Annotated in this window: 53 protein-coding genes (2 of these 53 running past the window's edge); 33 read left to right on the top strand and 20 right to left on the bottom strand. The window is 73.5% G+C overall.

Annotated features, from left to right (window positions below):
- Positions 1-14, top strand: the end of a protein-coding gene (locus ACWDD9_RS01355) for a winged helix-turn-helix domain-containing protein (protein ID WP_449810600.1). Its footprint begins 745 nt before the window's first position; 14 of the gene's 759 nt are visible here — the last part of the coding sequence; its start codon lies beyond the left edge, outside the window; it ends in the stop codon at positions 12-14.
- Positions 15-206: 192 nt separating this feature from the next.
- Here ACWDD9_RS01355 and ACWDD9_RS01350 read toward each other — a convergent pair whose 3' ends face one another.
- Positions 207-989, bottom strand: a complete 783-nt coding sequence (locus tag ACWDD9_RS01350; protein ID WP_387966720.1) for an IclR family transcriptional regulator — start codon at positions 987-989, stop codon at positions 207-209.
- A 431-nt stretch (positions 990-1,420) separates the two neighbouring features.
- Here ACWDD9_RS01350 and ACWDD9_RS01345 point away from each other — a divergent pair, with 431 nt between their 5' ends.
- The 6 genes from ACWDD9_RS01345 to ACWDD9_RS01320 all read left to right on the top strand — a co-directional run bounded on the left by ACWDD9_RS01345 (position 1,421) and on the right by ACWDD9_RS01320 (position 7,361).
- Positions 1,421-2,530 (top strand): ABC transporter substrate-binding protein, encoded by a 1,110-nt coding sequence (locus ACWDD9_RS01345; RefSeq protein ID WP_449810501.1) that lies wholly within the window; start codon positions 1,421-1,423, stop codon positions 2,528-2,530.
- 59 nt (positions 2,531-2,589) lie between these two features.
- Positions 2,590-3,630, top strand: coding sequence for an ABC transporter substrate-binding protein (locus ACWDD9_RS01340; protein WP_449810500.1), 1,041 nt, complete (start codon positions 2,590-2,592; stop codon positions 3,628-3,630).
- Positions 3,627-4,493 (top strand): ABC transporter permease, encoded by an 867-nt coding sequence (locus ACWDD9_RS01335; RefSeq protein ID WP_449810499.1) that lies wholly within the window; start codon positions 3,627-3,629, stop codon positions 4,491-4,493. Before ACWDD9_RS01340 ends, ACWDD9_RS01335 begins: the two co-directional genes overlap by 4 nt.
- Entirely contained in the window at positions 4,490-5,266 is a 777-nt protein-coding gene (locus ACWDD9_RS01330; protein ID WP_375873428.1) for an ABC transporter ATP-binding protein, read from the top strand. The genes ACWDD9_RS01335 and ACWDD9_RS01330 overlap by 4 nt, the downstream gene beginning before the upstream one ends.
- 97 nt (positions 5,267-5,363) lie before the next feature.
- Positions 5,364-6,269, top strand: a complete 906-nt coding sequence (locus tag ACWDD9_RS01325; protein WP_449810498.1) for an ABC transporter substrate-binding protein — start codon at positions 5,364-5,366, stop codon at positions 6,267-6,269.
- Between the two features lie 3 nt (positions 6,270-6,272).
- Positions 6,273-7,361 (top strand): LLM class flavin-dependent oxidoreductase, encoded by a 1,089-nt coding sequence (locus ACWDD9_RS01320; protein ID WP_449810497.1) that lies wholly within the window; start codon positions 6,273-6,275, stop codon positions 7,359-7,361.
- A 153-nt stretch (positions 7,362-7,514) separates the two neighbouring features.
- Here ACWDD9_RS01320 and ACWDD9_RS01315 read toward each other — a convergent pair whose 3' ends face one another.
- On the bottom strand, positions 7,515-8,507 hold the full coding sequence (locus ACWDD9_RS01315) for an aldo/keto reductase (protein ID WP_449810496.1): 993 nt from the start codon (positions 8,505-8,507) through the stop codon (positions 7,515-7,517).
- Between the two features lie 473 nt (positions 8,508-8,980).
- On the opposite strand from ACWDD9_RS01315, the gene ACWDD9_RS01310 reads away from it, so the two are divergent.
- From ACWDD9_RS01310 to ACWDD9_RS01285, 6 genes are all read left to right on the top strand, one after another.
- Entirely contained in the window at positions 8,981-10,000 is a 1,020-nt protein-coding gene (locus ACWDD9_RS01310) for an LLM class flavin-dependent oxidoreductase (protein ID WP_074004290.1), read from the top strand.
- A gap of 269 nt (positions 10,001-10,269) precedes the next feature.
- Positions 10,270-10,836, top strand: a complete 567-nt coding sequence (locus tag ACWDD9_RS01305; protein WP_449810495.1) for a TetR/AcrR family transcriptional regulator — start codon at positions 10,270-10,272, stop codon at positions 10,834-10,836.
- 164 nt (positions 10,837-11,000) lie between these two features.
- Positions 11,001-11,594, top strand: a complete 594-nt coding sequence (locus ACWDD9_RS01300; RefSeq protein ID WP_449810494.1) for a DUF4865 family protein — start codon at positions 11,001-11,003, stop codon at positions 11,592-11,594.
- Between the two features lie 17 nt (positions 11,595-11,611).
- Positions 11,612-12,109, top strand: a complete 498-nt coding sequence (locus tag ACWDD9_RS01295; protein ID WP_449810493.1) for a carboxymuconolactone decarboxylase family protein — start codon at positions 11,612-11,614, stop codon at positions 12,107-12,109.
- Positions 12,106-13,050: a phosphotriesterase family protein gene (locus ACWDD9_RS01290; RefSeq protein ID WP_449810492.1), complete on the top strand. Its 945-nt coding sequence runs from the start codon at positions 12,106-12,108 to the stop codon at positions 13,048-13,050. Before ACWDD9_RS01295 ends, ACWDD9_RS01290 begins: the two co-directional genes overlap by 4 nt.
- Before the next feature lie 127 nt (positions 13,051-13,177).
- Complete coding sequence (locus tag ACWDD9_RS01285) at positions 13,178-13,669, top strand: GNAT family N-acetyltransferase (RefSeq protein ID WP_449810491.1); 492 nt, start codon at positions 13,178-13,180, stop codon at positions 13,667-13,669.
- A gap of 144 nt (positions 13,670-13,813) precedes the next feature.
- Here the strand turns inward: ACWDD9_RS01285 and ACWDD9_RS01280 are convergent, their stop codons facing one another.
- Positions 13,814-14,578, bottom strand: coding sequence for an SDR family NAD(P)-dependent oxidoreductase (locus ACWDD9_RS01280; RefSeq protein WP_049658184.1), 765 nt, complete (start codon positions 14,576-14,578; stop codon positions 13,814-13,816).
- 137 nt (positions 14,579-14,715) lie between these two features.
- On the opposite strand from ACWDD9_RS01280, the gene ACWDD9_RS01275 reads away from it, so the two are divergent.
- On the top strand, positions 14,716-15,336 hold the full coding sequence (locus ACWDD9_RS01275; protein ID WP_449810490.1) for a TetR family transcriptional regulator: 621 nt from the start codon (positions 14,716-14,718) through the stop codon (positions 15,334-15,336).
- A 261-nt stretch (positions 15,337-15,597) separates the two neighbouring features.
- Positions 15,598-16,740, top strand: coding sequence for an alpha/beta hydrolase (locus tag ACWDD9_RS01270; RefSeq protein WP_049658183.1), 1,143 nt, complete (start codon positions 15,598-15,600; stop codon positions 16,738-16,740).
- A 133-nt stretch (positions 16,741-16,873) separates the two neighbouring features.
- Here ACWDD9_RS01270 and ACWDD9_RS01265 read toward each other — a convergent pair whose 3' ends face one another.
- Positions 16,874-17,203, bottom strand: coding sequence for a MoaF-related domain-containing protein (locus ACWDD9_RS01265; RefSeq protein ID WP_380670944.1), 330 nt, complete (start codon positions 17,201-17,203; stop codon positions 16,874-16,876).
- Positions 17,204-17,413: 210 nt separating this feature from the next.
- Between ACWDD9_RS01265 and ACWDD9_RS01260 the strand changes: the two genes are divergently transcribed.
- On the top strand, positions 17,414-18,712 hold the full coding sequence (locus ACWDD9_RS01260; protein ID WP_449810489.1) for an esterase/lipase family protein: 1,299 nt from the start codon (positions 17,414-17,416) through the stop codon (positions 18,710-18,712).
- A gap of 138 nt (positions 18,713-18,850) precedes the next feature.
- Here ACWDD9_RS01260 and ACWDD9_RS01255 read toward each other — a convergent pair whose 3' ends face one another.
- Positions 18,851-19,480, bottom strand: a complete 630-nt coding sequence (locus ACWDD9_RS01255; RefSeq protein WP_449810488.1) for a hypothetical protein — start codon at positions 19,478-19,480, stop codon at positions 18,851-18,853.
- A gap of 339 nt (positions 19,481-19,819) precedes the next feature.
- Positions 19,820-20,617: an IclR family transcriptional regulator gene (locus tag ACWDD9_RS01250; protein ID WP_380738594.1), complete on the bottom strand. Its 798-nt coding sequence runs from the start codon at positions 20,615-20,617 to the stop codon at positions 19,820-19,822.
- Between the two features lie 202 nt (positions 20,618-20,819).
- Here ACWDD9_RS01250 and aceB point away from each other — a divergent pair, with 202 nt between their 5' ends.
- Entirely contained in the window at positions 20,820-22,472 is a 1,653-nt protein-coding gene (aceB, locus tag ACWDD9_RS01245; RefSeq protein ID WP_449810487.1) for a malate synthase A, read from the top strand.
- Between the two features lie 133 nt (positions 22,473-22,605).
- Positions 22,606-23,007 (top strand): allophanate hydrolase-related protein, encoded by a 402-nt coding sequence (locus ACWDD9_RS01240; protein WP_074004300.1) that lies wholly within the window; start codon positions 22,606-22,608, stop codon positions 23,005-23,007.
- A gap of 296 nt (positions 23,008-23,303) precedes the next feature.
- Here ACWDD9_RS01240 and ACWDD9_RS01235 read toward each other — a convergent pair whose 3' ends face one another.
- From ACWDD9_RS01235 to ACWDD9_RS01205, 7 genes are all read right to left on the bottom strand, one after another.
- On the bottom strand, positions 23,304-24,689 hold the full coding sequence (locus ACWDD9_RS01235; protein WP_074004301.1) for an 8-oxoguanine deaminase: 1,386 nt from the start codon (positions 24,687-24,689) through the stop codon (positions 23,304-23,306).
- A 67-nt stretch (positions 24,690-24,756) separates the two neighbouring features.
- Positions 24,757-26,298, bottom strand: coding sequence for a nucleobase:cation symporter-2 family protein (locus ACWDD9_RS01230; RefSeq protein ID WP_380779479.1), 1,542 nt, complete (start codon positions 26,296-26,298; stop codon positions 24,757-24,759).
- Between the two features lie 333 nt (positions 26,299-26,631).
- Positions 26,632-27,552, bottom strand: coding sequence for a factor-independent urate hydroxylase (gene pucL / locus ACWDD9_RS01225; RefSeq protein ID WP_074004302.1), 921 nt, complete (start codon positions 27,550-27,552; stop codon positions 26,632-26,634).
- A gap of 32 nt (positions 27,553-27,584) precedes the next feature.
- Positions 27,585-27,920, bottom strand: a complete 336-nt coding sequence (gene uraH / locus ACWDD9_RS01220) for a hydroxyisourate hydrolase (protein WP_049653752.1) — start codon at positions 27,918-27,920, stop codon at positions 27,585-27,587.
- Positions 27,921-28,025: 105 nt separating this feature from the next.
- Positions 28,026-28,529 (bottom strand): 2-oxo-4-hydroxy-4-carboxy-5-ureidoimidazoline decarboxylase, encoded by a 504-nt coding sequence (gene uraD, locus ACWDD9_RS01215; RefSeq protein WP_387966736.1) that lies wholly within the window; start codon positions 28,527-28,529, stop codon positions 28,026-28,028.
- 248 nt (positions 28,530-28,777) lie between these two features.
- Positions 28,778-29,158, bottom strand: coding sequence for a helix-turn-helix domain-containing protein (locus ACWDD9_RS01210; protein WP_049653753.1), 381 nt, complete (start codon positions 29,156-29,158; stop codon positions 28,778-28,780).
- Complete coding sequence (locus ACWDD9_RS01205; RefSeq protein ID WP_063780213.1) at positions 29,155-29,409, bottom strand: thiamine-binding protein; 255 nt, start codon at positions 29,407-29,409, stop codon at positions 29,155-29,157. Before ACWDD9_RS01205 ends, ACWDD9_RS01210 begins: the two co-directional genes overlap by 4 nt.
- A gap of 272 nt (positions 29,410-29,681) precedes the next feature.
- Between ACWDD9_RS01205 and ACWDD9_RS01200 the strand changes: the two genes are divergently transcribed.
- The 13 genes from ACWDD9_RS01200 to ACWDD9_RS01140 all read left to right on the top strand — a co-directional run bounded on the left by ACWDD9_RS01200 (position 29,682) and on the right by ACWDD9_RS01140 (position 44,462).
- Positions 29,682-30,527, top strand: a complete 846-nt coding sequence (locus ACWDD9_RS01200) for a TIM barrel protein (protein WP_117492631.1) — start codon at positions 29,682-29,684, stop codon at positions 30,525-30,527.
- Positions 30,528-30,634: 107 nt separating this feature from the next.
- The gene (locus ACWDD9_RS01195) at positions 30,635-31,522 is read left to right on the top strand and encodes a 2-hydroxy-3-oxopropionate reductase (protein WP_375873446.1); all 888 of its coding nucleotides are present in this window, start codon (positions 30,635-30,637) and stop codon (positions 31,520-31,522) included.
- 441 nt (positions 31,523-31,963) lie between these two features.
- Positions 31,964-33,106 carry a glycerate kinase gene (locus ACWDD9_RS01190; RefSeq protein WP_074004306.1) on the top strand — a complete coding sequence of 381 codons (1,143 nt, stop codon included), beginning with the start codon at positions 31,964-31,966 and terminating at the stop codon, positions 33,104-33,106.
- A gap of 147 nt (positions 33,107-33,253) precedes the next feature.
- Positions 33,254-34,660, top strand: a complete 1,407-nt coding sequence (gene allB, locus ACWDD9_RS01185) for an allantoinase AllB (protein WP_449810486.1) — start codon at positions 33,254-33,256, stop codon at positions 34,658-34,660.
- 10 nt (positions 34,661-34,670) lie between these two features.
- Positions 34,671-35,867 (top strand): allantoicase, encoded by a 1,197-nt coding sequence (gene alc, locus ACWDD9_RS01180; RefSeq protein ID WP_449810485.1) that lies wholly within the window; start codon positions 34,671-34,673, stop codon positions 35,865-35,867.
- 116 nt (positions 35,868-35,983) lie between these two features.
- On the top strand, positions 35,984-37,444 hold the full coding sequence (locus tag ACWDD9_RS01175; RefSeq protein ID WP_449810484.1) for a catalase: 1,461 nt from the start codon (positions 35,984-35,986) through the stop codon (positions 37,442-37,444).
- A gap of 251 nt (positions 37,445-37,695) precedes the next feature.
- Entirely contained in the window at positions 37,696-38,475 is a 780-nt protein-coding gene (locus ACWDD9_RS01170) for an IclR family transcriptional regulator (RefSeq protein WP_074004310.1), read from the top strand.
- 244 nt (positions 38,476-38,719) lie between these two features.
- Complete coding sequence (locus ACWDD9_RS01165) at positions 38,720-39,637, top strand: metal-dependent hydrolase (RefSeq protein WP_049657802.1); 918 nt, start codon at positions 38,720-38,722, stop codon at positions 39,635-39,637.
- A 47-nt stretch (positions 39,638-39,684) separates the two neighbouring features.
- Positions 39,685-40,773 carry a PDR/VanB family oxidoreductase gene (locus tag ACWDD9_RS01160; protein ID WP_387969334.1) on the top strand — a complete coding sequence of 363 codons (1,089 nt, stop codon included), beginning with the start codon at positions 39,685-39,687 and terminating at the stop codon, positions 40,771-40,773.
- A gap of 13 nt (positions 40,774-40,786) precedes the next feature.
- The gene (locus ACWDD9_RS01155) at positions 40,787-41,701 is read left to right on the top strand and encodes a M24 family metallopeptidase (RefSeq protein WP_449810483.1); all 915 of its coding nucleotides are present in this window, start codon (positions 40,787-40,789) and stop codon (positions 41,699-41,701) included.
- Positions 41,698-43,452 carry an SDR family oxidoreductase gene (locus tag ACWDD9_RS01150; RefSeq protein ID WP_449810482.1) on the top strand — a complete coding sequence of 585 codons (1,755 nt, stop codon included), beginning with the start codon at positions 41,698-41,700 and terminating at the stop codon, positions 43,450-43,452. The genes ACWDD9_RS01155 and ACWDD9_RS01150 overlap by 4 nt, the downstream gene beginning before the upstream one ends.
- 97 nt (positions 43,453-43,549) lie before the next feature.
- Positions 43,550-43,747, top strand: coding sequence for a type II toxin-antitoxin system VapB family antitoxin (locus ACWDD9_RS01145; RefSeq protein WP_049654040.1), 198 nt, complete (start codon positions 43,550-43,552; stop codon positions 43,745-43,747).
- A 94-nt stretch (positions 43,748-43,841) separates the two neighbouring features.
- Positions 43,842-44,462 (top strand): LysE family translocator, encoded by a 621-nt coding sequence (locus tag ACWDD9_RS01140; RefSeq protein ID WP_449810481.1) that lies wholly within the window; start codon positions 43,842-43,844, stop codon positions 44,460-44,462.
- Between the two features lie 19 nt (positions 44,463-44,481).
- Here ACWDD9_RS01140 and ACWDD9_RS01135 read toward each other — a convergent pair whose 3' ends face one another.
- The 6 genes from ACWDD9_RS01135 to ACWDD9_RS01110 form a co-directional block, all read right to left on the bottom strand.
- Entirely contained in the window at positions 44,482-44,775 is a 294-nt protein-coding gene (locus ACWDD9_RS01135; RefSeq protein ID WP_049654035.1) for a hypothetical protein, read from the bottom strand.
- A 100-nt stretch (positions 44,776-44,875) separates the two neighbouring features.
- Positions 44,876-46,090, bottom strand: a complete 1,215-nt coding sequence (locus ACWDD9_RS01130) for an XdhC family protein (protein WP_449810480.1) — start codon at positions 46,088-46,090, stop codon at positions 44,876-44,878.
- 147 nt (positions 46,091-46,237) lie between these two features.
- Positions 46,238-47,722 (bottom strand): NCS2 family permease, encoded by a 1,485-nt coding sequence (locus ACWDD9_RS01125; RefSeq protein ID WP_049654048.1) that lies wholly within the window; start codon positions 47,720-47,722, stop codon positions 46,238-46,240.
- Positions 47,723-47,987: 265 nt separating this feature from the next.
- On the bottom strand, positions 47,988-50,354 hold the full coding sequence (gene pucD, locus ACWDD9_RS01120; protein ID WP_449810479.1) for a xanthine dehydrogenase subunit D: 2,367 nt from the start codon (positions 50,352-50,354) through the stop codon (positions 47,988-47,990).
- The gene (locus ACWDD9_RS01115; RefSeq protein WP_049654030.1) at positions 50,351-50,839 is read right to left on the bottom strand and encodes a (2Fe-2S)-binding protein; all 489 of its coding nucleotides are present in this window, start codon (positions 50,837-50,839) and stop codon (positions 50,351-50,353) included. Before ACWDD9_RS01115 ends, pucD begins: the two co-directional genes overlap by 4 nt.
- Positions 50,836-51,723, bottom strand: a complete 888-nt coding sequence (locus tag ACWDD9_RS01110) for an FAD binding domain-containing protein (protein ID WP_049654028.1) — start codon at positions 51,721-51,723, stop codon at positions 50,836-50,838. Before ACWDD9_RS01110 ends, ACWDD9_RS01115 begins: the two co-directional genes overlap by 4 nt.
- Before the next feature lie 299 nt (positions 51,724-52,022).
- Here ACWDD9_RS01110 and ACWDD9_RS01105 point away from each other — a divergent pair, with 299 nt between their 5' ends.
- Positions 52,023-53,633 (top strand): PucR family transcriptional regulator, encoded by a 1,611-nt coding sequence (locus tag ACWDD9_RS01105; RefSeq protein ID WP_074004317.1) that lies wholly within the window; start codon positions 52,023-52,025, stop codon positions 53,631-53,633.
- An 84-nt stretch (positions 53,634-53,717) separates the two neighbouring features.
- Here ACWDD9_RS01105 and ACWDD9_RS01100 read toward each other — a convergent pair whose 3' ends face one another.
- Positions 53,718-54,800, bottom strand: coding sequence for an alpha/beta hydrolase (locus ACWDD9_RS01100; protein WP_241853029.1), 1,083 nt, complete (start codon positions 54,798-54,800; stop codon positions 53,718-53,720).
- 362 nt (positions 54,801-55,162) lie between these two features.
- On the opposite strand from ACWDD9_RS01100, the gene ACWDD9_RS01095 reads away from it, so the two are divergent.
- On the top strand, positions 55,163-55,815 hold the 5' portion of the coding sequence (locus ACWDD9_RS01095) for a sugar ABC transporter substrate-binding protein (protein ID WP_049654482.1). Its footprint extends 367 nt past the window's final position; 653 of the gene's 1,020 nt are visible here — the first part of the coding sequence; it begins with the start codon at positions 55,163-55,165; its stop codon lies beyond the right edge, outside the window.

The raw sequence follows: 55,815 nt of genomic DNA, 5'->3' as shown, positions 1-55,815 counted from the left end.
CGGCCGCGGTCTGACGGCTGGTTCCGGCCTGACGGCGGATCTGACGGCCGGTCCGGCGTCCGATCTGGCAGCAGATCGCCAACGGCCTCTTGCCGCCGGTTGGTTGACCATCGGCCGGTCGAAGCAGCGGACCGCTCGTCCTGGACACGGACGGGCGGCCCGCTGCTTCGTCGCGCTCCGGCGGCGCGGAAGGAGCGCCGGGAGCGTCAGCCGCGCTGGTCCGGCGGGAGCAGGAGGACGGCGAGGGCGTCGGCGCAGCCGCGGGCGTGGCCGAGGAACCAGTCCAGCCGGTCGTCGGTGAGGTGCGCGGGCGTCGAACGGACCGCCAGCGCGAACCGCGCCTGCCCGGCGCCGTCCAGGACGGGCACGGCCACCGTCCGCACCCCGGCGGTCGACTCGCCGTCGTTGAGCGCGTACCCGGCCGTCCGGACCTTCGCCAACTCCTCCTCCAGGACCGCCGGTTCGGTGATCGTGCGGTCGGTGAAGGAGGCCAGCGGGCCGAGTGTCGAGGGCGTCGTCTCGCCCGGGCGGGGCCAGGCCAGCAGGACCTTGCCGAGCGCCGTCGAGTGCAGCGGGCGGCGCAGGCCCAGTCCGGTGTCCGGGCGGACCGATCCGCCGACCAGGATCACCGCGTGCGCGCCGCTGCGGATCGCCAGGTCGGCGGTGGCCTTGGTGCGCCGGGACAGCAGCTCCAGCTCGGGCCCGGCGAGGTGCAACCCGCGCTGGTGGAAGGTGAGCTGGCCGAGTTCGGCGACGGCCGGACCGAGCCGGTAGCGGGCGGTCTGCTCGTCCTGCTCCAGGAACCCGGCGCTGACCAGCGTGCGGGCCAGCCGGTGCGCGGTGGAGACCGACAGGCCCATCCGGCGGGCCAGGTCCGAGGCGCTCAGGTCGGGGCCGTTGTCATGGAAGCAGTGCAGCAGTCCGAGCGCGCGCTGGACGGCCTGCGCACCGGCCGGCGGACTCTGGACGGCGGTGGCGGCCCCGGGCATGGCACCTCGCGTTTCGGTTCGGAACTCCGGCCGGGCGGCCGGAGGCGGTCTCAGCGTAGGGCAGCCGGTGCTGCGGGAATGTGTCGACGACGTTGCAATGGAATGGCGTTGATGAACAACCGATCCCATCATGTGGCAAAGACTTGCCTCGAGCTCGTCCGCCGTGGAACGCTCCTGGCATCGCGCCGGACGGCCACTCGGTCCAGGCGGCGCCTGCCCCGACTCTGCGGAAGGAGAAGCACCGTGACGTCCCACCGGTGTCTCCCCTCCCGTGCGTGTTGTCGCTGACCGACGCCTCCCGCGCCACCTGCCTTCCTCCCTGCATCGTGGCGTACAACTTCCTTGCGCACCAGGCTTCCTGTGCCTTCGTGCGGTAATCGATCCCGAGCTCCTCCGGCTGTCGTCGGAGCCCCCGTAGAGGACCAACTCCGTTGTCCAGTCGCATCCAGAACGCCTCCCCGCTTCCCGACACCCTCTGGTTCACCCGCTGCCCGGTGCCCACCGCGACCGGGATCGCCGCCGACCAGGGGTGGCTCGCCCGGGAGTTCGCCGCCGACGGCATCGCCGTCCGCTCCTTGCAGGACGCTCCGTCGGAGGTGGCGGCGGACCACCACTACACCCACGCGCTGACCGGACTGTTCCGGGAGGGCGGCAACGTCCCCGCACTGTGGGCCCGTTCGCGCGGCGAGGCGACCAGGCTGATCGGCCTCACCTGGATCGAGGAGCGCCAGGTGGTGCTGGTGCGGGCCGGCAGCGGCGTGACCGAACCGGCGCAGCTGCGCGGACTGCGGCTGGCGGTGCCGCATCATGACATCGGCATCGACTTCTGGCGGGCGATGGCGCTGGCCGGCCTCCGCGGCGCCCTCGGGCTCGCGGGCCTCACCCTGGCGGACGCCGAGCTGGTGGACGTCCCCGGCATCCCGGGTGGCGGGCAGTGGTCCGCGGAGCTGGCCGCCCTGCGGGACGGGGTGGTGGACGCGGTGTACGTGAAGGGGGCGCTCGCCGTCGAGGCGGCCCGCCGGATCGGTGCGGAGGTGGCCGTGGAGCTGGACGCGGCGCCGGACCGCCGGGCCCGGGTCAATAACGGCACCCCGCGGCCGATCACGGTCCACCAGCGGCTGCTGGACGAGCAGCCCGAGCTGGTCGCCCGGTTCCTCGCGGTGCTGCTGGAGGCCGCCGACTGGGCGGCGGAGCACCCGGAGGAGGTGGTCCGGATCCTGCGGGCCGAGACCGGTGCCGGGGCCGAGGGCGTCGCCGGGGCCTATGCGCCGGGCAGTCACCGCACCCTGCACCTGGACCTGTCGGCGGAGCGGCTGGAGCTGCTGGCGCTGCAGGAACGGTTCCTCAGGGAGCAGGGCTTCCTCACCGCGCCGGTGGACGTCCAGGCGTGGGCCGACCCGGAGCCGCTCCGTGCGGCCCGCGAGCTGCTGCGTGTGCGGCGTGCGGGTGAGGGTGCGGGTGTCGCTGCCGGTACCGACACGAGCGGCGCCGCAGGTTCGGATGCGGGCGCCGACAGCGTTCGGATCACAGACTTCAGGTAACAGCGTTCAGCTAACAGATTTCAAAAGTTGTCAGCTGTCGGCTGTCATCTGTCACTCACATGGAGACCCCCGTGAAGACCCCCCGCCTCGCCCTCGCCGCCACCGCGCTGCTCGCCTCCACCGCCCTGGCCGCCTGCGGCTCGTCCGCCGACGGGGCCAAGGCCTCCGCCGCCGGCGGGGCCGGTGGCAAGGCCGACGTGGTGCTCCGCCTGCCCGACCCCGGCAACAACGGCTTCCTCGCCCGCGGCAAGAAGGACGGTTCGCTGGACCGGGCCCTGGCGGCCGTCCACGCCAAGGTCGCCTGGACCGGCAGCGCCGGCCCCTTCGCCCCCGCCGCCCAGGCCCTCTCCGCCGACCAGCTGGACGTCGCCCAGGGCTCGATCACCTCGGCCGTCGCCGCGCTCGCCCAGAAGCCCGGCTTCAAGCTGTTCGCCCAGACCGCGCCCGACGGCGTCGGCGAGGGGATCCTGGTGAAGAACGACTCGCCCGTCAAGTCCGTCCAGGACCTGGTCGGCCGGAAGGTCGCCGTCTCCCAGGGCGGCACCAGCGAGTACCTGCTGCTCAAGGCGCTGGCGAAGAACGGCGTCCCGGCCGACAAGGTGGAGCGGGTCTACCTGCGCGCCGACCAGACCTCCGGGGTCTTCAACTCCGGCCAGGTGGACGCCTGGGCGACCTGGAACACCTTCTCGACGTCCGCCATCGCCAACGCCGGCGCGCACTTCCTGGTCAACGGCCAGGAGGTCGGCTCCGACAACTACGCCGTCTGGGCGGTGCGCAACGGCTTCGCCGACAAGCACCCCGAGGTGGTCAAGGCGTTCTACACCTACCTGCGCGAGAACGGCGAGAAGGAGAAGGCCGACCCGGCCGGCTACCTCAACGTGTTCACCGACGCCGGCCCGACCGCCGTCACCCCCGCCGAGAAGGACGTCGCGGTGAACGTCAGCAGGCAGGGGACCCCGGCCGACGCCATCTCCGACGCCGACACCGCCCGGTTCGGGACGGTCGCCCAGTTCTTCGCCGACCAGAAGGTCACCAAGCAGCTGGTGGACGTCAAGCCCTACCTGATCGACGTCAACAGGCTCGGGGACGGTGCCAAGTGACCACTACGACAGAGAAGTTCACCCCCGAGGACACCCGGGCCGCCCTCGACGCCGGCCTGGTCGCCCCGCAGAGCCGGCGGAACCGGCCCCGCCCCCGCGCGCTGGCCGTGACCCTGCGCACCGTCGGTCCGCTCGCCCTGCTCGGCGGCTGGGCGCTCGCGTCCGCCACCGGCGCGCTGACCCAGGACGTGCTCGCCTCGCCCACCCAGGTCGCCCAGGCCGTGGGGGAGTTGTGGGGCAACGGTCAGCTGACCGACGCCCTGTCCGTCTCCCTCACCCGGGCCGGGCTCGGCCTGTCCTTCGGCGCGACCACCGGCCTGGTGCTCGGCGTGGTCACCGGATTCACCCGGCTCGGCGAGGAGTTGCTCGACTCCGCGATCCAGATCCTGCGGACCGTCCCGTTCCTGGCCCTCGTCCCGCTGTTCATGGTGTGGTTCGGTATCACGGAGACCGCGAAGGTGGCCCTGATCGGGGTCGCCACCAGCTTCCCGATGTACGTGTCAGCCTCGGGCGGGGTCCGCAGCACCGACCGCAAACTGGTCGAGGCGATGCGCAGCTTCGGCCTCGGCCGCTGGGCGATCGTGCGCACCGTCGTGCTGCCCGGTGCGCTGCCCTCGCTGCTGTCCGGACTGCGCCTGTCGATGACGCTCAGCGTGATCGCCCTGATCGCCGCCGAGGAGATCAACTCCACCGAGGGCATCGGGTACTTGATGGCCCAGGCGCAGAACTACTCGCGCACCGACGTCCTCGCCGTCTGCATCCTGATCTACGGGCTGCTCGGCCTCGCCGCCGACGGGATCGTCCGAGTCCTGGAGCGCGTGCTGATGCCGTGGCGCCAGGCCGTCCAGGGAGCGGCCCGATGACCGCCGACACGACCACCGCCGCCGCCCTCGCCCCCTCCTCGCCCCGTTCGCCCGCTCCTCCCTCGGCGACCGAGCGGACGGCCCCGGCCGTCCACCTGCGCGGCCTGCGCCGGGTGTTCGGCACCCGGGCGGTCCTCGACGGGGTCGACCTCTCCATCGCCCGCGGCGAGTTCGTCGCCCTGCTCGGCGCCAGCGGAACCGGCAAGACCACGCTGCTGCGCATCCTCGGGGCGCTCGACCAGGCCGACGAGGGCACCGTGCTCGTCCCGCCGGTCCGTACCGTGGTGTTCCAGGAGCCCCGGCTGGTGCCGTCCAAGCGGGTGCTGGCCAATGTCACGGTCGGCCTCCCGCGCGGCGCCGCGACCCGGGAGACCGGGCTGAAGGCGCTCGCCGAGGTCGGCCTGGAGCGGCACGCCGAGGCCTGGCCGGCCACCCTCTCCGGCGGTGAGGCGCAGCGCGTCGCGCTCGCCCGGGCACTCGTCCGCGAGCCGCAACTCCTGCTGCTGGACGAACCGTTCGCCGCCCTGGACGCGCTCACCCGACTGCGCATGCAGGACCTCGTCGGCGACCTGGTGCGCCGCCACCGCCCGGCGGTCCTGCTGGTCACCCACGACGTGGACGAGGCCGTACGGCTCGCCGACCGGGTCGTGGTCCTGCGCGACGGCCTGCTCGCCCGGGACGAGGCCGTCACCGTCGAGAGCCCGCGCGATCCGGCCGACCCCGCCTTCGCCGACCTGCGGCGCCGTCTGCTCGCCGACCTCGGCGTCCACTGACGTCCGCGACCCCCCGCTTTCCCCGACCTTCCCCCGACCTTCCCCCGATCCCGCCTGCCTTCCCACAAGCCAGGCCCGCACCACCGGAGTTGACCAGATGACCGTCACCCTCGGCGTCCACGCCAGCAACCCCTCGCTCTACTACCTCGCCCGACTCCCGTACCTGGACGAGGAGCTGGCCTCGTTCGGCGAGACCGGCGCCTTCCACCACTACGCGGACGGCACCCGCACCGGCGCCCTGCTCGCCGAGGGCGTCATCGACTTCGGCGGCACCGGTTCCACCCCGCCGATCACCGCCCAGGCAGCCGGCCACGACCTGGTCTACGCGGCGGTCTCGGCGCCCCGACCGGACCACGGCGCGCTGCTGGTGCTGGACTCCGGTCCGGTGCGGACGGTCGCGGACCTCAAGGGCGGCACCGTCGTCCTCTCCGTCGGTTCCTGGCAGACCCACCTGCTCGCCAAGGCCCTGCACGCCCAGGGGCTCTCGTACGGCGAGGACGTCACCCCGGCGCGCCCGGCGGCCGGTGAGGACCAGGCCCGGCGGCTGCGCGACGGCGAGATCGCCGGCTGGATCGCCCAGGGCGCCGAACTCGCCGCGGCCCGCCGCACCGGGGAGTTCCGTGAACTGGTCCGCACCGGTGACGTCATCACCGACCGCTCGGTGTTCTTCACCCGTCGGGACTTCGCGACCGGGCGCCCCGAGGTGGTCGCCGCGATCGCGACCGCGCTGCGCCGGGCGGACGCCTGGGTGGCCGCCAACCCGGCCGAGGCCGCCGCGATCGCCGCCGAGAACCTGGGCGGCACGGCCGCCGACTGGCAGGCCGCGCTGGTCGCACTGCCCTGGCGACTGGAGCCCGCCACGGCCGGGTTCGTCGCCGAGCAGCAGGAGGCCGCGGACATCTTCCACGGCGTGGGCTTCATCGACCGGGCGCTGACCGTCGCCGACGCCCACCTCCCCGGCCTGGAATCCCCGGTGGCCGCCGCGCTCGCGAAGGCGGTCTGACCCATGGCCTCCGAAGTCCTCTGGTACATCATCCCGCGCGAGGGCCACTACCCTTGGGAGCCGGCCGGGCGCCGCCCGGTGGACCTCCGCTACCTCCAGCAACTGGCGGGCAGCGTCGAGCGTTTGGGCTACACCGGCGCCCTGCTCGCGACCGACCTGTACGACGTCTGGACGCTCGGCAGCGCGCTCGCCGCCGCCACCACCCCGGCCTTCAAGCCGCTGCTGGCCGTCCACCCGGGGCTGGTCTCGCCCACCCTGCTGGCCAAGATGGCGCTCAGCTTCGACCACCTGCACGGCGGCCGACTGCGCTTCAACGTGGTGAACGGCTCGACCGCGCAGCTGCGCGAGTACGGCCTGGACGTCGAGCACGACGACCGCTACCGGCTCAGCGGCGAGTACTGGTCGATCGTCAAGCGCCTCACGGCGGGCGAAGTCTTCGACCACAAGGGCGAGTTCTACGAGCTGAAGAACGCGGGCGCGAGCCTGCGCGAGCTGGCCCCGGCGCAGCCCGGCGGCATTCCGCTCTGGTTCGGCGGCAGTTCGGCGGCCGGCATCGAGATGGCGGCCGAGCACGTGGACGTCTACCTGACCTGGGGCGAGCCGCCGCACCTGCTCAAGGAGAAGCTGGACCTGGTCCGCGAGCGCGCCGCCGCCCACGGCCGGAGCCTGCGGATCGGACTGCGGCTGCACCTGATCGTCCGCGACACCGAGGACGAGGCCTGGGCGGCCGCCGACCGGCTGCTGGACGTCACCAGCGAGGCCACCTACGCGCGCCAGCTGGGCGGGGCGAAGGGGGAGGACGGGGTCGGCTGGCAGCGGCAGTTCCGCCAGCACGGGGGCAAGGTGCCGGCCCGGGCCCGCGAGCTGGAGGCCTACCCCAACCTCTGGCCGGGGATGAGCCTGTTCCGCCCCGGCCCCGGCACCGCGGTGGTCGGCTCGACGGCCCAGGTGATCGAGCGCCTGCAGGAGTTCGAGGCGCTGGGTGTCGACACCTTCATCCTGTCAGGCAATCCGCTGCTGGAGGAGGCCCACCGGGTTGCAGAAACGGTTCTGCCCGCTCTGGGCATCAAGCGGCCGGCATCGAACAGGTGACGGCTGACAAGTAACAGATATCAGCGAACAGATAACAGATGACAGCTGACAGATTTCGAAATCTGTCAGCTGTCATCCGTCGATCGCCAGCCGCCAGCCGCCAGCCGTCAGCCGTCAGCCAGGCGCCTCCCGCTCCGCCGGAGGCGCCTCGGCTCAGCGGCTCAGCCGGTCGATCTCCGCCAGCTCCTCAGCCGTCAGCGGGCCGCCCGCCAGCGCGTCGAGGTTCTGGTCCAGCTGGGCCACGCTGCTCGCGCCGATGATCACCGAGACCACCCGCGGGTCCCGCAGCACCCAGCACAGCGCCAGCTGCGCCAGCGTCTGCCCGCGCCCCTCGGCGACCTTGGCCAGCGCCCGCAACCGGTCCAGCTTCGGCCCGGCCAGCGCCTCCTCGGTGAGGAACTTCCCGACCGACATCCGCGAGCCCGCCGGCACCTCCCCGGTCAGGTAGCGGTCGGTCAGCAGCCCCTGGGCCAGCGGCGAGTACGCGATGAGGCTGGTCCGGGTGTCGCCCACCGCGTCCAGCACGCCGTGGTCCTCCACGTACCGGTTGAGGATCGAGTACGCCGACTGGTTCATCAGCACCGGCGTCCCCAGCTCGCGCAGGATCGCCACCGCCTCCCGGTGCTGCTCCGCCGGGTAGTTGGAGATCGCGGCGTACAGCGCCTTGCCCGAGCGCACCGCGCTGTCGAGCGCCCCCATCGTCTCCTCGATCGGGGTGTCCGGGTCGTACCGGTGCGAGTAGAAGACGTCGACGTAGTCCAGGCCCATCCGGTCCAGCGACTGGTCGAGGCTGGCCAGCAGGTACTTGCGGCTGCCGCCGTTGCCGTACGGGCCGGGCCACATGTCCCAGCCGGCCTTGGTGGCGATGAACAGCTCGTCCCGGTACGGCCGGAAGTCCTGGGCGAACAGGTAGCCGAAGTTGCGCTCGGCGCTGCCGTACGGCGGGCCGTAGTTGTTCGCCAGGTCGAAGTGGGTGACGCCCCGGTCGAAGGCCCGGCGGAGCACCGCCCGCTGCACCTCCAGCGGCTGGGCGTCACCGAAGTTGTGCCAGAGCCCGAGCGATACGGCGGGCAGCTGGACGCCGCTGTGGCCGGCCTTCCGATAGGTCATCGAGTCATAGCGGTCATCCGTGGCGAGGTAGCTCATGCCGGACATCTTGCCAGTCGGCCGTGGCGGATCAAGCCCTTGCCCCGTCCCCGGCCGGTGCCTATGCTCGCGGAGGATCGTGCGCGTGCGAGGCGAGGGGGAGGCGAGATGGCAGTCCGGACCGTGACCGCCGCCGCAGCCCGCTGTTGTTGTCGCCGCCACCGCAGCACCGTCCGCTGACGCCACCCGCGTGCCCTGCCGCCTGAGCGGCGCGCCGCCCGTCCCGTCAGCCGCTCCGCCGGTGCCCGCCCGTGGGAGTGCGGCGCCGGACCACGTACCGGCTCCCCGTGCTCCGCGCGGCCCGTCGGCTCCCGGGGCTCCACCGGCCTCGTCAAGCCCGGCCCGGTCTGCGCCGAACCCCTTCCCGAGGGCTCGTCCTCGAGCCCCTCCGACTCTTCCCGAGCCCCTCCGACTCTTCCCGAGCCCCTCCCGAGCCCCTCCCGAGCCCCTCCCGAGCGTCCAAGGAGACCGCCGTGCGGTTCACCGTCTCGTCCCTCGTCGCCAACGCCCCCGATCCGGTCACCGGCGTCCGGCGCACCCCGGAGCAGAAGCTCCACAACGTCATCGACCAGGCGGTCCTCGCCGAGCGGCTCGGCTACGACGGCTACGGGGTGGGGGAGCGGCACGGCGAGCCGTTCCTCTCCCCGGCCCCGCCCCTGCTGCTCAGCGCGATCGCCGCCCGCACCTCCACCATCCGGCTGTTCACCACGGTGACGGTGCTCAGCATCCTCGACCCGGTCCGGGTCGCCGAGGACTACGCGATGCTCGACCAACTCTCCGGTGGCCGACTTGAGTTGATCGTCGGCAAGGGCAACGACCCGCGCCACTTCGGGCTGTTCGGCCTTCCCGAGGAGCGCCAGTGGGAGGCGCTCGCCGAGAACTACGGTCTGCTGCGCAGGCTCTGGCGCGAGGAGAAGGTGACCTGGGAGGGCTCGACCCGCCCGCCGCTCCGGGACGCCACCGTCTGGCCGCGCCCGCTCCAGGACCCGATCCCGGTGTGGCACGGCAGCGCGACCAGCACGCGGTCCACCGACCTCGCGGCCCGCCACGGCGACCCGCTCTTCTCCGCCAACTCCTTCCACCCGCTGGAGAAGTACCGGGCGCTGGTCGACCACTACCGCGAGCGCTGGGAGTACTACGGGCACGACCCGGAGCGGGCCAGGGTGGGCGCGAGCTTCGGCGGACTGTACGTCGCCAAGCGCTCGCAGGACGCGGTAGAGGGCTTCCGCCCGTACTGGAACGCGCTGTTCGACTCGGCCGCCGGCCGGCACAACAACTCGCCGTTCACGTCGCTGGAGGACGCGCTGGAGCGCGGTTCGGCCCTGGTCGGCAGTCCGCAGCAGGTGATCGAGAAGATCCACCGCTACCACGAGGCCTTCGGCAACGAGGTGGTCGGCATTGGGGTGGACGCACTCACCGAGGGGGCGCAGCGCGAGCAACTGGAGCTGTTCGCGAGCGAGGTGGCCCCGGAGGTCCGCCGCGCGCTGCCGTAGTCGCCCGCGTCCGGCGCCCGCCCGCGCAGTGCGCCGTGCACCCCCTACGCGGCGTGACGCCGGCCACCGTCCGTGACGTGACGCGCGCCACCAGGCGCGCCGGAATGCCGCTCGGCGGTGCGGGGGATGACGAACGGTCGAGGGGCCGTGGCCGCCGGGGGGCGGCGCACGGCCCTCAACCGTTCCGCGAGGAGGATCCGGGCGCCCCGGGGCGCCCGGGCGGAGTCGGCGCTGGTCTTCTGTACCTACTGGTATGTACAGTGAGTCGCATGAGCACCCAGGACCGTCTCATCGAGAGCACCCAGGCCCTCCTCTGGGAGCGCGGCTACGTCGGCACCAGCCCCAAGGCCATCCAGCAGCGCTCCGGGGTCGGCCAGGGCAGCATGTACCACCACTTCACCGGCAAGCCCGACCTCGCGGCCGCCGCCCTGCGCCGCAGCGCCGAGCAGATGCGGGGCGTCGCCGAGGCCGACCTCGCCGCCCCCGGCACCGCCTACGACCGGATCGCCGCCTACCTGCACCGCGACCGCGACGTCCTGCGCGGCTGCCGGATCGGCCGGATGGCCCAGGACCCCGACGTCGTCGCCGACCCGCGGCTGCGCGCGCCCGTCGAGGAGACCTTCGACTGGCTGCGCGGCCGGATCGCCGAACTGGTCGCCCAGGGCCGGGCGGACGGCGAGTTCGCCCCCGGCCTCGACCCGGCCGACACGGCCGCCGCCGTGGTCGCCGTCGTCCAGGGCGGCTACGTCCTGGCCCGCGCCGCCGACAGCGCCGAGCCGTTCGACCGGGCCGTCCGCGGCGCCCTCGGCCTGCTCGCGGCACACCGCACGGCCTGACCCGCACGGCCTGACCCGCACGGCCTGACCCGCACGGCCCCGGGTGCGCCGCCGCACCCGTACGGCCGAACCCTCGCGGCCGAACCCGTACGACCAGAGCCGACGCGCCTGCCAAAAACGAGGACGCCCGCCGTCAGACCGGCCAGAACCCGAGGAGCCCCGCCGTGCACGCCATGCAGTACGAGATCACCCTCCCCGCCGACTACGACATGGGCGTCATCCGCAAGCGCGTCGCCGACAAGGGCCACCTGCTCGACGCGCACCCGGGCCTCGGCCTCAAGGCCTACCTGGTCCGCGAGCGCGGTCGGCAGGGCTCGCCCGTCAACCAGTACGCGCCGTTCTACCTCTGGCGCACCGCCGAGGGCATGAACGGCTTCCTCTGGGGCCCGGGCTTCCGCGGCCTGAGCGCCGACTTCGGCCGCCCCGCCGTCCGGCACTGGCTCGGCGCGGGCCTGACCCACGGCGCGTCGTCAGTGGCGGGGGAGAGGACCGAGCAGCCCAGCACCGCCACCCGGGCGACCGTACGGCTGCCGGAAGGCGCCGACCCGGCCGAGGCCGTCGAGCGGGCGCTCGCGGACCTGCCCGCGCACCCGGACCTGCACACCGCCGCCGTGGCCGTCGACCCGAGCCGCTGGGAGCTGCTCAGCTTCGCCCTCTGGCACGGCCCGGTCCCCGAGGACGCGCCCGGCGTCCGGTACCAGGTGCTGCACCTGTCCCGCCCCGAACTGGACCGGCTGCCCGCCGGCCGCCACTGGTGAAAGGACCCACCGCCCCGATGTGCCCCGCGACCGCTCCCGCCGGCCCCGACCTCACCCCGGCCCCGCTCGACCGCGCGGCCGGCCACGCCCTGCTCGCCGACCTGGCCGGTCCGGGCGCCGGCGCGACCCTCGACGGCCTGGACGCCCTCGCCCCCGGCTTCCCCGACTGGATCGTCACCAGCCTCTTCGGCGGCACCTACCAGCGCCCCGGCCTCGCCCTGCGCGACCGCCAGATCGCCAACCTGGCCGCCCTCACCGCCCTCGGCGGCGTCGAGCCGCAGCTCGCCGACCACGTCCGCTACAGCCGGCGGATCGGCCTGACGGAGGCGGAGATCACCGAGGTCATGGTCCACCTCGCCCCGTACGTCGGCCTCCCCAAGGCGCTGGCCGGCCTGCGGGTCGCCACCGCGACCTTCGCCGAGAGCACCGAGAGCACCGAGAGCACCGAGAGCGCCGAGGCCACCAAGGCCGCCGAGAGCGCCGCCGGGACCGTCACCGAGGAGGCCGGGGCATGAGCCGCACCGTCCGCACCGTCCTCGGCGACCTGGACCCCGCCGTCCTCGGCGTCACCGACGCCCACGACCACCTCTTCATCCGCAGCCCGCTGCTCCCCGGCCAGGAGCTGGACGACCCGGCCGCCGCCGAGGACGTCCTGCGCGCCTACGCCGCCGCCGGCGGCCGCACCCTCGTCCAGTGGACCCCGCTCGGCCTGGGCCGGGGCGCGGACTCGCTCGCCGCGCTCTCCCGTACGACCGGCGTGCGGATCGTCGCCGCCACCGGCGCGCACCAGGCGGTCCACTACGCGCCGGGCTCCTTCTCCGCCACCGGCGCCGGGGCGGAGGACCGCCCCGGCCCGTACGCCGACCTGGCGGAACGTTTCGTCGCCGAGCTCACCACCGGTCTGCCCGGCGCGCCCGAGGGGGTCCGGGCCGGGCTGATCAAGGTCGCGGCCGACGCGGGGCCCGACAGTCGCCACACCCGGTGGACGATGGCCGCCGCCGCCGAGGCCCACCACGCCACCGGCGCCCCGATCGCCGTCCACCTCGAAGCCGAAGGCGCCCCGCCCGGGGTGGTGCACCGGCTGTGCCACCGGCACGGCGTCCGGCCCGACCGGGTCATCCTCGGCCACCTCACCCGGCTCCCCGACCGTGCGCTGCACCGCCGCCTGGCCGCCGAGGGCGTGTACCTCGCGCTGGACAGCCCCTCCCGGGCCGGCCACGCAGGCGACCACCAGGCCTTCGAGGTCATCGCCGACCTGGTCGAGGCGGGCCACGCCGCCCAGCTGCTGCTCGGCGCCGACACCACGACCCGGACCGCCCGCGCGGCCGGCGGCCCGGTCCGGCTGCTCACCGAGCTCGCCCCGCGCCTCGCCCGCAGCCACGGCCCCGAACTGCCCGAGCTGCTCCTCACCGCCAACCCGGCCGCCGCCTTCGCCGCCGACTGGCGCACGCCGTAGGGCACCCGCCGTAGGGTGCCCGCCGGGCCGTCGGACCCCGCCGAACCGCCGGGGCCGGTGGCGCGCGGGCCCGCAGGTACGGGAAACGGACTGACGGCCGCCGGTCGGGCCCTCTACGGTGCCGGACATGGTGACGCTGACGCTCCGATCCCTCACGACCGCCGACTGGCCGCTCTGGCGGGACCTCCGCCTCGCCGCCCTGACCGACGCACCGGAGGCCTTCAAGGCCGGCCTCGCCGACTGGCACCGGGGCGGCGAGGAGCGCTGGCGCGACCGGCTCGGCATCCCGGGCGCCCACCACGTCGCGGCCCTGCTGGACGAGGACCCGGTCGGGCTCGTCGGCGGCCTGCCCGGATCACCGGACGGGGTACGGGAGTTGCGCTCGCTCTGGGTCGCCCCGCGGGCGCGCGGCCGGGGCGTCGCCGACCGGCTCGTCGAGGAGGTCGAGCGCTGGGCCCGCACCACCGGCGGGACCACGCTGCGCCTCGCCGTGCTCCCTGGCAACGAAGCGGCGCTCGCCCTCTACCGCCGCCACGGCTTCGCCCCGCTCGCGGAGCCGGGCGACCTGCTCGCAGACGGGGTCACCCGGGAACTCCTGCTCGGGAAGCCCCTGCGGTGACCTGGCCGACCGCCGCCGCACCCGGCTCCGGCTCCGGCACCGACAGCGACAGCGATAGCGACAGCGACGCGAAGGCGGGGCCTGCGCCGTACGGGGGACGGCACAGGCCCCGCCTTCGACCGGACCGAGGGGGCGATCAGCCGGTCACATGTGGGTGCCGCCGTCGATGCGCAGCTCGGTACCGGTGACGAAGGCGCCGTCGTCGGAGGCGAGCATGGCGATCACGCCGGCCACCGTCTCCGGGCCGGCGAAGCCCTGGCCGAGGGCGGGGGAGAGCTTGGCCAGCAGGCTGAAGTCGGCGTCGGCGGGCAGGCCCGGGTTGTGGGTCATGCCGCTGTCGATGCTGCCCGGCGCGACGCAGACCGCGCGCAGGCCCTGCTTCGAGTACTCCGAGGCGATGGCGTGGGTGAAGGACTGGATGCCGCCCTTGGTCGCGGCGTACGCGGCCATGTACGGGTGGGCGAAGCTCGCGGAGGTGGAGCTGAAGTTGACCACCACGCCCCGGCCGCCCGCGAGCAGCGCGGGGAGCGCCTCGCGGGTCATCAGGAAGGTGCCGGTCAGGTTCACCGCGAGGAGCTTGTTCCAGAACTCCAGGCTGGTCTCGTGGGTGTGCGAGGAGCGGAGGATGCCGGCCGCGTTGACCAGCACGTCCAGGCCGCCCAGGCCGGTGGTCGCCTCGGCGACGCCCGCGACGACGGCCGCCTCGTCCGAGATGTCCAGAACCTGAATGGTCAGGCGGTCCGCGGTGCCCTCGGCGGTGGCGCGGTCCAGGGTCTTCTTCAGGCCGTCCTCGTTGACGTCGACGGCGACGACCTTCCCGCCCTCGGCGAGGATCCGGTGCACGGTGGCCTGGCCGATGCCCGAGCCGCCGCCGGTGATCAGGACGTTCCGTCCGCTGAAGCGCTCCATGGTGGTACTCCGTTCGTTCGTGGTCTCTCGACCTCGGGAACCACGGTACGCCTGAGTGGCACGTTGTGCCAAAAAGGCTGGCTGTGCCAGATCGTCGTGACGTGCCACCTTGGCATGCGTCCGCGTAGGCTGGCCCTGTGACCGGACGCCCGACCCTGACCCAGCGCCGCCGTGAGGCCACCCGACTGGAGATCGCCCGTACCGCCGCCGCGCTCTTCGCCGAGCGCGGAGCCGAGGCGGTCACCGCCGAGGAGATCGCCCTCGCCGCGGGCATCTCGCTGCGCACCTTCTACCGGTACTTCTCCGTCAAGGAGGACGCCGTCGCCCCGCTGCTCGCGTCGGGCGGGCAGGAGTGGGTGGAGCTGTTCGCGGCGAGCCCGGCCGACCTGCCGCTGCGCGAGGCGCTGGAGCGCGCGGCGGTCGCGTCGCTGACCCCGGCCGACGAGGCGCGGGCGGAGATGATGCGGTGGGCCCGCGGCCTGCTGCGCGACCCGAAGCTGAGCGCCACCTGGCAGCGGGTCCACGCCGACTCGGAGGCGCGGCTGCGGGTCGCCCTCACCGAGCGCTGCCCGGACGGCACCGACCCGCTGGAGATCCGGCTGGCCGCCGCCGCCGCGACCGCGGCGATCCGGGTGGCCCTGGAGCAGTGGGCCTCCTCCGACGCGCCCCTCGCCGGCCCGGGCTCCCCGCAGGACCTCGGCGCGCGCTGCATGCGCGAGCTCACGGCGGGGCTGCGGCTCTGGGAGCGGGTGGGCTGAGCCCGGGTGCAGCCCACCCCGCCCGCTCCGGCTGACGGAGGACGGCCGACCGCTGACAGATTTCAGATGACAACTTTCGAAATCTGTTATCTGAACGTTGTCATCTGTCAGCCCGGCTCCCCGTCACCTCCCAGCCGCGGTCAGCTTCCTCCCAGCTGGCGTTAGGGTTGGTCCTCGCGCCCCGGCGGGGGAACCGGGGTGACCTCCTCGGATGTCCCCAGCGGAGGGGACTGGAGTTCGAGGCGTGGGAGCAAGCGGGACATGGGTCTGACGAGCCACAAGGTGCTGGCGCTGACCGCACTGATCGCGGTCGTGATGATGGTCGGCACGGTCTGGCTGTGGCCCAGACTCGCGAAGAAGACCTGGCAGTCGGTGCTCGGCCGGATCGGCGCACTGCTCGCCACCCAGCTCGCGGTGCTCGCCGCGCTCGGCCTGGTCGCGAACAACTACTTCGCCTTCTACAGCAGTTGGGACGACCTGCTGGGCACCGGCGACACCGGCCCGGTGGTCATCCACAACAAGGCGGACGCCTCCGGCCGGCTGATGGTGGAGACGATGGGCCAGGCCGCGGTCAAGGGCGGTGGCGCGATGGGCCGCGAGCCCGCCCAGTCCGGCGAGATCCGCAAGGTCCGGATAGACGGCGCGGCCAGCCGGCTGTCCACCGAGGGTTACGTCTACCTGCCCCCGCAGTACTTCCAGCCGGAGTACGCCCAGAAGCAGTTCCCGGCCGTGATCGTCAGCACCGGATTCCCAGGAATCGCCGAGAACCTGATCACCCGCTTCAACTACCCGGGCGCCGCGCTCAAGCTGCTGCAGGAGGGGCGGATGCAGCCGACCGTCATGGTCCTGGTGCGCCCCTCGCCCGCGCTGCCCCAGGACACCGAGTGCGAGGACGTCCCGAACGGCCCGCAGTCCGACACCTACTTCACCAAGGACGTGCCCTCGGCGATCCAGGCCAGCTACCGGGTCTCCACCGACCCGCAGGCCTGGGCCTTCATGGGTAACTCGACCGGCGGCTACTGCGCGCTCAAGCTGGCCATGCGCCACCCGGACGTCTTCCCGACCGCCGTCGCCCTCTCCGCCTACTACGACGCCGCCGACGACCCGACCACGGGCGACCTCTTCGGGGGCAGCAAGCAGCGCCGCGACGAGGCCAACCTGCTGTGGCGGCTGAAGAACCTGCCGCAGCCGAAGGTGTCCGTGCTGCTGGCCGGCACCAAGAAGGGCGACGGCGACTACCGGCAGCAGACCGAGGCCTTCGTCGACGGGGTGCAGAGCCCGATGAAGGTCTCGTACAGCATGCTGGAGAACGGCGGCCACAACTTCGAGACCTGGAGCGCCCTGCTGCCCTCCTCGCTGGAGTGGCTGTCCCAGCACCTCAAGGTGCCGAACCAGTCCGCATGAGCCTGACCGGCCGGGCCTGACCGACCGAATGACCGAACCCCCGGAGCCACGGCCCCGGGGGTTCGGTCATTCGGTCATGCGATCGGTCCGGTCGTTCAGGAGCCGTACGGCCCCCGCGCGGCGGTCCCGCCGCTCAGGCCACCCGCTCCAGCGTCCCGGTGTGCAGCTGGCCGACCCGGCCGCCCTCGCCCTCGAAGGTCCAGAAGGCCCGCACGGTCAGCCTGCCGAGGTCCATCACATGGCTGACGGTGATCCCGCTCTGCTCGGTCCAGCTGACGAAGTAGATCTCCGGCGCGACCTCGGCGACGTGCAGGCGCACGTCCTCCCACTGGCCCGCGGACTCGCCGAGGCCCTCCCAGCGCAGCCGCGTGCCGTCGGCCGAGTAGGTGTTGCGGAAGGCCGCGCCGTTGTCGACCCGGAAGAGGTAGGTGCGGCCGGCGAAGGCGGGCAGGGGCGCGGTCATGGTGGGGCGGGTCCTCGTCTCTGTCAGGTCGTGGCGAGCACCCGGTCGGGCTCGCCGCTCTTGTGCACGGCGGATGATGTCAGGCTTCCAATTTATCCGACCGGGCGCACTCGGTCAGGCAAAGGCCACGGTACGGTCCGCCACCACGCGGCGGCCCGGGTGTGCGACCGGCACATGGGCAGGGCCGCGCGCCGGCCCTAGCGTCCGGCCATGAGACGTACCCCCACACGCCCCGGCCCCGCGAGACGCGTCCCCACCGCCCTCGCCGCCGTGCTCCTGACCCTCGCCGCCGCCCTGCTCGGCACCCCCACCGCCGCGCAGGCGGGCACGGCCCGGGCCGCGGCCGCCGCCCCCCTCACCCTGGAAGCGACCTTCCCCGCCCCCGGCAACGGCTGGGCCAAGGTCGAGCGCTACCTCGACACCACCCCCGGCTTCGGCGCCGAGCAGTTCCCCGCCGACGGCCGCGGCGACCAGGACGGCGCCCGCCGGACGTACTTCGGCACCGGTCGGCCCTCCTCCGCCCGGTTCCTGCTCTACTCCGCCGCGGGCTGGGACACCGGCGCCCAGGCCACCCCCGTCCTGCTGGTCCACGGCGCCAACGACAACGCCGACCGGGCCTGGGCGAACCCGGGGGAGAGCGGCGCCTGCGGTGCCGCGAACTGCCCGTCCACCGGGCTCGCCCAGTACCTGGCCGGCACCGGCCACCGGGTCTTCGCGATCGGCTTCGCCCACAAGCACGGCGACAACCTGCTCCAGGCGCAGGCGGTCGGCGACGCGGTCGCGCTGATCCGGGCCCGGCTCGGGGTCCCCCAGGTCGACGTGGTGGCCTGGAGCAAGGGCGAGGTCGCCGCCCGGGCGTACGTGTCCTCGGTGAAGCCCTCCTGGGGGAGGGCGTACGCGGGCGACGTGCGCCGGCTGGTCACGCTGGGCGGGCCGCACGGCGGGCTCGACTACGTGTACGCGCACGGCTGGGACTTCGACCTGGTGACCTGGCCCGCCTGCGGCGGCACCGCCAACGCGCCGTCCCCGCACCTCTCCATGACCTGCTACGGCACGTACACCGCGCAGCCCTGCCTCGGGGTGCTGCCGAGCGGCGGCTACGACTGCTACCCGGGCCAGCGCCAGCTGCTCGCCCGCTGGGACGGCACCTACGGGGTGGACAGCAGTGCGCAGGACTGGTGGACCACCTACTACGGCGGCCAGGGCTTCTACACCTCCGGCCAGGGCATCCAGGCGGCGATCGACGCGGGCTCGCTGATCGCCCCGCTCCGGCAGGCCGGCATCCCGGCCGCGGTGCGCACCTACCTGCTGGCGGGCGGGTCCGCCGACATCCCGGGCGTGCTCAACGAGGGCCGCGGGCCGAGCGACGGCCTGGTCTTCACCGCGAGCGCGCTGGACACCACCGGCATCGCGACGGTCGGCGGCACCCGGCTGCTCGGCGGCCTGAACCACCTGGAGCTCGCCTGGGCGCCGGACGCGGCGAGCCAGGTCAACGCCTGGCTGGGCTGAGCCTCAAGCCGGTCAACTCGACTGCCGCACGGGGCCGTTGGTCGGCACCACGGCGGGTGCGGCGCCCCGCCCGCCACCGGCAGGACGGTCCCGTCGGCAGGGCCGACCCCGCCGACGGGACCGCGCGGCCCACACGGCTCAGGAACCGGCGGCCGTCCCGGCCACCGTGATGTCGAACGGCTGCCGGTTGTTGCCCTCGTACCGGTCGTCCGCGCTGCGCACCGCGACCGAGCCGCCGCTCAGCCTGCCCTCCGGCAGGTCCGGGGCGAGCCGGACCGGGATGAGGGCGGTCGCGCTGCGCCCCTCCCGCAGCCCGGGCGCGAACACGCACCGCACGACGCGGCCACGGCTCACCACCTGGCAGGTGGACGGGAAGAACGGGCCCTCCGGGCTGACGCCCTCCGGCAGGGTGATCGCGACCGTGAACGGGGAGGCGGTGGTCTCCGGGCCGCCGTTGCCGACGAAGGCGTGGATGGTGGTGGTGCCGCCGGGCGCGGCCGCGTCCGGGTCGATCCGGACCACCTCCAGGTCGGAGTCGGACGGTCGCGCGGCGGCCTCGGCCGTCCCGGACCCGGCGGTGGACCCGGCCCCGGACCCGGCCCCGGACCCGGCTCCGGGCTTGGCCGGGGCCGGCAGGGTCGAGGCGGTGGGCGTCGCCGGTGCGGGCAGGGTGGACGGCGAGGGCGTACCGGCCGCGACGACCTCCACGGCGGGCCGGGGCTCGGGCCGCCGCAGCGCCCAGACCGGGTCGGTGGCCAGTACCGTCACCGCGCACCCCGCCGCCACGGCCGCGACCAGCCCGGCCCCGCCGAACCCCCGGCCCCTCGCGGCGCGCCGTACGCCACCGGCCCGTACGCCATCGCTCCGGACCTCACCTCCCCGGACCCCACCGCCCCGCGCGCCCTCCCATGCGTCCCGGTACTGCTGCTCCATCCCCGCTCACCCTGCCCTCGTGTCCCGGCCGCCCGCGCCGTTGCGGGCCGCGTCGGCACCAGGGTGGCGGAGCCACCGCCGGAGCCGGGCGGCAACCCGCCCGTCGTCCGCCCGAACGGATGACGCGGCACGCCGTGCCAACCGGGTCGGCGGGCAAGGGAGGTTGACGTTCCGTCAGGGAGCGAGGACCTGCCCCAGCCGGCTCGCGATCTGGTGCATCACCGGCACCAGCGAGGCGGCCCCGGCCTGTTCCTCCAGGGCCCGGATGCGGGCCTCCGGGCCGGAGACCGAGAGCGCGGTGGGCGTCGGCGCGCCCGGGACGGCGAGCGCGATGCAGCGGACGCCGATCTCCTGCTCCTGGTCGTCGACCACGTAGCCGCGCTCGCGCGCCTCGGCGAGCTGGCGCATCAGCTCCTGCGGGTCGGTGACCGTGTACTCGGTGTGCGCGGGCAGCGGGTTGGGGCCGAGCACGGCGCGGGCCTCGTCCTCGGGCAGCTGGGCGAGCAGCGCCTTGCCGACGCCGGTGCAGTGCGGCTGCACCCGTCGGCCGACCTCGGTGAACATCCGCATCGAGCGGCGCGACTGCACCTGGCCGACGTACACCACCTCGCCGCCCTCCAGCACCGCCAGGTTGGCGGTCTCGCCGGTGGCCTCCATGAGCTCGGCCAGGTACGGGCGGGCCCAGCTGCCGAGCAGCCGGCCGGCCGTCTCGCCGAGCCGGATCAGCCGGGGGCCGAGGGTGTAGCGGCGCGCGGTGTCCTGGCGGACATAGCCCTGCTGCACGAGGGTACGAACCAACCGGTGGATGGTCGGCATCGGGAGGCCGGACGTGGTGGAGAGCTCGCTGAGGGTGGCCACGCCGCCGGAGTCGGCCAGCGCCTCCAGGAGTTGGAAGGCGCGTTCGACGGACTGCACGCCGCCGCCCGCGCGGTCGGCGCCTGTCGTCGATGCTGGGTCGGGGGTCGCAACCACCGGCGTTTCCTTCACTGTCGGGGAGGAGTAGAGTCCCGGCGATCTCTTCAACAAACCGTTGAAATTCTGTATCGCGGAAACTAGTCTCCACCTTACAGAATCGAACTCGCCGACAGGCGGGTACCGATCGAGGAAGTTCCCTGAGGAAGTTCCCACCGGAGCTCCCTCCGCCAGGCTCAACCGTCTTAGGAGTGTCCTGCTCATGGCTGCAGATCAGGGGCCCGTCGGCGCCTCGCCCGCCGCTCCGGTCGTCACTGTCGCCGGTCCTCGCGTCCGCCGGGCGGAGGAGGTGCTCACTCCGGAGGCGCTCGCCTTCGTCGCCGGGCTCCATCGGGCCTTCGAGGGGCGCCGACAGGAGCTGCTGGCCGGGCGGAAGGCCCGCCGTGCCGAGATCGCCGCCACCGGCGCGCTGGACTTCCGCCCCGACACCGCCGACATCCGGGCCGGGGACTGGAAGGTCGCCGAGGCGCCCCGCGCCCTCCAGGACCGCCGGGTCGAGATCACCGGGCCGACCGACCGCAAGATGGTCGTCAACGCGCTCAACTCCGGGGCGCGGATCTGGCTCGCGGACTTCGAGGACGCCACCTCCCCGACCTGGGAGAACGTGGTCGGCGGCCAGGCCAACCTGACCGACGCCTTCGAGGGCCGGATCGACTTCACCGGCGCGGCCGGCAAGGCGTACACCCTCAAGCCCGCCGCCGAGCTCGCCACCGTCGTGGTCCGCCCCCGCGGCTGGCACCTGGACGAGAACCACCTGCTGGTCGACGGCACCCCGGTGGCCGGCGCGTTCGTCGACTTCGGCCTCTACTTCTTCCACAACGCCGCCCGGCTGCTGGCCAAGGGCGCCGAGGACCCCAACTCCGGCCCGTACTTCTACCTGCCGAAGACCGAGGGCCACCTCGAGGCCCGGCTGTGGAACGACGTGTTCACCCACGCCCAGGCCGAACTCGGCATCCCGCACGGCACGATCCGGGCGACCGTGCTGATCGAGACCATCACCGCCGCGTTCGAGATGGACGAGATCCTCTACGAGCTGCGCGACCACGCGGCCGGCCTCAACGCCGGGCGCTGGGACTACCTGTTCTCGATCGTCAAGAACTTCCGCGACGCCGGCGAGCACTACATCCTGCCGGACCGCAACACCGTCACCATGGCCTCGCCGTTCATGGCCGCCTACACCCGGCTGCTGGTGCGGACCTGCCACCGGCGCGGCGCCCACGCGATCGGCGGCATGGCCGCGTTCATCCCGAGCCGCCGCGACCCGGAGGTCAACGCGGCCGCGCTGGAGAAGGTCAAGGCGGACAAGGACCGCGAGGCCGGGAACGGCTTCGACGGCTCCTGGGTCGCCCACCCCGACCTGGTGCCGGTCGCCCGGGCCTCCTTCGACGCGGTGCTCGGCGAGCGGCCCCACCAGAAGGACAACCCCGGCCCGGCCGAGCCGGTGACCGCCGCCCAGCTCCTCGACATCGCCGGAGCCGGCGGCACCTGCACCCGCGCGGGGCTGCACAACGCCGTCCAGGTCGGCATCCGCTACATCGAGGCCTGGCTGCGCGGGCTCGGGGCCGTCGGCATCTTCAACATGATGGAGGACGCCGCCACCGCCGAGATCTCCCGCTCGCAGATCTGGCAGTGGATTCACAACGGGGTCGTGCTGTCCGACACCGGCGAGAAGGCCACCGCCGACCTGGTCCGCTCCCTGGTCGCCGCGGAGCTGGCCGAACTCCTCGCCGAGCTGGGCGAGGAGGCCTACGGCGCCGGCCGCTGGCCGGAGGCCGCCCGGCTCTTCGAACAGGTCGCCCTGGCCGAGGAGTTCGTGGACTTCCTGACCCTCCCCGCGCTCCCGCTGCTGGGCTGATCCCGACCTGCCCGCCGGAGCCTGCCCGGCTGCGGTGCGCCGGCGGTCCACCACTCCGTTCCGTACGGCGACGAATCCCACCCGTCCTCTCGTCGCCGTACGGAACGGTCTTGTCCACGTAAGGAGTTCACCCATGGCGCGCATGTTCTTCAACGGCCAGGCAATGGTCGGCGGTCCCTTCCACGCGAAGGTCGCCGACTCGCTGATCGGGCCGGCCAGGACCGCCCCCGGTTACCGCTTCTTCTCCATCGACCACAGCGGCGGCACGGACGTCTGCCCGGGACTGCTGGCCGACCCGGAGGCGGACACCGCCATCGAGGGCGAGCTGTACGACATCCCCCTGGAGCGGCTGCGGGACGTCATCCTGCCGGGGGAGCCGCGGGAGCTGGAACTGGGCGTCATCGAGCTGGAGGACGGCTCCGCGTGCCTGTCCATGCTGCTCTCCCGGGGCGAGCTGGAGCGCGGCGTCCACCGGGAGATCACCCACCACGGCGGCTGGCGCGCCTACCTGGCGTCGATCGGGCGCACGGCCTGACGGCTGCCGCCGGGTGCGCCGGCAGCCCCGGACCCTCGCCGTGGGTCCGGGGCTGCGGTCCGCGCACCGGTGACGGCGAACAGACGACAGAGAACAGCTGACAGATAACAGATAACAGATGACGAAAGTTGTCAGCTGTCATCCGTCCGCCGCTGTCGTCCGTCCGTCGCCCCGAGGTGCGCGGAGCCCGGGGGCGCACCGTCCCTGGGCGCCCCCGGAGTACGGGGTGGGCGTCGAACCGGCCCCGGACCGGACCGAACCGGCGCTAGACCGGACCGACTCAGACCGGACCGGCCCTAGACCGGACGCGCCGCCAGCTCGCGGGCGGCGCGGGCGCAGTCGCGTGCGATCCGGTCCTCGTTGACGGTGGTCAGCTGCCCCTTCTCGACCACCGCGTTGCCGTTGACGAACAGCACCGACAGTGGCGGCAGCGCGCCGAAGGTGAGCGCGGCGACCGGGTCGGCGATGGACGAGTGCATGACCCCGTCGATCTTCCACAGCGCCAGGTCGGCGAGCTTGCCGACCTCGATCGAGCCGATCTCGTCCTGCCGGCCGAGCACCCGGGCGCCGCCCATGGTGCCCAGGCGCAGCGCCTGCCGCCCGGTCAGCGCGGCGGGGGAGCCGTGCAGCCGGTTGATCAGCAGGGCGTTGCGCAGCTCCGTACCGAGCTCGCCGGACTCGTTGGAGGCGGTGCCGTCCACCCCGAGCCCGACCGGGACGCCGGCCCGGAGCATGTCGGGCACCCGCGCGATCCCGGCCGCCAGGCGGGCGTTGGAGGACGGGCAGTGGGCGACGCCGGTGCCGGTCTCGGCGAACTTGGCGATGTCGGAGTCGTTCATGTGCACGCAGTGCGCCATCCAGACGTCTTCGCCGAGCCAGCCCACCGACTCGAAGTAGTCGGTCGGCCCCATGCCGAACAGCTCCTTGCAGAACGCCTCCTCCTCGGCCGTCTCCGAGCCGTGGGTGTGCAGCCGGACGCCCTTGCGGCGGGCGAGTTCGGCGGACTGCCGGAGCAGGTCGGTGGAGACGGAGAAGGGGGAGCAGGGCGCGAGGGCGATGTGCAGCATCGAGCCGAAGGAGGAGTCGTGGTAGCGGTCCACGGCGGTCTCGGAGGCGGCCAGGATGTCGTCCAGCTCCTCGACCGCGTGGTCCGGCGGCAGCCCGCCGTCCTTCTTCGAGCGGTCCATCGAGCCGCGCAGCGCGGTGAAGCGCAGGCCGAGCTCCTGGACGGCCTCGATGGAGGCGCCGAGGATGTCGCCGCCGTCCTTCGGGAAGACGTAGTGGTGGTCCGAGGCGGTGGTGCAGCCGGACTTGAGCAGCGCGGCGGCGGAGCCCTGGCTCGCGGCGTGCACGAGCCGCTCGTCGATCCGCGCCCAGGTCGGGTAGAGGGCGACCAGCCAGTCGAACAGGATGTCGTCCTGGGCCAGGCCGCGGGTGATCCACTGGTAGAAGTGGTGGTGGGTGTTGACCAGGCCGGGGGTGGCCAGGTGGCCCTCGCCGTTGATCCGGCGCACCACGTTGTCCAGCCACGCGGGGGCGGGGCCGTCGCCCACCGCCTCGATGGTGTTGCCGAGGAGGACCACGTGGCCGCGGGCGTACTCGGTGTCGTTCGCGTCCACGGTGGCGATCGCGACGTTCTCGATCACGGTCCGCTGGTCGGTGGGCGGGGGCTGGACTGCCATGGCGTGACTCCTAGGGGGGAGGGCCGGGAGGGGTGCGCACCGTGGTGCGCGCCCCTCCCGGGGCCGGTCAGGACGGCGTCGCCGTCGGAACCGTGGGACCTGTCGGCATCGACGGCACCGCGGGAGCGGTCGGAGCAGCCGGCACCGTCGCGTCGGAGCCCTGGCCGGGCCTGGAGCGACGGGCGGCCCCGACGTGGTGGAAGAGCAGGTTGAGCAGGACGGCCACCACGCAGCCGGCCGATATCCCCGAGTGCAGCAGGGTCCGGGCGGCCTCCGGGAAGGAGTCGTAGAACGTCGGCGCGGCGATCGGGACGATGCCGACCCCGAGCGAGACGGACACCAGGATGGTGTTCGACCCGGACTCCATGCCGGCCTCCGCGAGGGTGCGGATGCCGCTGGCCGCGACCGTGCCGAAGAGCACGATCCCGGCGCCGCCGAGGACGGGCTGCGGCACCAGGGAGACGACCGAGCCCAGCACGGGGAACAGCCCCAGCAGGACCAGGATGCCTCCGCCGGCCGCGACCACGAAGCGGCTGCGGATCTTCGTCAGCGCCACCAGCCCGATGTTCTGGGCGAAGGCGCTGGCGGCGAAGCCGTTGAAGACGGGGCTGAGCGCGGTGGCCAGGCCGTCGGCCCGCAGGCCGGCGGCGAGGGTGGGTTCGTCCGCCTCGCGGTCGACGATCCTGCCGAGGGCGAGCATGTCGGCGGTGGACTCGGTCATCGCGACCACCATGACGATGCACATCGAGACGATCGCGGCGGCGTCGAACACGGGTGCGCCGAAGTGGAACGGGGAGGGGAGCGAGAAGACCTTCGCGTCCTTGACCGCGCCGAAGTCGGCGAGCCCCAGCGGGAAGGCGATCAGGGTGCCGAACGCCAGGCCGATGAGCAGGGACAGCTGCTGCCAGAACCCGCGCAGCAGCCGGTTGCAGAGCACCACCGCGACGAGGGTGATCGCGGCGAGGCCGACGGCCCGCATGGAGCCGTACCCGGGGGCGCCCGGCGAACCGCCGCGCGCCCAGTTGACCGCCACCGGGAGCAGGGACACCCCGATGAGGGTGATCACGGTGCCCTGGACGACCGGGGGGAAGAACCGGATGAGCTTGCAGAAGTACGGTGCCGCGAGGAAGCACAGGAGCCCCGCGACGATCACCGCTCCGAAGATCACCGGGAGGGCCTCCTTCGGTCCTCCCGTCTTCTCGATGGAGCCCTTGGCGATGGCGATCATGGGCGCGACCCCCGCGAAGGAGACGCCGTTCACGAACGGCAGCCGCGCGCCGATCTTCCAGATGCCGAGGGTCTGGAGGAGGGTGGCCAGTCCGGCGGTGAACAGGCTGGCCGAGATGAGCAGGGCGAGTTCGGCGGGGGAGAGCCCGACGCCGGCGCCGACGATGAGCGGGGGTGCGACGACCCCCGCGTACATCGCGGCGACGTGCTGGAGTCCGGTGGAGAACAGCTTCACCGGGGGCAGCAACTCGTCCACGGGATGGGTTCCGGGCCGGGGCGGCTTGCCGGTGCGGTGCGCCGGCGTGCCGTCCGTGCCGTCCGGGTCCTGCGTTCTCTCCGGGGTGGAACCGCCGTCTGTACTGGTGGTGTTGCTGGGTGCCATGTCGAGCCCCTCTTGTGCCCGTGGCTCCCGGCGCGCCCGTGGCGCTGGAGTGCGGCTGGTGCTGGTGCTGGTACGACCGGGGGCGGGACGGCGGTGCAAGGATCCCTCGGCCGGGCTCTCCAGTGCCCCGGGCCGGCCGCCGCGAGGCAGACACGAACTCCGGTGGGTGGGGGTGGAGGTGGAGAAGAACTAACTGGTGCGGGTGGTGCCTGGTGATGGGGCCGGTGGGGCGGCCCGCCCGGCCGTCCGGCCCGTGGGGACCGGGGGATGCGGCGATTCCGGGCGGCGTCCACCTGGTGGTGCGGGTGCTGAGGGTGCCGAGGGTGGGGGAGGTCAGGCGACCGGGATGACCGGGACGACGCCCTCGCGGTGCACGGTGCCCTCGATCAGGCCGTACATGCGGTCGGCGGCGAAGTAGACCTCGTTCTCGTTCTTGAGGCCGAACGGCTCCAGGTCGACCAGGAAGTGGTGCTTGTTCGGCAGTTCGAGGCGGACCTCGTCCACCTCGGCGCGGTTGTTGAGGACCCGGGTGCCCATCGCGTGCAGGGTCTGCTGCAGCGAGTAGGAGTAGGTCTCGGCGAACGCCTCCAGCAGGTGCCGCTTCACGTGGGTGTAGGAGCGGTTCCAGTTGGGCTGGGCCTCGCCGTCCCGGCCGCTGTAGCCGAACTTCCAGCGGGCGGTGACCTGGGTGGCGAGGATGCGGTCGTACGCTTCCTGGAGGGTGGTGTAGCCGTCCTTGATGTAGCCCCAGAACTCCGAGTTGGTGGAGTTCATGACGACCAGGTCCTTCAGGCCGGATATGACCTGGACGGACTCCCCGTCGTAGACGATCTCGCTGGTGCGGACCTCCTGGCCGTTGCGGACGAAGGAGTGGCCGACCTCCTCCGAGCCGATGAAGCGGGCCGAGCTGTCCGGCGTCCGGATCCGGTCCCAGGAGTACTCCTCGATCCGGATCCGGGCGCTGTGCACGACGCCGCGTTCGGTGTCGTCGACGAAGTGGCGGGCCAGGAGGATGCCGAACGCCTCGGCCGACTCGATGCCGTGCTCCTTGGCGAAGGCGTAGACGGTGTTCTTGGTGGTGTCGGTGGGAAGGCAGTTGGCGTTGGACCCGGTGAGGTGGACGTCCTCGAACTCGCCGCGGAGCGAGACCGAGACGTTCAGGTCCTTGATCTCGTGCCGGGTGGAGTCGCGGTGGATCCGGACGATGCGGTTCTCCGCCTTGCCGTACTGGTTCTGACCGAGCACGTGGGCCATGACGTGGCTCCTAAGCTTTCCAGGTCGGTCCACTAGCTTCCGCGGTAGACCGAGTATCCGAACGGGTTGAGCAGCAACGGCACGTGGTAGTGGTGCTGTTCGGGCGCGACCGTGAAGACGATCGAGACCTCGGGGAAGAACGGCGGCTCGGCGGACGTGGACGCGGAGTACGCGCCGGTGTCGAAGAGCAGCCGGACGACCGAGCCCGCCTCCACGGCCGGCAGGTCCTTGACCCGGCCGTCGGAGTCCGTGGCGGAGGTGCCGAGCACCTGCCAGCCACCCTCGGTGTGCAGTGCGAGCTCGACCGGGACGCCCTCGGCCGGTCGGCCGAGGCTGGTGTCGAGCACGTGGGTGGAGATGCCAGTCATGGGTGAAGTGACCTTACTGATGGCAGAAGTGATGGTGCGTCAGCATCAGTGGATGCCGGAAGTGTCTGGCAAGGAGGATGAGAGAAAGCGCGATATGACTGAGCGTCAGGGAGCGTCGAGCAGGCGGTCGAGCCGGATGTCGTTGATCTTGCGCAGCTCCCCGCGGACGATCTCCGCCTCGGTGGCGGCGTCGTTGGGGTGGCGTTCGCGCAGGGCGGCGAGCATGCCGACCGCGGTGCGGCCGGTCGCGCAGATCAGGAACACGTGGCCGAACTTGGCCTCGTAGGCGGCGTTGGCCTCGTGCAGCGCGTCGAGGACCGCCTGGTCCACGCCCTGGATTCCGGCCTGTTCGCGCTCGGAGACGGCGTCGCCGGCCGTCGGCCTGCCGATCCGGGCGTGGCCGGCCATCGCGTCGCGCAGGTCCTCGGTCGTCAGTGACGCCATGGCCGCCGCGTTGGCGGCGAGCAGGGTGTCGCGGTCGGACCAGGGCCGGGCCGCGGCGACCGCGGCGGCCCAGCGGGGGCTGGAGCAGACCTCCAGCAGGATCCCTTCCAGTGCCGCGGCATCGGTCGCGGCCAGGACGTCAAGGGTGTGGGGGTGGTTGGTCACGGGTGGACCTCCTGAAGAGTGGTGCCACCCGGAAAAGCTAGATCGGCCCCACCCGGCCGTCAACACTTTGTTGAACGGTTGGTGGTTACGTTTTGAACCGGGCCCCGATGCCGGGCCCTTTCGTGTGCGATTCGCCAAGTGTGCCCCGCCGCAGGCCGATCCGGTCCTGTCGTGTCGGCGGGGTCACCCGTTCGGAAGCCCCCGGGGCGGGGGCGCGCACACGCCCCGGAGGGCGTCGAGCCGGAGTGTCAGGACGACTTCGCGCCGTCCTGGCGGTTCAGGTAGTTGTACACGGTGAAGCGGCTGACGCCCAGGGCGGAGGCGACGGTCTCCACGCCGTGGCGGACGGTGAAGGCGCCGCGCTCCTCCAGCAGGGCGACGACCCGCTGCTTCTCCAGGCGGTCGAGCTCGGCCAGCGGGCGGCCGTCGAACTGCCGGGTCATCTCGGCGAGCAGCCGGTCCAACGCGCTGCTCAGGTGCGGCAGTCGGACGGCCAGGGCCGGGGTGCCCTCCCACTCCAGGACCACGTCGTCGGGCTTCGCCTCGTCCAGCGGGACGTGCGTCGCGCCGACCGCGGCCAGCAGCGGCTTCACCGCCGCGGCGAGCGGGTGTTCCACGTTCTCGGTCACGGCGTACCGTCCTCCTCGCCCAGCACGCTGACCTGGACCGAGATCCGGGTCGCCCCGGCGTCCAGGGTCTCCTTGAGCAGCTTGGTCACCGCGGCGAGGACCTGCTCGGCCCCGCCCTCGGCGCCGGTGCCGAAGGGGCCGACCGAGACGTCCAGGCCGGCGTCGTCGACCACCCGGCGAGCCGCCGCGGCGTGCTCCGGGAACGTGTCCAGTTCGAACGGTTCTGTCGTGAACTCCACCATCAATCGCACGGGGTCACTGTAGCGAGCGGGGGTGCGGGCGGGCAGGGGTCGGGGGATCGAACGGTCCGGCCCCCGCGGACGGCGCGCCGCCGGTGTGGCCTCGGGGTGCCCTCGGGGCTGCCCCGGCGTGCCCTCGGGGCACCCGGCAGGGCCCCTCGGGACTGCTTCAACAAAATGTTGCGACTCCCTTGACACCCGCTCGGCGGGCCGGAGATGCTTCCACTACACAGAATCCCTCTTCCGGATCGTGGAAGTTGCGGATGAAGGAAGAGAGATGAGAGGTGAGCGACGTGACGGCGGCTGCCAAGCACGGCTTCACGGTCAACCTGTCGATCCTGTTCGGCGAACTGCCGCTCCTGGAGCGCCCCGCCGCGGCCGCCGCGGCCGGCTTCACCGCCGCCGAACTGTGGTGGCCCTTCGGCGCGGAGCATGACCCCTCGCAGGCCGAACTGGACGCGCTGCGCAAGGCGTTCACCGACGCCGGCGTGCGGCTCACCGGCCTCAACCTCCTGGACGACCTGAGCAAGGGCGCCCGCGGAACCGTCTCGGTGCCCGCCGAGCGGGACCGCTTCCGCGCCAACCTCCCGGTCGCCGCCGAACTCGCCGCCTCGCTCGGCGCCACCGCGCTCAACGCGCTGTACGGCAACCGGGTCGAGGGCGTCGACCCGGCCGAGCAGGACGCGCTCGCGCTGGAGAACCTGGTGCTCGCCGCGCGGGCCGCGCACGGGATCGGCGCCGTCCTGCTGATCGAGGCCCTGAACAGGGCCGAGTCGCCGGACTACCCGCTGGTCTCGGCCGCCGCCGCGGTCGAGGTGGTCGACCGGGTCAACGCCGCCACCGGTCTGGGGAACGCCAGATTCCTCTGCGACCTGTACCACCTGGCCAGGAACGGCGAGGACCTGGCGGCGGTCATCGACACCCACGCCGACCGCATCGGCCACGTGCAGATCGCCGACACCCCGGGCCGCAACGAGCCCGGCACCGGCGAGCTGGACTTCGAGGACCTGTTCGCCCGGCTCACGGCCGCGGGCTACGCGGGCTCCATCGGTCTGGAGTACCGCCCCTCCGGCGGCGTCAGCGCCGACAGCTTCGGGTGGCTGCCGCGCGAGCTGCGCGCCGCGCAGTAGCGGAGCCGCCCAGCCGCGCCCCGCCGAGCAGTGCCCGGTTCGAGCGGCGGGCAGCGCACCGCCGACCCACCCGACCTCCCACCCGCACACGTAAGGAACTCGACGCGATGAGCCGCAAGATCGCCTTCATCGGCCTCGGCATCATGGGCAGCCCGATGGCCGCCAACCTGGTCAAGGCCGGCCACCACGTCACCGGCTTCAACCTCACCCGGCCGCCGATCGACGCCCTGGTCGCGCTCGGCGGCCACGGCGCCGGCAGCATCGCGGAGGCGGTCAGGGACGCCGAGGTGGTCATCACCATGGTCCCGGCCGACCCGCAGGTCGAGCAGGTCGTCCTGGGGGAGGGCGGCGTGCTGGAGAACGCCAGGCCCGGCACCCTGGTGATCGACATGTCCTCGATCACCCCGCAGACCTCGATCAGGGTCGAGGCCGCCGCCAGGGAGAAGGGCGTCCGCACCCTGGACGCCCCGGTCTCCGGCGGCGAGGCCGGCGCCGTCGAGGCCGTCCTGTCGATCATGGTCGGCGGTGCGGCCGAGGACTTCGCCGAGGCCAGGCCGCTGTTCGACGCGCTGGGCACCACGGTCGTCCACGTCGGCCCGGCCGGCGCCGGCCAGACTGTCAAGGCCGCCAACCAGCTGATCGTCGCGGTCAACATCCAGGTGCTCGCCGAGGCCGTGGTGTTCCTGGAGAACGCCGGCGTCGACCTCGCGGCCGCGCTGGACGTGCTCGGCGGCGGCCTGGCCGGCTCCACCGTGCTCAACCGCAAGCGGGCGAACATGCTGAACCGCGAGTTCGCCCCCGGCTTCCGGATCGACCTGCACCACAAGGACATGGGCATCGTCACCGACGCCGCCCGCGCCGTGGGCGCCGCGCTGCCGGTCGGCGCCGTGGTGGCCCAGCTGGTCGCCTCCGCCCGGGCCAACGGCGACGGCTCGCTCGACCACTCGGCGCTGCTGCGCGGCGTCGAGCGGCTCTCCGGGCGCGAGGTCGCGTAACCGCCGGGGGCTCCCGCGCGGAGCCCCCGGCCCCGAACTCCTCCTGGTGGCGTGTACCTATCCGGTCGTGCCCGCGCCGCCAGGAGGCCGGACCCGACCGGCGTGCGGGCCGGGGCTCATCCGCCCGCCCGTCGGTCGATCCAGGCCGGTGACGCGTACGTCCCCCTGGGGGCACTTCGGTCGTGCCTGGTACGCGTCGCCAGGCTCCCTCCCCGCCGAGGGGAGCCCTTCGTACGTCGGAAGCGGGACGAGGGGAACGGCGGGGAGGGGGCGCACCCTCCCGGAGCGGGCCGCTCCGGACACCACGGCCTCCCCGGCTTCCCCGGCCTCCCCGGCCGAGGCGCTGGCCACCCGGAGCACCCGGGCCCATGCTGGACGCACGTCAGCCGGACGCACGTCCCGGAACCACCGCCAGACCCGTACGGAAGCGAGGAGCGCGCCATGCCCCCCACCCCCCACCAGGGCCATGTGGTCGTTGCCCCCGACAAGTTCAAGGGCAGCCTGGAGGGTGCCGAGGCGGCGGCCCGGATCGCGGCCGGCATCCGGCGCGCCGCGCCCGGCACCGAGGTGCGCGAACTGCCCGTCGCCGACGGCGGCGAGGGCACCCTGGCCGCCGCGCTCGCGGCCGGCTTCAGCCGGGTCCCGGCCAAGGTGGCCGGCCCGACCGGCCTGCCGGTGGACGCCGCGCTGGCCGTCCGGGACGACACCGCCGTGGTGGAGCTGGCGCAGGCCTCCGGCCTCGCCCGGCTGCCCGGCGGCCGCACCGCCCCGCTCGCGGCCGGGTCCTACGGAGTCGGCCAGTTGATCGCCAAGGCGGTCTCGCTCGGCGCCAAGCGGATCGTGCTGGGCCTCGGCGGCAGCGCCTGTACGGACGGCGGCGCCGGCATGGTGCAGGCGCTCGGGGCACGGTTGCGCGATGCCGGCGGGGCCGAACTGCCGCCCGGCGGTGCCGCGTTGCGCCGGCTCGCGGAGATCGACCCCGGCCCGCTGGCCGAGGCCCTGGGCGGGGTCGAGGTCGTGGTGGCCTGCGACGTGGACAACCCGCTGCTCGGGCCGCGCGGCGCCGCCGCCGTCTACGGCCCGCAGAAGGGCGCCGACGGCGGGGACCTGGTGGTGCTGGAGGCGGGGCTGACCCGGTTCGCCGACCTGGTCGCCGAGGCCACCGGGCGGGACGTCCGGGAGGCGCCCGGCGCCGGCGCCGCGGGCGGGGTGGGCTTCGCCGCCCTGGCCCTGCTCGGCGCGACCATGCGCCCCGGCATCGAGCTGCTGCTCGACCTGCTGGGCTTCGACGGGGCCGTGCGCGGGGCATGCCTCGTCGTGACCGGGGAGGGGTGTCTGGACGCCCAGACGCTCCACGGCAAGGCCCCGGCCGGAGTCGCCGCGGCGGCCGCCCGGGCGGGGGTCCGGGTGGCCGCGGTGGCGGGCCGGCTGGAGCTCTCCGAGCCCGAGTGGCGGGCCGCCGGCTTCACCGCCGCGATCGCCCTGACCGACCTGGCCGAGCGGCCGGGGGAGAGCATGACCAGGGCCGCCGAGCTGGCCGAACTCGCGGGGGAGCGGCTGGCCGAGGAGCTCCTGTCGCACTGAACCCCGGTGCGTGCGCGACCTTCCCGCGCGGTGATCCCTCGGACGTTCCTCCATTGACGTTTTGTTGAAGGCGGGCCTAGGCTCCCGGCAATCCCTCGCCTCCCCCGTGTTCCGTCACCCTCGACTCCCAGGTTCCGGAGGTCCCCCATGCCTTTCAGCCAGCCGACGGTGATCCGCTCCCGGCGGGCGGTCCTGCCCGACGGCGAGCGCCCCGCGGACGTGCTGATCCAGGACGGGAGGATCGCCCGGACGGCCCCGTACGGCTCGCTCGCGGCCCGCGAGGGCGAGCTCGTCGACCTCGGCGACACCGCCCTGCTGCCCGGCCTGGTCGACACCCACGTGCACGTCAACGAGCCCGGCCGCACCGAGTGGGAGGGCTTCGCCACCGCCACCCGGGCCGCCGCGGCCGGCGGCGTCACCACGGTCGTCGACATGCCGCTCAACTCGATCCCGCCCACCACCACGGTGGCGGGGCTGGCGCTCAAGCGGAAGGCCGCCGACGGCCAGGCCTGGGTCGACCTCGGCTTCTGGGGCGGCGCCGTCCCCGGCAACGTGGCCGACCTCGAACCGCTGCACCAGGCAGGGGTGTTCGGCTTCAAGAGCTTCCTCGCCCCCTCCGGGGTGGACGAGTTCCCGCACGTCGAGGCCGCCGACCTGGAGGCGGCGCTGGCCGAGCAGGCCAGGATCGGGGCGCTGGCGATCATCCACGCCGAGGACCCGGCCGTGCTCGCCGCCGCCCCGCAGCAACCCGGCGTCCACTACCGGGACTTCCTGGCCTCCCGGCCCGCCGACGCGGAGACCGCGGCCGTCGCCCGGCTGCTCGACGCGGCCCGGCGCACCGGTGCCCGGGTGCACGTCCTGCACGTCTCCTCGGCCGCGGTGCTGCCGCTGCTGCGGCAGGCCCGCGAGGACGGCGTACGGGTGACCGCCGAGACCTGTCCGCACTACCTGACCCTCGCGGCCGAGCAGGTGCCGGACGGCGACACCGCCTTCAAGTGCTGCCCGCCGATCCGCGACGAGTCCAACCGGGACGCGCTCTGGGAGGCCCTGGGCCGCGGCGAGTTCATCGCCGTGGTCTCCGACCACTCGCCGTCCACCCCCGACCTCAAGCTGCTGCCCGAGTACGGCGGCAGCGGCGACTTCGCGGCCGCCTGGGGCGGGATCGCCTCGCTCCAGCTGGGCCTGCCGGCCGTCTGGACCGAGGCCCGCCGCCGCGGCCACACCCTGGCCGACGTGGTGCGCTGGATGTCCGCCGGACCGGCCGAACTGGTCGGCCTGAGCGGCACCAAGGGCGCCATCGCCGCCGGCCACGACGCGGACCTGGTCGCCTTCGACCCGGACGGCGGGTTCGCCGTCCGCGCGAGCGGGCTGCACCACCGCAACCCGGTGACCCCGTACGCGGGCCGGACCCTCACCGGCGCGGTGCGCGCCACCTGGCTGCGCGGCCGCGAGGTGGACCCGGCGGCCCGCCCCTTCGGCCGGCAGCTCGCCCGGCCGCAGTCCGACCCCACCTGCTTCACCACCGCCACCCCCATCCCGTCCGAACGCGCCTAAAGGAGAGTCAGTGACCACTGCCGACACCCCGAGTGCTCCCTTCACCGAGCTGGTCGACCTGGCCTCCCGACTGCTCGGGGCGGGCGTCGTCGCCACCAACGAGGACACCTTCGCGGACGCCGAGAACCTGCTGGTCGCCAAGCCGGCCGCGTTCCGCCCGCACACCTTCGGCCACAAGGGCCAGATCATGGACGGCTGGGAGTCCAAGCGCCGCCGCGGCGTCTCCGCCGACCAGCCGCACCCCACCGACGAGGACCACGACTGGGCGATCGTCCGGCTCGGCGCCGCCGGGGTGGTCCGCGGCGTGATCGTGGACACCGCCCACTTCACGGGCAACTACCCGGAGACCGCCTCGGTCGAGGCCGCGTCCGTCCCCGGCCACCCCTCGCCCGAGGAGCTCCAGGACGCCGAGTGGACCACGATCGTGCCGCGCACCGCGCTCGACGGCGACACCGCCCACGAGTTCGCCGTCGCGGACGGCACCCGCTACACCCACGTACGGCTGAACATCTTCCCGGACGGCGGGGTCGCCCGGCTGCGGGTGCACGGCGAGGTACTGCCCGATCCGCGCGAACTGGACGGCCTCACCTTCGACCTGGCCGCCCAGGAGTACGGCGGCGTGGCCGAGGCGGCCTCCGACCGCTACTTCTCCTCCCCGCACAACCTGAACGCTCCCGGCCGCGCCTCCGTCATGGGCGACGGTTGGGAGACCCGGCGTCGGCGCGACAAGGCCAACGACTGGGTGCAGATCGCCCTGGCCGGGGGCGGTGAGGTCCTGGCCGCCGAAGTGGACACCTCCTACTTCGTCGCCAATGCCCCCGGCTGGGCCGACCTGATCGGCTTCGACGCCTCGACCGGGGCCGACCCGGCCGACGGCGAGTGGTTCGAACTCCTGCCCCGCACGCGGCTCCAGCCCGACACCCGGCACCGCTTCCGGCTCGCCGCCGGCCGCCCGGTGACCCACGTGCGCATCAACGTCCACCCGGACGGCGGCCTCGCCCGCCTCCGGCTCACCGGCCGCCTCACCGGGGCCGGCCGCGCGGCCCTCGCGCTGCGCTGGTTCAACGCCCTCCCGGCCGCCGAGGCCGTCGCGGCCCTCACCGGGGCCGGTCTCACCGCCGACGAGGCCGCCGCGCTGACCGCCGCCCGCCCGGTGGCCGACCCGGCCGCGGCCGCGACCGTCGTCCGGAGCCTGCTCGGAAACTGACGACAAGTCGGATCCGCTCGTCGGGAACCCCAGGGAACCTTTTCCGGCGAACGGATCTGACGATCCGTCACCTCACTCTCCACGCACCGCGCTTATCGACACCTGAAGGACCCTCCATGCCCAAGATCCTGACCACGGAGTCCGGCGCCCCGGTCGCCGACAACCAGAACTCGGCCTCGGCCGGCGAGTACGGTCCGCTGCTGATCCAGGACCAGCACCTGCTGGAGAAGCTGGCCCGGTTCAACCGCGAGCGCATCCCGGAGCGCGTGGTGCACGCCCGAGGCTCCGGCGCGTACGGCTACTTCGAGGTCACCGACGAGGTCGCGCGGTACACCCGGGCGGGCTTCCTCTCCGAGGTCGGCAAGCGCACCGAGGTCTTCCTGCGCTTCTCCACCGTGGCCGGCAACCTGGGCGCCAGCGACGCGGTGCGCGACCCGCGCGGCTTCGCGCTCAAGTTCTATACCGAGGAGGGCAATTACGACCTCGTCGGCAACAACACCCCGGTGTTCTTCATCAAGGACCCGATCAAGTTCCCCGACTTCATCCACTCGCAGAAGCGCGACCCGTACACCGGCGTGCAGGAGGCGGACAACGTCTGGGACTTCTGGGCCCACTCGCCGGCCTCGACCCACCAGATCACCTGGCTGTTCGGCGACCGGGGCATCCCGGCCTCCTACCGCCACATGAACGGCTACGGCTCGCACACCTACCAGTGGGTCAACGCCGACGGCGACGCCTACTGGGTGAAGTACCACTTCAAGACCAACCAGGGCATCCGCTGCCTGGACGGCGACCAGGCCGCCGAGGTGGTCGGCGGCGACGCCGACTCGCACCAGCGCGACCTCCACCAGGCCATCGAGCGCGGGGTGTTCCCGTCCTGGACCCTCTACGTCCAGCTGATGCCGGTCGCCGAGGCCGCGGACTACCGCTTCAACCCCTTCGACCTCACCAAGGTGTGGCCGCACGCGGACTACCCGCTGGTCAAGGTCGGCCGCCTGGTGCTCAACCGGAACCCGGAGAACGTCTTCGCCGAGGTCGAGCAGGCCGCGTTCTCGCCGAACAACTTCGTGCCCGGCATCGGCCCGTCCCCGGACAAGATGCTCCAGGGCCGCCTGTTCGCCTACGCGGACGCCCAGCGCTACCGCCTCGGCGTCAACCACACCCAGCTGCCGGTGAACGCCCCGCGCGCCACCGAGGCCGCCAACTACGGCCGGGACGGCCAGATGGCCGCCAACAGCGCCGGCCGCGGCAGGAACTACGAGCCCAACTCGTACGACGGCCCGGCCCAGACCGGCGACGCGACGGCCGCGCCGGTCAAGGTGACCGGCCACACCGGCACCTACACCACCCCGGCGCACACCAAGGACGACGACTTCTTCCAGGCCGGCGAGCTGTACCGGCTGATGTCGGACGGCGAGAAGACCCGCCTGGTCGGCAACATCGCGGGCTTCCTGGCGCAGGTCTCGCGCGACGACGTGGTGGAGCGGAACCTCGCCCACTTCCACGCCGCCGACGAGGAGTACGGCGCCCGACTGGCCGCCGCCGTCGCCAAGTTGCGCGCGGGCGACGAGGGCTGACCCGCCCGCACCGCCCGCACCACCCTCCGCACCGCCACCCTCGTGGCCGCCGGGCCCGTACCCGGCGGCCGCGGAACGGGCCCCTCCTCCCGGGCAGTGGGGGAGGGGCCCGTCGCGTCCGCCCAGGTCGGCCGGTGGGCCTGCACGGATTGTCCACGGATATGTACGGACGGCAGTCGTCGGAGCCGCCGGGTCGATAGGCTGGTGTGCGCCCGCGGTCGCTCCGTGGGGGGACATCGGAAGGGGACGACATGTCGACACCAGCCCCGGGTCGTCACGCCGCGCTTGACCAGGGTCCGACGGGCCCGTTCACCTCCCTGCAGCACGCCCTCAGACTGCTGGAGGCGGTCGACCGCCACTCCGACGGAGCCACCCTGGTGGCCCTCGCCCGGGAGACCTCGCTCGGGCTGCCGACCGTGCGCCGGCTCGCCGAGATCCTGGAGGTCGAGGGCTACCTCCAGTGCCAGGACGGCGGTTGGCTGCTGGGCGGCACCTTCGCCCTGCTCGGCCAGCACAACCGGGAGCAGCTGGTGAAGGCCCGGCTCAACCGCAAGCTCGCCGAACTCCGGGACGAGTTGGGCGCCGCCGTGTACTTCACCCGGTACCACGACGGGGAGTTGTCGGTGGAGGCGGTCTCGGCCGCCGACTACGCCCCGGCCGTGCAGGAGTGGGTGGACTTCCGGGCCACCGCGCACGCCAGTGCGATCGGCAAGTGCCTGCTCGGCCAGCTGGACGCGGACGCCCGGCGCGACCACCTCTCCCGGCACCCGGTCGCCCGGCTCACCTCCCGCACCGTCGTCGACGCCGACCAGCTGATGCACCGGCTGGAGCGGCAGCCGGCCACGGTGCCGGTGCTGGACATCCAGGAGTACGCGCTGGGCACGGTGTGCGCGGCCGTGCCGATCACGGCGGGCAGCACGGTCGGCTGCCTGGCCACCTCGATGCCGGCGGACAACATCCACAAGCTGAAGGCCGCTGCCGAGCTGCTGGCGGCCCGGGCGGCGCCGCTGATGCTGGCGATGGCGGTCTGACGGCGGGGCGGCCGTCGCGCGCGTGACGTCGGTGAGGCCCCGCCGGGAGTCCGGTGGGGCCTCCCGCGTTTCCCGTGTTTCCCCACGGTGTCCGATGGCGTCCGGCCGCGCGCGTCGCCCGACGGTGCGCGTCACTTATTAGACTCGATGTCGATAAGGGGTGCCGAACCCCTTGTCCCGATGGCTACCCGCGAGTACGTTTCCCTGGAGCCGAGCCGCCGCCCCCAGGTCAGGAGGGCCTGCCATGCCCCGTTCCACCCCCGTCCCCGCCCTCGCCGCGCCCGCCGCACGCGTGCACGAGAGCCTCGTGCTGGAGCCCCGGGACGTCCGCTTCGACTGGTCCCGGCTGCCGCTGCACTGGATCCCGGACGAGCCGATGGCCACCCACGTCATCAACGTGCTCCACCTGCTGCTGCCCGAGGGCGAGCGGTGGTTCGTCAAGGTGTTCAAGGAGGCGCTGCCGCTCATCCGGGACGAGCAACTGCGCGAGGAGGTCCTCGGGTTCATCGGCCAGGAGGCCATCCACGCCGAAGCGCACCAGGAGGTCCTGGACCACCTGCTCGGCCAGGGGCTCGACCCGCGGCCGTACGTCCGGCAGATCTCCTGGCTGTTCCAGCGCGTCCTCGGCGACAAGCCGGGGCTGTCGCCGGCCCGGCAGCGCGAGAACGTCATCGAGCGGGTCGCCTTCATCGCGGCGATCGAGCACTTCACCGCCTTCCTCGGCAACTGGGCGCTCAACTCCCCGGGCCTGGACCGCGCCAAGGCGGACCCGACGATGCTGGACCTGCTGCGCTGGCACGGCGCGGAGGAGGTCGAGCACCGCAGCGTCGCCTACGACCTGATGGTCCACCTGGACCCGGGCTACCTCCGCCGGGTGCGCGGAATGGCCGTCTCCGGGCCGCTGCTGGTCCACCTCTGGGTGCGCGGCGCCCGGTTCCTGCTCGCCGCCGACCCCACCCTGGCGGGGCGGCTCAAGCCCACCTGGCGGGAGGCCGGCCGGATCGCCAAGCGCGGACTGCTGCCGGACCCGGTCAAGTCGGTCCGCTCCGGGCTGCGCTACCTGCGGCCGGGCTACCACCCGACCCAGGAGGGCTCGTCCAGCCAGGCGCTGGGCTACCTCGCCGCCTCCCCGGCCGCCCGCGCGGCCGCCGGGCGCGGCTGACGCGGGCGACAGCCCCCTCTCCCCCCTCACCCCAAGGACCCCGCCGGATGGACCCGCTCGCCCCGCCCCCCGACCTCTACGGCCGCCCCCGCGCCGACGGCTTCATGCGCCGGCTCACCGCCTTCGGCGACCGCTACTCCCCGGCCCTCGGCAGCCCCCTGCTGCGCCGCAACCCCCGGCGCCCGCTCAGCCGCCCCACCCCGCCGCTCCAGCTGGTCGTCGCCGAACGCCGCCGACCGGCCGCCGACGTCGTCGAGTTGCGGCTCGCCGACCCCTCCGGCGGCCCGCTGCCCGGCTGGCAGCCCGGCGCCCACCTGCGCCTCGTCCTGCCCTCCGGCCGCGAGCGCCACTACTCCCTCAGCGGCGACCCGGCCGACCGCGCCGTCTACCGCATCGCCGTCCGGCGGCTGCCCGAGGGCGGCGGCGGGTCCGTCGAGGTCCACGACGCCCTGCACCCCGGCACCCGGCTCACCGCCCGCCGCCCGCGCAACGGCTTCGCCTTCTGCGCCGAGCCCGCCGTCCTCCTGCTGGCCGGCGGCATCGGCATCACCCCGCTGCTCCCGATGGCCCGCGAGGCGCAGCGGCACGGCCTGGACTGGCGCCTGGTGCACGTCGGCCGCAGCGCCGACACCCTCCCGTACACGGACGAGCTGCGCGCCCTCGACCCGCACCGGGTGGTGCTGCGCACCGACGACGAGCACGGCGGCGTCCCCACCGGCGCCGAACTGCTCGCCCACGCCCCGCGCGGCGCCGCCGTCTACTGCTGCGGCCCGGCCCCGATGCTCTCCGCCGTGCAGCGCGCCCTGGACGGCTCCCCGGCCGCCTCCCTGCACTTCGAGCGCTTCGGCGCGGCCCCGGTCACCGACGGCGAACCGTTCGCCGTCCGACTCGGCACCGACGGCCCGACCCTCGACGTCCCCGCCGACCGCTCCGCCCTGGACGTGCTGCGCGAGGCCCGCCCGGACCTCCCGTACTCCTGCCACCAGGGCTTCTGCGGCACCTGCGAGGTCCGCCTGCTGGCCGGCTCGCCCGACCACCGGGACCGCAGGCTCACCCCCGAGCAGCGCGCCGCCGGCGCCCTGCTGCCCTGCGTCTCCCGGGCCGCCGAGGGTGAGACCCTCGTGCTCGACCTCTAGAAGGAGCTCCGCCATGGCGAAAGCGACCCCCGCCTTCCGCTACACCGAGCGCGACCTCGCCCGCTTCCGCGAGACCCAGCAACTCGCCTACCACTGCGCCGAACAGGTCGCCGCCTGGATCGAACCCGGCGTCACCGAGCGGCAGACCACCGCCGAGCTGCGCCGCCGCCTGGTCGCCGCCGGGGTGCAGGACTTCTTCCACGTCCCCTTCGCCTGGTTCGGCGACCGGACGGCGTTCCGGCACTTCCACACCCCGCTCCAGTTCTTCGCCGGCAACCGCCGGCTGGAGGAGGGCATGCCGTACGTGCTGGACTGCGCGCCCGTGGTGGACGGCTACACCGCCGACATCGGCTACGGCGGCAAGGTCGGCGAGAACCGGGTCTGGGACCGGCTGGCCGCCGACCTGAAGGTCTACCGCGAGCTGATCCTCGCCGAGGTGCGGGCCCGCAGGCCGCTCGCCGAGGTGTACGCCGCGGTGGACGCCCAGATCGCCGCGCACGGCTACGACAACCGCCACCAGGTCTACCCGGGCCGGGTGATCGGCCACCAGGTCACCCGCAACACCGCGCGCGGCCCGGCCGGGGTGAACGTCTTCGGCTTCGGCGTGCGCACCCTCCAGACCCTCGGCCGCGAGCTCGTCACCGAGCGGCTGCACGGCCGTTCGCCGCTCTGGGCCGACGGGCGGTCGTCCCGGCACGCGCCCACCCCGGGGCTGTGGGCGGTCGAGCCGCACATCGGCTTCCGGGGCGTGGGCATCAAGTTCGAGGAACTGCTGGTGGTCACCGAGGACGACGCCTACTGGCTCGACGACGACCTGCCGCACGTCCGCCGCTGGACCGCCGCCACCACCGCCGAGCCGGCCACCACGGAGCAGACCGACACGGAGCCGACCGCCGCCGAGCCGACCACCCTGGAGGCCACCCGATGACGTTCCCGACGAAGCCCCAGGCGCGGGCGAAGCCCCCGGTCCGCCGCCGGACCGTCCACTCCGGCGGCCTCCCGCTCGCCGTCTTCGAGCAGGGCGACCCGGACGCCCCCACCGTCCTCCTCGTGCACGGCTACCCCGACACCCACACCGTCTGGGACGACATCGCCGCCGACCTCGCCCGCGACCACCACGTGGTCCGCTACGACGTGCGCGGCGCCGGGGAGTCGGCCGCCCCCGCCGACCGGTCCGGCTACCGCCTGGAGCACCTCGCCGAGGACCTGTTCGCCGTCGCCGACGCCGTCAGCCCCGACCGCCCGGTGCACCTGCTCGCCCACGACTGGGGCTCGATCCAGTCCTGGGAGGCCGTCACCGCACCCGGCGCCGAGCGCCGGATCGCCTCGTACACCACCCTGTCCGGCCCCAGCCTGGACCACATGGGCCACTGGCTGCGCCACCGGCTGCGCCGCCCCACCCCCCGCCACCTGGGGCAGCTGCTCCACCAGGGCCTGCACTCCTGGTACATCACCGCCTTCCACCTGCCCTACCTCGCCCCCGGCGTCTGGCGCCTCGGCCTGGCCCGAGCTTGGCCGAGGGTGCTGCGCGACCTGGAGCACGTCACCCCGCGCGCCGACCACCCGCAGCCCACCCTGCGCCGCGACGCGGTCCGCGGCATCGAGCTGTACCGGGCCAACTTCCGCCCCACCCTGGGCAGTCCGCGCGAGCGGCCGACCGAGGTGCCGGTCCAGCTGATCACCCTCACCCGGGACCGGTACGTCGGCACCTACCTCTCCGAGGGGCTGGAGCGCTGGGCGCCGAACCTGACCCGCAGGACGCTGCACGCCGGCCACTGGTCGGCGCTGCTGGAGAAGGGAGCCACCGTGGCCGGACTGGTCCGCGAGTTCACCACCCGCACCGACGAGGGCCGGGTCCGCCCCGAGGAGGGCGACGGCCGGCTGGTCGTGGTCACCGGCGGCGGCAGCGGCATCGGCCGGGCCACCGCGCTCGCCTTCGCCGAGGACGGCGCCCGGGTGGTGGTCTGCGACCTCGACCTCGCGGCCGCCGAGCGCACCGCCGAACTGGCCTCGCTGATCGGCCCGCCGGCGCACGCCTACCGGGTGGACGTCTCCGACGGCGCCGCGGTGGACGCTTTCGCGCAGACCGTCGCGGCCGAGCACGGGGTGCCCGACGTCATGGTCAACAACGCGGGCATCGGGCACTCCGGGACGTTCCTGCAGACCACCGAGAAGGAGTGGCAGCGGGTCCTGGACGTCAACCTCTGGGGCGTGATCCACGGCTGCCGCGCCTTCGGCACCCTGATGGCCGACCGCGGCCGGGGCGGCCACATCGTCAACGTCTCCTCCGCCGCCGCCTACCTGCCGTCCAAGGCGCTCACCGCCTACGCCACCAGCAAGGCCGCGGTGTTCATGCTCTCCGACTGCCTGCGCGCCGAGTTCGTCGGCCACGGCATCGGCGTCTCCACCATCTGCCCCGGCATCGTCAACACCAACATCACCCGCACCTCCACCTTCTCCGCCACCACCTCCACCGAGCAGGCCGCCAAGCAGGCCCGCGCCGCGAAGCTCTACGCCCGCCGCGGCTTCCCCCCGGAGAAGGTCGCCACCGCCATCGTGACCGCCGTCCGCACCGGCAGGCCCGTCGTCCCCGTCACCCCCGAGGCCAAGGCCGCCCGCTTCCTCTCCCGCCTCAGCCCCGGCCTGCTGCGCCTCGCCGCCCGCCTCAACGTCACCTGACCGGGTGAACAACGGCCGATCGGGCCCCGTGGGGCCTGCGAGATCGGATACGGTCGAACCCGATTTCGCAGACCCCGCTTCGCTCGGGAGGTTGGTCATGGCCCGTACCGTGATGGACATCAACGACGACCTGCTGGCCGAGGCTGCGGAGATCTTCGGTACGACGACCAAGACCGCCACCGTCAACGCCGCCCTCGAGGATGCGGTGAAGCGTCGCAAGCGCCAGGTCTTCACGACCTGGCTCGAGGACGGTGGGCTGCCCGATCTCACCGGGCCGGTGGAAAAGGGTGAGTGAGCGCTCCACCGAGTGGGTCGTCCCGCCGGGGTCGGCGGACTGAGCGGCGGCCGCTTGACGAGGTCCCTTCGGGGCTGTGAGAGCATCGAGGCCCATGGAGATGACAACGGCCCTGTGGTCCTTCGCCCTCGTCGTGGGGCTGCTCACGCTCACGCCCGGGCTCGACACGGCGCTGGTCCTGCGGACCTCCGCGTTGGGGCGGCGGCGGCAGGCGTGGGGGGTCGTGCTGGGGATCCAGACCGGGACGCTGATCTGGGGGACGCTGACCTCGGCCGGGGTGACGGCGCTGCTCACCGCCTCGCAGGTGGCGTACGAGGTCCTGCGGTGGGCGGGCGCGGCGTACCTGGTGTGGATGGGCATCGGGATGCTGCGCAACCGGGGCGGTGAGGCGGCGGCCGAGGAGGAGCCGGAGGACGGCGGGTTCGCGCACGGCTGGCGGCGGGGCACGCTGACCAATCTGCTGAACCCCAAGGTCGGGGTCTTCTACGTGGCCGTGCTGCCGCAGTTCATCCCGGCCGGCGTCCCGCACTTCGCCGCCGGTGTGGCGCTGACCTGCGTGCACGTCGTGGAGGGCCTGCTCTGGTCGACCGTCCTGGTGGGTTTCGCCCGGGTGCTGCGCGGCTGGCTGCGCCGGCCGGCCGCCCGGCGGTCGATGGACCGGGTGACCGGCGCCGTGGTGGTGGGCTTCGGCGTGAAGCTGGCGCTGACCGACTGAGGCGGGACGGCCCGGCGGCTCAGCGGCCGAGACGCTTCAGTCCTTCCATGAGTTCGTCCGCGTTCATGCAGATGTGCAGGTCGACGGTGGCGTTCAGCTGGGTCCAGAACGGCTCGGCGATGGACGGCAGCGAGGCCTCGTCCGGGACGTCGACGACCATGACCATGCCGCGGCTCCCGTTGCGGTTGAGGAAGTAGGCCGCCTCCGGCTTCAGTTGGGCCAGTATGCGCTGGACCCCTTCGGCCATCGTTCCGTCGCTGATCAGCTTGTTCGAGGCCGCGGTGTCGATTTCGACCTCCAGCAGGGCGCGCATGATGCCCGCTCCTTCCCCGGGCTCGGGGTGAGTCCGCAACTCCAGCCTCCCGCCGCGCCGGTGGCCACGCAACGTGAGCGGTGCCGGAGCCGCTCCCGGCTCAGGCCGCGTGGGTGCGGGGTGCCGGGCCGCCGGCCGCGCTGCCCCCGTCACCCTCCGTCCCCGTGCGCGACAGGTCGTGGTGGATCGGCCCGTCCGAGGCGCTCAGTGGCAGGCAGCTGCCGCCGCGCCGGTGGGCGACGATCTCGGCGGCGACCGAGACCGCCGTCTCCTCCGGGGTGCGGGAGCCGAGGTCCAGGCCGATCGGGGAGCGCAGCCGGGCCAGTTCGGCCTCGGTGAGCCCCGCCTCGCGGAGCCGGGCGGCGCGGTCCCGGTGGGTGCGGCGCGATCCCATCGCGCCGACGTAGCCGACCGGCAGCCGCAGGGCGCGTTCCAGCAGCGGGATGTCGAACTTGGCGTCGTGGGTGAGCACGCAGAGCACGGTGCGTCCGTCGATCCGGCCGAGTTGGGAGTCCAGGTAGCGGTGCGGCCAGTCGACCACCACCTCGTCGGCCTCCGGGAAGCGGCGGGCGGTGGCGAAGACCGGCCGGGCGTCGCAGACCGTCACGTGGTAGCCGAGGAACTTGCCGATCCGCACCACCGCGGCCGCGAAGTCGATCGCCCCGAACACCAGCATCCGCGGCGCGGGCACGTACGACTCGACGAAGCAGGTGACGGTGCCCCGGCCGTGTTCGTCGCAGGGGCGGCCGTCCAGGCCGAGCACCAGCCGGCCGGTGCGTCCGGCCTCCAGCATCGCCCGGGCCCGCACGACGATCGCCCGCTCCAGGGCGCCGACCGTCGAGGGGGTGGGCGAGAGCGCGCCGGCCACGCCGTCCGCGGTGACCGCCAGGGTGGCCCCGACCAGCCCGCCCGCCCCGCCCGGTCCGGCGATCACCCGGACCAGGGCCACCGGTGTGCCGGCCGCGATGTGCGCGATCCCGGTGTCCAGCCCGGCATCGGCCCCCGGCACCACCGGCTGGACGAACACGTCCAGGACGCCGCCGCAGGTCAGACCCACCGCGAAGGCGTCCTCGTCGCTGTACCCGAAGCGTTCCAGCACCGGCTCGCCGCTCGCCAGGGCGGCCCGGCACAGCTCGTACACCGCGCCCTCGACACACCCGCCGGAGACGCTGCCGACCGCCTCGCCGTCCGCGTCCACGGCCAGCGCCGCCCCGGGGTCGCGCGGAGCGCTGCCGGAGACGCCGACCACGGTGGCCACGGCGAAGGAGCGCCCGGACGCGTGCCAGGCCCGCAGCTGCTCGGCGATGTCCTGCATGGGGGAGGCTCCTTACACGGTTTCGACAGTAGCGGGAGACGCCGCCGTACGGGAAACGATCCCGTACGGCGGCCGTGGTGCCCAAGGCGGTCCTGCCCCGAGGCCCTGCCCGACGCGGGCGCGAACAGGGCGAAGGCGCCCGGGTGCCTAGTGCACGCCCAGCCAGGACTTGACCGGGGTGATCGCGAAGTACACCACGAACACCGCGGTGAGGATCCACATCAGCACCCCGGGCTCGCGCCAGCGCCCCAGCCCGGCCTTGATGACGGTGTACGAGATGACGCCGGCCGCGACGCCCGCGGTGATGCTGTACGTGAACGGCATCAGCACGCAGGTGAGGAAGGCCGGGACGGCCACCTCGCGGTCGGACCAGTCGATGTGCCGGGCCTGGCTCATCATCATCGAGCCGATCACGACCAGGGCGGCCGAGGCGACCTCGACCGGGACGATCCCGGCGATCGGCGAGAAGAACAGCATCAGCGCGAACAGGGCGCCGGTGACGGTGGAGGCGAGCCCGGTGCGGGCGCCGTCGCCGACGCCGGTGGCGGACTCGACGAAGACGGTCTGCCCGGAGGCGCCCGCCAGGCCGCCGACCGCGCCGCCCGCGCCGTCGATGAACAGCGCCTTGGACAGTCCGGGCATCCGGCCGCGCCGGTCGGCAAGTCCGGCCTCGGTGCCGACGCCGATGATGGTGGCCATCGCGTCGAAGAAGCCGGCCAGCACCAGGGTGAACACCGCGACCGAGGCGCTGATCGCGCCCATGCCGTGGCCGCCGAACGCGCCGAACAGGTCGACGTGGCCGAACAGGCCGAAGTCCGGTGCGGAGACGGGGCTGCCGGGCCAGACCGGCACCGAGTTCCGCCAGGCCCCGGCGGGCACGTGGGCGGCCCGGTTGACGATCACCGCGAGCACGGTGCCGCCGGCGATGCCGAGCAGGATCGCGCCGCGGACGCCGCGCGCCATCAGCACGAAGATCGCCAGCAGGGTGACGCAGAAGACCAGCACCGGCCAGCCGGACAGCTCGCCGGTCGGGCCGAGCGAGAGCGGGGTGGGGCCGCCGGTGTGCATGAACCCGGCCTTGTAGAGGCCGATCACCGTGACGAACAGGCCGATGCCGATGGTGATGGCGTGCTTGAGCGGCAGCGGGATGCCGTTCATGATCCGCTCGCGCAGCCCGGAGACGACCAGCAGCACGATCAGCAGGCCGTAGATCACGCACAGGCCCATGGCCTGCGCCCAGGTGGTGTGCGGGACGACCAGCGCGGAGACCGCGCCGGAGACGGAGAGCCCGGCGGCGAGGGCGAGCGGCACGTTGCCGACCAGGCCCATCAGGACGGTGGTGACGGCGGCGGCCAGCGCGGTGGCGGTGGTCAGCGCGGCGGGGTCCAGTTTGGCGCCGGTCGCGTCCGCGCCGCTCAGGATGAGCGGGTTGAGCAGGATGATGTACGCCATCGCCATGAAGGTGGTGACCCCACCGCGCAGTTCGTTGGCGAGGGTCGATCCCCGGGCCGAGATCTTGAAGTAGGCGTCCAGTGCGCCGGTGGGGCGTGGGGCGTCCTGGGACGACGGACGGGTGCCGTCCTCGGCGGGTCTGTCTTCGGTGGTGCCGGGCTCCGTGGGGATTCTGGTCATGTCCATCCCAAGTGTCAAAGGGGGTTGGGGTGGGCGAGCCGACCTGACCGCCGGTCAACGAAGCGGCGTAGGGGGACGTATCGACTCACGGGGGCACTCCTGAGCAGCGGGGGAGTGCCCGCGGTGCATCAGAGGGTGGTGCGCACCGCTGCGGGCCCCGGCGTGGGCAGGGCAGCGGGTGTACGGGACGCCTCCGGGCGGTGGGAGGTGTCCCCGGGGCGGCGGGGAAGACGGTCGCCGCCCCGGGGAGGACGAACTCGGGCCGTCAGAGCGGCCGTTCGGTGGTCAGGTGCTCCGGCCGGACCGGGATCCGGTTGAGCGCCAGCCCGGTGGCGTTGCGGATGGCGGCCACGATGGAGGGCGTCGCCGAGACGGTCGGCGCCTCGCCGACCCCGCGCAGCCCGTACGGGGCGTTGGGGTCGGGCAGTTCGAGCACCTCCACCGGGATCGGCGGGGTGTCCAGGATGGTGGGGATCAGGTAGTCGGTGAAGGAGGCGTTGCGCACCTTGCCCTCCCGCACGATGATCTCCTCCATCACCGCGAGCCCCAGCGCCTGGGTGCAGCCGCCCTGGATCTGGCCGACCACGGAGAGCGGGTTGAGCGCCTTGCCGACGTCCTGGACGGCGGTGAGCTCGACCACCTTGACCAGGCCCAGCTCCACGTCCACGTCCACCACCGCGCGGTTGGCGCAGAAGGTGTACTGGACGTGGCCGAAGCCCTGGCCGGTCTCCTTGTCGAAGGCCTGGGTGGGCCGGTGGTGGTGCTCGCGGGTCTGCTCGACGGCCTCGTCGCCGAGCAGGTCGACGATGGAGACCAGCGCGCCGGCGCTCTTCGACACCACCTTGCCGTCGGCCAGCACCAGGTCGTCGTGGGCCCAGCCGTAGCGTCGGCGCCCCTTGTCGAACAGCTCCCGGCGGACCGCCTCGGCGGCCAGCTTCACCGCCCCGCCGGTCATGTACGTCTGGCGCGAGGCGGAGGTCGAACCGGCCGACCCCACCTCGGTGTTGGCCGGGTGGATGGTGACCTGTTCGACGCCCAGCTCGGTGCGGGCGATCTGGGCGTGCACGGTGACGCCGCCCTGGCCGACCTCGGCCGCCGCGGTGTGCACCATGGCGACCGGCTCGCCGCCGATCACCTCCAGCCGCACCCGGGCGGTGGAGTAGTCGTCGAAGCCCTCGGAGAAGCCGACGTTCTTGATGCCGACCGAGTAGCCGACGCCGCGGACGATCCCCTCGCCGTGCGAGGTGTTGGACAGCGCGCCGGGCAGCCGGCGGACGTCGAGGTGCTCGGTGTCCAGCGGCGGCGGCAGCGGCATCTCCTTGGCCCGCCGCAGCAGTTCGGCCACCGGCGCGGGGGAGTCGATCTGCTGGCCGGTGGGCATGAAGTCGCCCTCGGACATCGCGTTGAGCTGCCGCAGCTCCACCGGGTCCATGCCCAGGGCGGCGGCCAGCTTGTCCATCTGCGACTCGTAGCCGAACGCCGCCTGCACCGCGCCGAAGCCGCGCATCGCCCCGCAGGACGGGTTGTTGCTGTACAGCGCGATGGCGTGCATCCGCACGTTGGGGATCACGTACGGGCCGTGCCCGAGCGAGGCCGCGTTGCCGACCACGGCGGGGGAGGCGGAGGCGTACGCGCCGCCGTCCAGCACGATCCGGCAGTCGGCGTAGACCAGCCGGCCGTCCCGGGTGGCGCCGTGTTCGTAGTGCATCCGCGCCGGGTGGCGGTGGACGTGGCCGAAGAAGGACTCGTCCCGGGAGTAGACGATCTTGACCGGCTTGCCGGTGTGCTGGGCCAGCAGGCAGGCGTGGATCTGCATCGACAGGTCCTCGCGGCCGCCGAACGCGCCGCCCACGCCGGCCAGGGTCAGCCGGACCTTCTCCTCCGGCAGGTCCAGCACCGGCGCCATCTGCTGGCGGTCGACGTGCAGCCACTGGGTGGCGATGTAGAGGTCGATGCCGCCGTCCTCGGCGGGCACCGCGAGGCCGGACTCCGGGCCGAGGAAGGCCTGGTCCTGCATGCCGACCTCGTAGTCGCCGCTGACGACCACGTCCGCCAGCGCCCGCACCTCGTCGGTCACGCCGCGGCCGGAGACCAGCCGCTGCTCGTGGCAGATGTTGCCGTACGCGTGGGACTTGTACTCGTGCGGCTCGTGCACGTACCCGTACGTCTCCGGGTCGAGGCACTGCTCCTCGGTGACGATCGGGGTGAGCACCTCGTACTCGACCGCGATCTTCTTCACCGCCCGGCGGGCCGTCTCCGGGTGGTCGGCGGCGACCAGCGCGATCGCCTCGCCGTGGTAGCGGATCCGGTCGATGGCCAGGGCCGGTTGGTCCTGGATCTCCAGGCCGTAGTACTTCGAGCCGGGGATGTCCTCGTGCGTCAGCACCGCGTACACCCCGGGCACCTTGAGCGCCTCGGAGACGTCCACCGACAGGATGTTCGCCCGGGGGTGCGGCGAGCGCAGCGCCGTGCCCCAGAGCATGTCCTCGTGCCACAGGTCGGAGGAGTAGGCGAACTCGCCCCGGACCTTCAGGTTGCCGTCCGGGCGCAGCGGCGAGCCGCCGATGCCGTCCTTGGCCGCCTGGTTGATGTTCTGCAGGTTCTTCTGCCCCTGGATGGTCCGCGCGCTCATGCCGCGCCCTCCGTCCCCGCGCACGTGCGGGCCGAGGCCAGCCGCACCGCGTCCATGATCTTCTCGTAGCCGGTGCAGCGGCACAGGTTGCCGGACAGCGCCTCGCGGATGTCGTCGTCGCTCGGCTGCGGGTCCTCGGCCAGCAGCGCGTCGGTCTGCACCAGCAGGCCGGGGGTGCAGAAGCCGCACTGGACGGCGCCGGCGTCGACGAACGCCTGCTGGACCAGGCCCAGTTCGCCGTCCTCCGTGCCCAGGCCCTCGACCGTGCGCACCTCGCGGTCCTGCACCTGGCCGGCCGCGACCAGGCAGGAGCAGACCGGGAGGCCGTCCAGGTAGACCGTGCAGGAGCCGCACTCGCCCTGCTCGCAGGCGTTCTTCGAGCCGGGCAGGCCGACCCGCTCGCGCAGCACGTACAGCAGGCTCTCGCCCTCCCACACGTCGTCGGCCTCGACGGGCCTGCCGTTGGCGGTGAAAGTGACCTTCATGCCGCGCTCCTGATCTGCTTGCCGTAGTCGTTCCAGGTCCAGGTGAGGGTGCGGCGGGCCATCACGGCGAGCGCGTGCCGGCGGTAGTCGGCGGTGCCGCGGACGTCGTCGATCGGCGAGGCCGCGGCCTTCACCAGCTCGCCGAAGCGCTGGACCACCTCGGCGCCCAGCAGCTCCCCGGACTCCCACAGCCCGCGCTCGGCGAGCACGCCCTGGAGGTACTCCTCGGCCTCGACGGCGCGGCGCGGTGTGGGGGCGGCCGAACCGATGCCGGTGCCGACGGTCCCGTTCCGCGGGTGCAGGGCGAAGCCGAACGCGCAGACCGCGATCACCATGGCGTTGCGGGTGCCGATCTTCGAGAACTGCTGCGGCCCGTCCGCCACCGGGATGAGCACGGCCCGGATCAGCTCGTCGGCCTCCAGCAGGTTGCGCTTCACCCCGACGTAGAAGTCGTCGATCGGGATCAGCCGGGTGCCGCGCACCGAGGCCGCCTCGACGAACACGTCCCGCCCGGCCGCGAGCAGCGCCGGGTGCGAGTCGCCGGCCGGGGAGGCCGCGCCGAGGTTGCCGCCGACGCTGCCGCGGTTGCGGATCTGCGGCGAGCCGACGGTGTGGGCCGCCAGGGCCAGCCCGGGCAGCGGACCGGACAGCTCCGCGATGATCCGGGCGTACGGGACCGCGGCGCCGAGCCTCACCACCTCGCCGTCGTTCGACCATTCGGCGAGTTCGGTGATGCGGTTCAGGTCGAGAATCGCGGATGGCCGGTGCACGTCGAAGTTCAGCTCGACCATGACGTCCGTGCCGCCCGAAACGGGCAGCGCGGTCGGGTACTCGGCCTTCGCCGCGAGTGCCTCGTCCCAGGTGGCGGGCCGAAGGAACTCCATGCGGGTGTCTCCTCAAGTCGTCGCCCGCCGGGTGCCCGGCGGCGTGTCGCCCAGTGAACCGCCGCGACGCGGCCCGCTGGCAGTCACCGATGGCATGAAGCCCCGGCTGTGAGCCCGCCCGGCATCCTGTACGTTCCTCTAAGGAGGAGAACCTCGCAGCCCAGGTGTCCGCCGGGTGCTACCTACGACCGTAATCCGGCCGTGACGCGCGGGCTACGGACCCGGGCGGACGCCCGGCCGGACAGGCCCTATCGTTACCCCTTCACCCTCCCCCCAAGCCCCCGTTAAGGAGTCCGCGGATGCGCGTCCGTGACCTGCTCGCCCCCGGCGCCCCGCGACTGCGCCTGCTCGCGGCCGAGGAAGAGCTGGACCGGCAGGTCAGCGGCGTGATGACGACGGACCTCCAGGACCCGGGCCGCTACCTGCACGGCGGCGAACTGGTGCTCACCGGCATGCTCTGGCGCACCGTCCCGGCCGACTCCGAGCGCTTCGTCCGCACCCTCGCGGCCGGCGGCGCGGTGGCCCTGGCGGCCGGCGAGGCCGAGGTCGGCCCGGTGCCCGAGGACCTGGTCGAGGCCTGCCGCCGGCACCGGATGCCGCTGCTCGCCGTCCCCGACGACATCGCCTTCGGCACCGTCACCGAGTTCATCGGCCGCCAGGTCTCCGCCGACCGCGCCGCCGACCTCGCCGCCCTGGTCGACCGGCACCGCCTGCTGGTCTCGGCGGCCGGCGGCGGCGGACTGGACGCGGTGCTCGACCTGCTCGGCGGCGACCTCGACCTGGACTGCTGGGTGCTCACCCCGACCGGCGCGGTGATCGCCGGCCCCGCCGACCGGCTCTCCGCCCAGGACCGCGACCAGCTGGTCCGCGCCCACCTCGCCGCCCAGCGCCAGCGCCGCCGCCCGCCGCACCGGGCCCGGCTGGCCGCCGGCTCCTTCTCGCTGCTGCCCGCCCCGGCCTCCGCCGAGCACGACGAGCCGCCGGCCGGCGGCGGCCTGCTGGCCGACTGGGTGCTCGCGGTGGCCGGCGACGTCACCGAGTGGACCACCAAGCGCCAGCAGCTCGCCGAGAACCTGGCCCGGCTGGTCGCCGCCGAGCGCCACCGCCGCGACGAGGGCCGCCGGCTGCGCCGCCGCCTCGCCGACGAACTGCTCGCCCTGCTGCGCCGCGACGCCGACCCGGCCGAGGTCGGCCGCGCCCTGTACGCCTCCTCGGCGATGGCCGCCCGCTACGAGGGCCCCGGGGCCAAGTCCCAGGCGGAGGACGGCTCCTGGCTGGTGCTCAGCGCCGAGGGCACCGGCCTGCCGGAGGGCGCCGTACGGGCGGTGCTGGAGGAGGCGCTCGGCGGCGCCTCCGACCGCGCCCTGGTCGCCGGGACGGGCACCGGCGCCGTGGTGGTGCTGCCCGTCCTGGACGCCCCGGTGCCCGCCGACGCCCTGCGTGAACTGCTCGCCCCGCTGGAGGCCGGGCTCGGCTCGGAGGGCCGGATCACCCTCGGCGTCTCCGCCCCCGCGGCCGGGGCCGGCGGCCTGCGCGGCGCCCTGGAGGAGGCCCGGCACGCCCGCCGGATCGCCGCCTCCCGGGTCGGCCGGGTCTGTGTCGCGGGCCCCGAGGAGCTCGCCTCGCACGTCCTGCTGCTGGCCGCCGTCCCGGACGAGGTGCGCCGCGCCTTCCGCAGCCGGCTGCTGGACACGGTGATCGCGTACGACATCGAGCACCAGGCGGACCTGGTCCGCACCCTGGAGGCCTTCCTGCGCTCGGACGGCTCCTGGACCCGCTGCGCCGCCCAGCTGCACGTCCACGTGAACACCCTGCGGTACCGGATCGGCCGGATCGAGGAGCTGACCGGGCGTGACCTCTCCCGGCTGGAGGACCGGGTGGACTTCTACCTGGCGCTGGAGCTGGCCTGACGCCGCGTCCGGACATGCGGAAGGGCCCGCCGCGACCTCGGTCGCGGCGGGCCCTTCCCGTACGGTTCGCTGTTGCCGGCCGGCCTACTGGACCGGGATGACCGAGGTCAGCCACTGGAAGGCGGCGGGGACCATCTTCTTCCACTGCTCGGTGGTGTGCGGGCCGGTGCCCTCCTCGACCTGGACGGTGGTCGGGGCCTTGGCCGCGGCGCGGATCGCCTCGCCGTCCTCGTAGCCGTCGCCCTTGGAGCCGCTGACCAGCAGGGCGACCTTCGGCGGCTGCGGGGCGGTCTTCAGGATGTTGACCGGGTTGTTGGCCTCGCGCAGCTTGGCGTCCTTGCCGACCAGGGAGTCCGGCTCCTGGGCCGGGTCGTTGTAGCCGGACATCGCGATGGCGGCCCGGTACCGGTTGGGGTGGGCCAGCGACAGCTTGGCCGCGCAGTGCGCGCCGGCCGAGTAGCCGGCGATCGCCCAGCGGTCCGCGGACGGGTCCGCGCGGAAGTTGTCCAGCACCATCTGCGGGACGTCGCGGGTGACCCAGGCGTCGGCGTTGATCTTGCCGGGGATGTCGGTGCAGCCGGCGTCCTGGTTGTTCAGCAGCTTCGTGCGGGGCGAGACCAGGATGAACGGGGCGACCTTGCCCTGCTGCATCAGCGGCTTGAGCTGCTCGGAGACCTTGAGGGTGCCGTACCAGGTGGAGGAGGAGCCGGGGTAGCCCGGGATCAGCTCGACCACGGGGAACTTCTTGTCCTTGAACGCCGGGTCGTTGTACTGCGGCGGCAGCCAGACCAGCACCTCGCCGTCGACCCCGGACACCTGGCCCTTGAGCTCGGTCCGCTGCACGTCGTTCGGGACGAGCGGGTCGTTCACGCCGCCGAAGCTCTGCTTGACCTTCTGCGGCTCCTTGGCGGGCTCGGCGCCCTGGCCGCCGGCGGCGGCCGCGGCCGGGTCGACCGGCGCCACCACGGGCACCGCGCGGACGTGGTTGCCGGTGCCGAGCAGGTCGTCCCAGTTGCCGTAGATCAGGTTGGCGTTGTTGACCATCACGAAGACCATCAGGACGGCCGTGACCTGGCAGAACATGATCATGACGATCCGGGTGAGGTAGCGTACCGGCTGCGGGCCGCCGACCTTCCCCCAGAACAGCAACGCCACTGTGATGGACACCGGCACCAGGATGACGGTGAGGAGGAAGAATGGCGTACCTGTCAGTTCCATCGAGTTCTCGTATCCGGGTCGCACGCCGCCCGGGGCCCACTCGCCCGAACGCACGTCAATGGCATCAGACGGCGATGGACCGGTGATCGGTTGCCGTCCGAATCTGTGCGGAACCTGAGAGGAACATCACTTTCTTGTGATGAACCGCCTTCGGATCGGCGCCTAGTCTGCCACCCGAACGGACGTCGTCCGGACCAGATGTTCAGCGAACTACCAGGAAAGGTCCCCCGGGGCACCTTACCTCCCAGGCCGTTCGCGCTGCCGGGCGAGGCGGTGCGATACCGCGCGGCACGGGCAGGGAGACTATGGGGATGAGCATCACCCGCTTTCGCCCGTCCCACCGCCTCTGGCCCGCGTGTGCCGTCCTGGCACTCGCGGTCGCCGTGGCCGGTTGCAGCAGTACTGGAGGCAGACGCGCCGAGGAGGCCCGCGCCAAGGCCGCGGCCACCGGCGGCGGCGCCGTCTCGACTCCGCGCTGGAAGGTCGCCATGGTGACCCACGCCGGAGCCGGCGACGCCTTCTGGGACACTGTGCGCAAGGGCGCCGAGCAGGCCGCCGCCAAGGACAACATCACCTTCCTGTACTCCAACGACGCGCAGACCCAGAACCAGGTCCAGCTCGTCCAGGCCGCCATCGACCAGAAGGTCGACGGCCTGCTGGTCACCCTTGCCAAGGGCGACGCCATGGCGGACGTCCTCGGCAAGGCCAAGGCCGCCGGCATCCCCGTGATCACGATCAACTCCGGCCAGGAGTACTCGCAGAAGTTCGGCGCGCTGACCCACATCGGTCAGGACGAGTCCACCGCCGGCCAGGCGGCCGGTACCGAGCTGGCCTCGCGCGGCCGCAAGAACGTGCTCTGCGTGATCCACGAGCAGGGCAACGTCGGCCAGGAGCAGCGCTGCTCCGGCGCCCAGTCCAAGTCCGGCGGGGCCTTCCAGGTGCTCTACGTCAACGGCGTCGACAT

The sequence above is a fragment of the Kitasatospora sp. NPDC001119 genome (genome assembly GCF_053598475.1).
The sequence above is the reverse complement of the archived record's forward strand: the minus strand, read 5'-3'. Positions and strand labels throughout refer to the sequence as shown.

Excerpts from the sequence above, each read along its gene's own strand:
- ACWDD9_RS01290 (WP_449810492.1), top strand. The coding sequence starts at position 12,106 with ATGAGCCGCACCGTCCGCACCGTCCTCGGCGACCTGGACCCCGCCGTC.
- ACWDD9_RS01295 (WP_449810493.1), top strand. The coding sequence starts at position 11,612 with ATGTGCCCCGCGACCGCTCCCGCCGGCCCCGACCTCACCCCGGCCCCG.
- ACWDD9_RS01115 (WP_049654030.1), bottom strand. The coding sequence starts at position 50,839 with ATGAAGGTCACTTTCACCGCCAACGGCAGGCCCGTCGAGGCCGACGAC.
- ACWDD9_RS01160 (WP_387969334.1), top strand. The coding sequence starts at position 39,685 with ATGGACCCGCTCGCCCCGCCCCCCGACCTCTACGGCCGCCCCCGCGCC.
- ACWDD9_RS01340 (WP_449810500.1), top strand. The coding sequence starts at position 2,590 with ATGGAGACCCCCGTGAAGACCCCCCGCCTCGCCCTCGCCGCCACCGCG.
- uraH (WP_049653752.1), bottom strand. The coding sequence starts at position 27,920 with ATGACTGGCATCTCCACCCACGTGCTCGACACCAGCCTCGGCCGACCG.
- ACWDD9_RS01230 (WP_380779479.1), bottom strand. The coding sequence starts at position 26,298 with ATGGCACCCAGCAACACCACCAGTACAGACGGCGGTTCCACCCCGGAG.
- ACWDD9_RS01330 (WP_375873428.1), top strand. The coding sequence starts at position 4,490 with ATGACCGCCGACACGACCACCGCCGCCGCCCTCGCCCCCTCCTCGCCC.
- ACWDD9_RS01240 (WP_074004300.1), top strand. The coding sequence starts at position 22,606 with ATGGCGCGCATGTTCTTCAACGGCCAGGCAATGGTCGGCGGTCCCTTC.
- ACWDD9_RS01265 (WP_380670944.1), bottom strand. The coding sequence starts at position 17,203 with ATGACCGCGCCCCTGCCCGCCTTCGCCGGCCGCACCTACCTCTTCCGG.
- ACWDD9_RS01320 (WP_449810497.1), top strand. The coding sequence starts at position 6,273 with ATGGCCTCCGAAGTCCTCTGGTACATCATCCCGCGCGAGGGCCACTAC.
- ACWDD9_RS01110 (WP_049654028.1), bottom strand. The coding sequence starts at position 51,723 with ATGGAGTTCCTTCGGCCCGCCACCTGGGACGAGGCACTCGCGGCGAAG.
- ACWDD9_RS01270 (WP_049658183.1), top strand. The coding sequence starts at position 15,598 with ATGGGTCTGACGAGCCACAAGGTGCTGGCGCTGACCGCACTGATCGCG.
- ACWDD9_RS01140 (WP_449810481.1), top strand. The coding sequence starts at position 43,842 with ATGGAGATGACAACGGCCCTGTGGTCCTTCGCCCTCGTCGTGGGGCTG.
- pucL (WP_074004302.1), bottom strand. The coding sequence starts at position 27,552 with ATGGCCCACGTGCTCGGTCAGAACCAGTACGGCAAGGCGGAGAACCGC.
- aceB (WP_449810487.1), top strand. The coding sequence starts at position 20,820 with ATGGCTGCAGATCAGGGGCCCGTCGGCGCCTCGCCCGCCGCTCCGGTC.
- ACWDD9_RS01125 (WP_049654048.1), bottom strand. The coding sequence starts at position 47,722 with ATGACCAGAATCCCCACGGAGCCCGGCACCACCGAAGACAGACCCGCC.
- pucD (WP_449810479.1), bottom strand. The coding sequence starts at position 50,354 with ATGAGCGCGCGGACCATCCAGGGGCAGAAGAACCTGCAGAACATCAAC.
- ACWDD9_RS01130 (WP_449810480.1), bottom strand. The coding sequence starts at position 46,090 with ATGCAGGACATCGCCGAGCAGCTGCGGGCCTGGCACGCGTCCGGGCGC.
- ACWDD9_RS01315 (WP_449810496.1), bottom strand. The coding sequence starts at position 8,507 with ATGAGCTACCTCGCCACGGATGACCGCTATGACTCGATGACCTATCGG.
- allB (WP_449810486.1), top strand. The coding sequence starts at position 33,254 with ATGCCTTTCAGCCAGCCGACGGTGATCCGCTCCCGGCGGGCGGTCCTG.
- ACWDD9_RS01145 (WP_049654040.1), top strand. The coding sequence starts at position 43,550 with ATGGCCCGTACCGTGATGGACATCAACGACGACCTGCTGGCCGAGGCT.
- ACWDD9_RS01325 (WP_449810498.1), top strand. The coding sequence starts at position 5,364 with ATGACCGTCACCCTCGGCGTCCACGCCAGCAACCCCTCGCTCTACTAC.
- ACWDD9_RS01170 (WP_074004310.1), top strand. The coding sequence starts at position 37,696 with ATGTCGACACCAGCCCCGGGTCGTCACGCCGCGCTTGACCAGGGTCCG.
- ACWDD9_RS01105 (WP_074004317.1), top strand. The coding sequence starts at position 52,023 with ATGCGCGTCCGTGACCTGCTCGCCCCCGGCGCCCCGCGACTGCGCCTG.
- ACWDD9_RS01135 (WP_049654035.1), bottom strand. The coding sequence starts at position 44,775 with ATGCGCGCCCTGCTGGAGGTCGAAATCGACACCGCGGCCTCGAACAAG.
- ACWDD9_RS01280 (WP_049658184.1), bottom strand. The coding sequence starts at position 14,578 with ATGGAGCGCTTCAGCGGACGGAACGTCCTGATCACCGGCGGCGGCTCG.
- ACWDD9_RS01175 (WP_449810484.1), top strand. The coding sequence starts at position 35,984 with ATGCCCAAGATCCTGACCACGGAGTCCGGCGCCCCGGTCGCCGACAAC.
- ACWDD9_RS01235 (WP_074004301.1), bottom strand. The coding sequence starts at position 24,689 with ATGGCAGTCCAGCCCCCGCCCACCGACCAGCGGACCGTGATCGAGAAC.
- ACWDD9_RS01190 (WP_074004306.1), top strand. The coding sequence starts at position 31,964 with ATGCCCCCCACCCCCCACCAGGGCCATGTGGTCGTTGCCCCCGACAAG.
- ACWDD9_RS01165 (WP_049657802.1), top strand. The coding sequence starts at position 38,720 with ATGCCCCGTTCCACCCCCGTCCCCGCCCTCGCCGCGCCCGCCGCACGC.
- ACWDD9_RS01195 (WP_375873446.1), top strand. The coding sequence starts at position 30,635 with ATGAGCCGCAAGATCGCCTTCATCGGCCTCGGCATCATGGGCAGCCCG.
- ACWDD9_RS01285 (WP_449810491.1), top strand. The coding sequence starts at position 13,178 with ATGGTGACGCTGACGCTCCGATCCCTCACGACCGCCGACTGGCCGCTC.
- ACWDD9_RS01350 (WP_387966720.1), bottom strand. The coding sequence starts at position 989 with ATGCCCGGGGCCGCCACCGCCGTCCAGAGTCCGCCGGCCGGTGCGCAG.
- ACWDD9_RS01305 (WP_449810495.1), top strand. The coding sequence starts at position 10,270 with ATGAGCACCCAGGACCGTCTCATCGAGAGCACCCAGGCCCTCCTCTGG.
- ACWDD9_RS01155 (WP_449810483.1), top strand. The coding sequence starts at position 40,787 with ATGGCGAAAGCGACCCCCGCCTTCCGCTACACCGAGCGCGACCTCGCC.
- ACWDD9_RS01150 (WP_449810482.1), top strand. The coding sequence starts at position 41,698 with ATGACGTTCCCGACGAAGCCCCAGGCGCGGGCGAAGCCCCCGGTCCGC.
- ACWDD9_RS01260 (WP_449810489.1), top strand. The coding sequence starts at position 17,414 with ATGAGACGTACCCCCACACGCCCCGGCCCCGCGAGACGCGTCCCCACC.